The following is a 47,587-nucleotide window of genomic DNA, read 5'->3' on the forward strand; positions in this document are numbered from 1 at the left end:
CTACGTGAACATCCGGCTGTACGCCAAATCGCCAGTTCAGAGCGGTTGTTTGCCCTCGAATGCGCGCATTTCCGGGGCGCGGAACCGTCCCCCGTCCGGCTGCGTCTCATCTACCGAGGGCTACGCGTGGCCCACTCTCGATCAGGTACAGGAGACCCATGAGCGGCTTTCCCACGAAGATCGTCGAGCCGGCCCGGGTGGATGGGTCCGACCCGGGCTCCCTCGCGGTAGCGCTGTGCGCTGCCGCCTGCGACGACTTCCTCACCGCACTCGACGAGGCCCTCGTCGGACTCGGCGTAGACGGGTCCGGGAGCTGTGCGTGCGACCTCGAGCCGGACATCGCCGCAAGGATCGCGGCCGTGGCCCGGATGAAGGCCGCGTTCGAGTCGTCGCGTCCCCTCGGATAGCCGCCCCGGCCTTTCTGCGGCAGTGATCACTGCATCTCGCGTCGCGGCACGGGTCGCCCGATTTCTCGAGTAACGTGCTCCGTGAGCAAAGCGAGAAAGGGTGCCGTGACGTCGACCGGGAACATGGTGGGATTGTTCGCCGGAATCGGCGGACTCGAACTCGGACTGGCCGAGCACGGCTGGCGCACCGAACTGCTCTGCGAGATCGACGCCGGAGCGCAGGCCGTACTTCGCGCTCGCTTCGCCGACGTGGCGCTACACACCGACGTCACCCGTCTTCGTTCTCTACCTCAGGCAACCGAGATCGTCACCGCCGGCTTTCCGTGCCAGGACCTGTCGCAGGCCGGCCGCACCGCCGGCATCACCGGCTCCCGGTCGGGACTCGTCGACGAGGTGTTCCGGTTGGTGCGGCGCAAGCAGGGACCGCGCTGGCTGCTCATCGAGAACGTCCCTTTCATGCTGCAACTCGGACGAGGCGCCGCGATGCGTCACATCACCGACGCGCTCGAAGATCTCGGGTACGCGTGGGCGTACCGGGTCGTCGACGCCCGCGCGTTCGGACTTCCGCAGCGGCGACAGCGGGTGCTCATGCTCGCCTCGCGGACCGACGATCCCCGCGCGGTGCTCTTCGGCGAGGACGCCGGTGCCCCTGTGGAAGGCGATCCCGACACCCACCCGTGCGGCTTCTACTGGACGGAGGGCGTACGTGGTCTGGGCTGGGCGGTCAACGCCGTACCCACCCTCAAGGGTGGCTCCACGGTGGGCATCGCCAGCCCGCCGGCGGTGCGGTTGCCGTCGGGTGAGATCGTCACGCCCGGTCTGATCGACGCCGAACGACTGCAGGGCTTCGCCCCGGACTGGACCGCGCCCGCCACCCAGGCGCCCGGCGTGCGAACCGGGCATCGGTGGCGGCTCGTCGGAAACGCCGTGAGCGTCCGCATGGCCGCGTGGGTCGGGGGACGGCTCGGCCGGCCGATCGACTACTGCCCCGACCACGAGACACCGCTGCGGCCGGGTGACCCCTGGCCGAGCGCCGCCTGGGGAGCTCGGCGGCGAGCGTTCCGGGTGCACGAGTCGCACTGGCCGGTCCAGGAGCCGTACGAGGACCTCGCGGGATACCTGGAGGACGCGCGACTGCTGTCCGCGCGGGCCACGGCCGGATTCCTGCGCCGGGCCCGGTCCGGCAACCTGAGATTCGTGCCCGGCTTCCTCGACGACGTCGAGTCCCACCTGGACCGCATGGGCGGCTTCCCCGAAGCCGCGGCCTGAGGACGGATCCGGCTGCCGTGCCCGCCACCGACCCGCAGACCAGCGCCCGGATGAGACGGCAGCGGCGCCGCGACACTGTTCCCGAGGTGGCCCTGCGCCGGGAACTGCACCGGCGCGGGGTGCGCTACTTCGTCGATCGGGCGCCTCTGAAGGGTATCCGTCGTCGCGCCGACCTGGTGTTTCCGCGTCGCCGAGTGGCGGTGTATGTCGACGGATGCTTCTGGCATCGTTGCCCGCAGCACGCCACCGATCCGAAGAACAACGCCGAGTGGTGGGCCGCCAAGCTCGCCGCCAATGTGGCCCGGGACCGGAACACCGACGCCGCGCTCGTTGCGGCCGGGTGGACGGTCGTGCGGATCTGGGAGCACGAGAACCCTGTGGAGGCCGCGGACCGGGTGCAGGCCGCATTGTCCGCGCAACCGGGTACTGCCGACTCCTGACTACCGAAGGGAGGACGCGATGGAACCGGTAATCGCGCTCGTTCTGGGAGCGATCCTCGGGATCCTGCTCGGCCTCCTCGGTGGTGGCGGATCCATCCTCGCGATTCCTGCTCTGGTGTACGGCCTCGGACTCGAGTTCCGCCAGGCCATCCCTATCTCGCTGATCGTCGTCGGGGCGGCAGCCCTGTCCGGGGCGATCCCCAAGATCCGGGCCGGGCAGGTCGACTGGCGGCTGGCCGCGGTGTTCGCCGCGGCGGGCATCCCTGCGACGTTCGCGGGCACGGCGGTCGGCAAGTTGCTGCCGCAGCCGGTACTGCTGGTGGGCTTCGCCGCCGTGATGGTGGTCGCGGGGATCCGGATGCTGCGCGAGAACGACGACACCGGAACCGCGTGCAGGACCGGCGACTCCGGCATCGACTGGAAGCGATGCGCGCCGAGATCGATTCCGGCCGGCGTGGGGGTGGGCTTTCTGACCGGGCTGTTCGGCGTCGGCGGCGGCTTCCTGATCATCCCCGCGCTGGTGATCCTCCTCGGGTTGGAGATGAGCGTCGCCGTGGGGACCTCGTTGATCGTCATCGTCGCCAACTCGGCAGCCGGGCTCGTCGCGCACCTCGGGGACGCCGACATCGACTGGCCGATCACCGCGGCGTTCGCCGGGGCCGCGGTCGTCACGTCACTCGTTGCCGGTCACCTCGGTACCCGCATGGAGACCGGCCGGCTGCGGCGGTGGTTCGCCTGGCTCGTGTTCGCCGTGGCCGCGTACGTGCTGGTGGACACCCTGGTCCTGCGCTGAGCCGGAACTCGGCGCGTACCCGCGCATTCTTCGTACGCCCCCGGGTATCCGGGGGCATAGTGAGAAGACCATGGGAAGGCACTGACATGGACGTATCGATCATCGAAACCTCGAGCCTCGGCGATCGCAGCTATCTGATCACCGAGGCGGACGTCGCCGTCGTGGTGGATCCCCAGCGGGACATCGATCGAGTGCTCGCGCTCGCCAACGACCGCGGAGCGCGCATCACCCATGTCCTCGAGACCCACATCCACAACGACTACGTCACCGGAGGGCTGGAACTGTCCCGCGCCCTCGAGGCCGAGTACATCGTCCCGGCCGGCGACGATGTGGACTACGAGCGACACGCCGTCCACGACGGCGACCTGATCAACGCCGGCCCGATCCGGCTGCGGGTGATGCACACACCCGGGCACACCCACCACCACGTCAGCTATGTGCTGCTCGACGAGACCGGTGCGACGCACGGGATCTTCACCGGCGGGTCGATGCTGTACGGATCCACCGGCCGCACCGATCTCGTCGGCCCGCAGTACACCGAGGAACTGACGCACGCGCAGTTCCACTCCGTGCGACGGATCGCCGACGAAGTGCCGGCCGACACCCCGGTGTATCCCACCCACGGCTTCGGCAGTTTCTGCTCGGCCACCCCCACCAGCGGCGATTCGTCCACCGTGGGACAGCAACGCGACGTCAACCCGGCGCTGACCCGTGACGAGCAGGCCTACGTCGACGAACTCATCGCGGGACTCAACACGTACCCCGCGTACTACGCCCACATGGGTGTGATCAACAAGGCGGGTCCGTCGCCGGTCGACCTGTCGCCACCGGAGCCGGTCGACCCGGCCGAGCTGCGCCGACGCATCGATGCGGGCGAGTGGGTCGTCGATCTGCGGGAGCGCACCGCCTTCGCCGCGGGACACCTGGGCGGCACACTCGGGTTCGAACTGTCCACCTCCTTCGTCACGTACCTGGGTTGGCTCTACAAGTGGGGTGCGCCCCTGACCCTCATCGGCGAGAGCGACGAGCAGATCGCCGAAGCCAAGCGCGAGCTGGTCCGCATCGGGGTCGACGAACTTGCCGGCGCGGCCGTCGGCGAGATCCACACCCTCGTCCACGGACACGAACTGCGGTCGTACCGCGTCTCGGACTTCGCGGAACTCACCCGGGAGATCGACAACGAGCAGGTCCGGGTCCTCGACGTCCGCCAGAAGGACGAGTTCGAGGACGCCCACGTGCGCGGCGCAGTCAACATCCCGCTGCACGACCTCGCCGGCCGCCTCGACGAGGTGCCGCACGGGGAGGTCTGGGTGCACTGTGGGTCCGGCTACCGGGCATCGATCGCCGCCTCCATGATCGACCGGATCGACCGCACCGTCGTCCTCGTGAACGACGACTTCGAGAAGGCGTACGACCACGGCCTGACCGGCTCGTAGCGGGTCCGTTCCGCACCGGAGCCGGGGACCGACACGACGAAAGAACCCCCACCGGAACGGGTGGGGGTTCTTCACTGTGCGCCCGAAGGGATTCGAACCCCTAACCTTCTGATCCGTAGTCAGATGCTCTATCCGTTGAGCTACGGGCGCAGTTCTTGCATGCAGGTGCATGCAGGTGCATGCAGTTCTCGTATTCAGTTGTCGCCGGTGACGCTGCACCGACGTGGCGGAGGCGAGAGGATTTGAACCTCCGGTCCCCCGTAAAGGGGACAACTCATTAGCAGTGAGTCCCATTCGGCCGCTCTGGCACGCCTCCCTGGGGGGTTTCGATTCTCTCGAACCGCCGGGACGAAAGATTACACACGTTCGGACAGCAAACGCAAAACAGCTGGTCAGCGCAGGTGTGAGTCGAACCAGTCGAAGATCCGGCGACGCGCGTCGATGATCGCCGCCTCGGCCGGATCGGTCTCGGGATCGGCCGTGTCGTGCTCGACGGGCGGCTCGTCGGGGCGGTGCGCCAGACCCGGATATCCGATGACCAGGGTGGGTGCATCGGCCCTTCCGGCCGCCTCGCGCAATTGCTCGACGTCGCCCGGCGGGGTGGTGGGGTCGTCCTCGCCGTACAGACCGAGCCACGGCGCCTGCAGGCCGTGCACGGCCTCGACGAGGGCGGGGACGTCGGGCCGCAACGGTTCCACGATGCCGTGCGCGGCAACGGTGACCGCGGCACCCACCCTCCGGTTCGCGGCGACGATGAGCGCCGCCGTGCCGGCGTCGTCGAATCCGATCACGCCGACCGCATCGGGGTAGACCCCGCTGCGGATCAGCCAGTCCATCGCCGCGTCGACGTCGTCGAACAGGTTCTGTCCGAACACCTCGTCGTCCTCGGTGAACTCGCGATGGAACAGATGCGGTGCCACGACCAGCCAGCACTCTGCAGCCAGCACCTCCATGAAGGCCAGGAGGGCCGGTGGAAACTCCCGGGATTCGTGCAACACCACGATGCCACCGCGGAGGGCGCCCTCCGGCCGGAACACGGTCAGCGGTACCTGCCCCGACCCGTCCGGCAACCGGGCCGCGGCAGTGTGGATTCCCGACATACCGTCCACGATGACACGACCCACTGCGACCGTGCACGTGATCGCCGGGCGCATAATCGGCTGGTGACCCCACGGACCCGCCCCGACCTCGTCTCGATCCCGTCCTACGTGCCCGGCCGCAGCTTTCCGGGCGCGATCAAGCTCGCCAGCAACGAGACCACGGTCGGTCCCCTGCCCAGCGTGCGCGACGCGATCGCCGAGGCGGCGTACTCGGTTCACCGGTACCCGGACAACATGGCCGCCGTGCTCATCGGCGCGCTGGCCGAGCGGCTGGGGGTCGGGCCCGAGAACATCGCCGTGGGCAACGGTTCGGTGAGCCTGTGCCAGGAGCTGGTGCTCTCGGCCTGCAACGACGGCGACGAGGTGGTGTTCTCCTGGCGTTCGTTCGAGGCGTACCCCGTGGTGACGGCGGTAGCCGGCGCGAAGCCGGTGCCGGTGCCCAACACCCCCGAGCACGGCCACGACCTCGACGCGATGCTCGCCGCGATCACCGACCGCACCCGCGTGGTGTTCGTGTGCAATCCCAACAACCCGACCGGTGCGCTGCTGGGCAGAGCGGAGCTGGAGCGGTTCCTCGACGCGGTGCCGCCGCAGGTGCTCGTCGCGCTCGACGAGGCGTACTTCGAGTACACCCGCCCGAAGCCCGGCGCGGAACTGGCGGACGGAATCGTGCTCGCCGCCGGCCGACCGAACGTCGTGGTGCTCCGCACGTTCTCGAAGGCCTACGGCCTGGCCGGCCTGCGGGTTGGGTACCTGGTCGGCGATCCGTCGGTGATCAAGATCCTGAACAAGGTGCACACCCCGTTCAGCGTCAGCTCGCTCGCGCAGCAGGCGGCCATCGCCTCCCTGGCGGCGGCCGACGAACTGCTGACGCGCACCGACGGTGTGCTCGCCGAGCGCGACCGGGTGCGGACGGCACTCGTCGACGCCGGATATCCCGTGCCGGAGAGCTACGCCAACTTCGTGTGGTTGCCGCTCGGCGACCGGTCGGCGGCGTTCGCCGAGGCATGCGCGGAGGCCGGCGTGCTGGTCCGCCAGTACGCGGACGACGGGGTGCGGGTGACTGTCGGCGATCCGCACGAGAACGACGCATTCCTGACATTTGCGACCGGCAAGGGTCTCGAGATCGCGGAAATTTCGACGTCCTGACCTGCGGGCGAACGCCCGCGAGACCCAACCGTTATCAGCGGGTGGCGATCACGTGACCAACCGTTGGCACACTCGTCCGGTCGACTACGGGAGCGGAGTGTGCGGATGGGTTCAGGCGTGACGCGCCGGTGGACCCTGTCCGCGGCCCTGCTGACCGGGATCCTGTGGACGTCGCTCGCCGTCCCCGCGACCGCACTACCTCCGGACGCCCTGCCGCTGCGCCTGATCGCCTTCCGCGACCTGCACGGCAGCCTCCTCCCACCCCAGGGTCCCCGCAGCGAGGTGGTCCGTTCCGACGGCGCCTCCGTCCCCGCGGGCGGCGCGGCATATCTCGCCGCCTACGTCCGGCAGCTGCGTGCGCAGGCGGACAACTCGGTGCTCTACTCCGTCGGCGACACGTGGGGCTCGTCGCCCATCGAATCGGCGATGTTCCACGACGAGCCCACCGTGGACCTGCTCAACGGCCTCGACGTGACCGCGGCCGCCCTCGGCAACCACGAGTTCGACAACGGCTACGCCGAGTTGCAGCGCCTGCGCGACGGGGGTTGTCACCCCGAGGGCTGCCGATACGACGAGGAATACGCCGGAACCGCTTTCCCGCTGATCGCGGCGAACGTCGCGGAGGCCGACGGCAGTCCCGCGGCCCTGCCGTTCAGCGTGGACTACGTCGACGGGGTGCCGGTCGGTGTCATCGGTGTCGCTCCGCAGGACACACCGCAGGTGGTGCGTGGCGACGACATCACCGGGCTGCAGTTCACCGACGAGATCACGGCCGTCGACCGCACCGCCGACGCGCTCGATGCCCTCGGGGTCCGCTCGATCGTCCTGCTCTACAAGGGGGCGCTGACGCCCTCGGCCGGGACCGACCCGTGCGACCCGGCCGCCGGGCCCGCCCGCACCCTCGCCTCCCGGGTGTCACCGAAGGTCGATGTCGTCGTCACCGCGGACGGCGAGGACAGCTTCAACTGCAGCTATCCGGATCCGGCGGGCAACCCCCGGACCGTGCTGCAGGGCGCCTCGCACGGCCGCATCGTCTCGGTCGCGGACCTGACCATCGATCGCGAGAGCCGCGACGTGCTGCGTGACCGTACCCACGCGTTCAATCAGATCGTCACCCACGACATCGCTCCCGACCCGCGCACGCAGCAGTTCGTCGACCGGGCGGTCGACAAGTCCCGCGACGTCGCCGAACGCTTCGTCGGCCGCATCACCGCCGACCTGACACGCGACGTCACGGCCGGCGGCGAGTCCGCCCTCGGCAATCTCGTCGCGGATGCGCAGCTGGCGGCCGCGGAACCTGCCGGCGCGCAGCTCGCCCTCACCAATCCCGGCGGAGTACGGGCCGACCTGCTGCATTCCGACGACGGCGTCGTCACCCACGGCGACACCTACGCGGCCCAGCCGTTCGGGAACCGGCTGCAGGTGCTCGAGCTCACCGGTGCGGAACTTGTCGGGGTCCTCGAACAACAGTTCCAGCAGGACGGGAGCGGGGCGACCCGCGAGCGGATCCTCGCACCGTCGCACACCCTGCGCTACGTCCTCGACCGGGCCGCGGCGCCGGGCACCCGGATCCGGGACGTCACCGTCGCAGGCCGACCGCTCGATCCGGTTGCGACGTACCGGGTGGTCGTCAACGGCTTCCTCGCCGACGGCGGTGACGGGTTCACCGGGTTCACGCACGCGCGACGGACGACCGGGGCGGGCGCCGAACTCGACGCCCTGAACGACTACCTGGGGGCACGCTCGCCCGTCGCGCCGCCGGCCACCGACCGCATCACGGTGCCCTGACCGAACCCCGTTCAGTCGAGTCCGAGAGCGCGCTCGAGCGTCGGCCAGGCGGTGCGCAGATCGTCCTGCCAGTACGGCCACGAATGCGTGCCGTACGGACGGTAGACGATCGTGGCGGGAATCCGCAGCTCCCGCAGCCGCCGGTCGAAGCCGATCGTGCACACGAAGGCGCCCACCTCGAGCGGCCCACCCACGTCGAGGGCCTCCGCATCGGGTCCGATGTCGTACGGGCCGGGCAGACCGTTGCCGGTACTGATGAAGATCTCCTTGCCGCGCAACCGCTCGGCGAGGACGTACGGATCGTGCGCCGCCCACGCCGGATCCCCGGGCGCCCCCCACATGTTGTCCGGATTGCCGCCCTTGTAGGCGACGGTGCCGCGGACCGCGTCCTGGGCGGACGCCTTCGACGTGTCCAGGCATCCACTGAGCGCGGCCACGCCCCGGTACAGGTCCGGATTCCGGGCGATCAGGCTCGCCGCCCCCGTCGCACCCATCGACAGGCCGCCGACTGCGTTCACGCCGTTGCCCGCGAAACGGGCGTCGATCAGCGGCGGCAGTTCCTTCGTCAGGAACGTCTCCCACGCGTTCACGCCCAGGACGGGGTCCGGGGCGAGCCAGTCCGTGTAGTAGCTCGCGGTCCCGCCGACCGGCAACACGACGTTCACGTTCTTGTCGGCGAAGAAATCGACGATGTCCGTGCGCTGCGTCCACGTGCTCTCGCGGTAGTCCGACTCGGCTCCGGCGCTGACGCCGTCGAGCAGGTAGAGGGACGGGCGCGGCGCGTCCCCGGCGGGATGCAGCACCTGCACCTGCACGACCCGCTGCATCGACGGCGAGTACACGAACACCGCCGAGCGGCGAGGAGTGACGGACTCGACCCGCTCCACCCGCGCGGACATCGCCGGTTCGGCGGACGCGACGGACAGTGCGGACAGCGGCACGACGAATGCCGCGACGAGCGCCGCGACCACAGATCTGAGCATCAAGTTCCTTTGTCCCCCGACTTCGGAAACACCGATTCCACAGTACGGACCGGGACTGGTCAAGAAAGTGGGGCGCGTCACCAACGCGGAGCGCAGCCCTTGGTGACGGCGAGCACGAGCACGCAGGCTACGGCTGCGGGACCGGTTCCGGCGGAACCCAGTCCCGGTCCGTCGGCAGGTACGACCGGAACATCAGCACGAACTCGCCCGGCGGCGCCGGCAGCCAGTTCGAGCCGGCCGGAATCGGCGGCCGGGACGAAACCCACACGTCGAGCCCGCCGTCGGGACCACGGACGAGCCCGGGCGTGCGGTCGCCGACGGCGTAGCGGTCGACGGGGTTGGCGACGAGGAACATGTCCGGGCCGTAGAGGGTGACGGACCAGAAGCCGCGATCGTCGACCGGCGGCAGGGCACCGGGTGGGAAGCGCAGGAGGTAGCCGGTCTCACCCCGCAGGGTCGTTCCGTCAGCCGCGACGCGGGCCACGTGGTACGTCGACTCCTCCGGCACGTTCGCGCCGAGCCCGATCGTCGCGACCACCGCGCGCTGGAGGTAGTCCGTGCCGTACCGGCCCGCGGTCGACAGCGAATGCCACACCTGCCCGGACTGTCGATCCGAGGCGACGAGATCCCGGATGCGTCGCTCGCCGCGCACCACGCCGGTGGCGAGTGCAGCAACGGTGTCCGGGGAACCGGCACTCGGCCGGGCGCCCGGCCGGACCCCGAGGTCCGCCAGTTCGTCGAGCAACGGTGCGTCGGCCGGGAGTGGCGGATTCGCGGCCAGGATCGCCGACAGCTCGTCGAAGAATTGCGGACCCGACGCCGCGAGCGCCTGCGGATCGGGGTTGCTGCCGCACGCGGTCGGCGGCAGCGGCGGCGGTGCCTCGGCGACGGGCGCGGTCAGCACAGTCAGCGAGTACTGCCGTTGCAGGGCACGGGCGGCCTCGAGGTCGGTCGCCGACTCCACGAGCGTCCGGCCGATCATCCACGCGTCCCATGTGGGCGACTCGACGACGGCCGCGTCCGGGGGCAGCGGACCGTCCCACCCCGGCGGGACGACGACGTGCGCACCGGCCGCCGCCCCCGTCGCCCGGGTGCCGACGTTGGCGAAGACGTCGGTATAGATGTCGAGAAACTGGAAGTCGACGTACCGGGCCCCCATGTCCGGATGGGTCAGCAGCACCGGACCGCCGCGAAGATCGAGCCACGCGATCGAATACAGCGTGTCGACGTTGGGGGCGACGACGACACGCGAGGTGGGATCGGCCGTCGCGGACTGGTGGTGCAGCTGGTTCACCGGCAGCAGGCAGAGCATGTTCGCCCGCGTCCGCGCGAGCGTCACGGGCGCGTAGCCGTAGACGTAACCGTCGGCGGCCACGTCGACCGCTGTCCGTTCGGCCGCCGGTTGCGGCGCCGCGCAGGCGGTCAGCAGGCCCACTGCCAGCGCTGCCGCCGCTCGAACTACTGCGCCGACCATTGCGCCAGTGTAGGAGGCGACAGCGCGTGCGATGGGACGGTCACCGGCGGAGCCGCGCGCTCCGGTGCTACTTGCGCGCGTCCGAACGCGCGCGACAGGCACTTTTCCGCGCGAGCGCCCGACGAGAAAGCCCGCCACCTGACATACAGGTGACGGGCCCTGGCGGAAGCGGAGGGATTTGAACCCCCGGTCGCTCTCACGACGCTCGCTTTCAAGGCGAGTGCATTCGGCCGCTCTGCCACGCTTCCGTGGCAAATCCTAACCACACCGCTCGTCGACGGCCGCCTCCACCTTGGTGAAGATCTCGGAGAGGGTGCGGATCTGTGTCCTCGTGAGCAGGTCGACGAGGTTGCGGCGCACCCCGGCGACGTGGGTGGGCGCGGCCTCGGTGAGGCGACGCCGGCCCTCGTCGGTGAGAGTCGCCAGGACACCGCGCCCGTCCTCGGCGCAGGAACTACGCACCACCATCGACGCCGCCTCCATGCGACGGATCTGGTGGGTGAGGCGACTGCGGGAGGACAGCACGCCGTCGGCGAGGTCGCTCATCCGCAGCGACCCGTCCGGGGCCTCGGAGAGCAGCACCAGGATCCGGTACTCGGCAAGGGACAGGCCGTGGGCCTGTTGCAGGTCTCGATTGAGTCGATCCATGAGCCGGTGATTGCCGTCGATGTAGGCCCGCCATGCCCGCTGCTCGTCCGTGTCGAGCCAGCGCGGGTCGGGACGTTCGGCATACGGTTCGGCTGTCACGCGGGCAGTGTAAGGGCAGGCCACCACCGGTGTTACCCACCGGTCAGTTCGCTGCGTGTCGCCCCTGCGTCGGCGTGTCGCGATAGCGTCGGGGCCATGCGCGCAATCACGATCACCGAACCCGGCGGCCCCGAGGTCATGCAGTGGGCCGAACAGCCCGACCCCACGCCCGGTCCCGGACAGGTCCTGATCGACGTGGCCGCGACGGCCGTCAACCGTGCCGATCTGCTGCAGCGGCGCGGCCTGTACCCGCCGCCGCCCGGATCCAGCGACATCCTGGGCCTCGAATGCTCCGGGGTGATCGCCGAGCTCGGCGAGGGCGTGAGCGGCTGGTCGATCGGCGACCGGGTGTGTGCACTGCTCGCCGGTGGCGGCTACGCCGAGCAGGTCGTCGTCCCCGCCGGACAGGTCCTGCCCGTGCCCGAGGGAGTGGATCTCGCGGTGGCCGCGTCGCTGCCCGAGGTGGCATGCACCGTCTGGTCCAACGTGGTGATGGCGGCGGGACTGCGCCGCGGCGAGGTGCTCCTCGTCCACGGCGGCGGTGGCGGCATCGGCACCCACGCCGTCCAGGTCGGCAAGGCGCTGGGCGCGAAGGTCGCGGTGACCGCCTCGGCCGGCAAGCTCGACTACTGCCGAGAACTCGGTGCCGACCTCGCGATCGACTACCGCACGCAGGACTTCGTCGCCGAGGTCCGGAATGCGTTCGGCGGCGCCGACGTGGTGCTCGACAACATGGGTGCGGCCTACCTGTCCCGCAACGTCGACGTGCTCGCCCCCGACGGCCGGCTCGTCGTGATCGGCATGCAGGGCGGCGCGAAGGGCGAACTCAACCTCGGCAAGCTGCTCGCCAAGCGGGGGCACGTCCTCGCGACGGGTCTGCGAGGGCGACCGGAGACCGGCCGCTCCGGCAAGAGCGCGATCGTCGCGGAGGTCCGTGAGCACGTGTGGCCCATGATCGCCGAGGCGCGGGTCCGTCCCGTCGTCCACGCAGAGGTGCCGATCACCGAGGCCGCGCGGGCCCACGAGATGCTGGATTCCCCCGACACCGTCGGCAAGGTCGTGCTGCTGATCGACCGGCACTGAACCGGATCCGCCGGATCAGGGGGCGGTGAGGTTGCGCAGCTCGCGCACGAGCTGGTCGAGCTCGTAGCGCGTGGTGTACGGGGCCAGTCCGACGGTGACCGCGCCGCCCTCGTCGCTGACGCCGAGGGAGTCGAGCAGGCGGCTCGTGCCGCGGCTGACCGCGACGGAGGCGATGCGACGGTCGGCGAGATGCGCGGCGATCTTCTCGGCCGGCACCCCCGCGACGGTGAAGCTCAACGTCGGGACCCGGCTCGACGCACGGCCGATCACCATCACGTCGGGCAGGTTGTCGAGAAGGCGCATGAGCCGCTCGAAGAGCTGGTCCTGGTAGCCCTGGAGCGAGCTGATCGACGTCTCGAGGCGCTCACGCCGTGTACCCGTCGCCTCGTCGTCGAGGGCCGCGAGGAAGTCGACGGACGTGACGAGCCCGGCGAGCATCGCGAACTGGTGGCCGCCGACTTCGAGCCGCTCGGGGCCGCGGGCGTGCGGGTCCAGGGACACCGCCGGGATCCGGTCGAGCTGTGCCGGGTCGCGGAACACCAGGGCGCCGACCTGCGGTCCTCCCCATGCGGAAGCGTCGAGGGCGAGCACGTCGGCACCGAGTTCGTGGATGTCGACGTGCGCGTAGGGCGCGGCCCCGGCCGCGTCGACCACCATGAGGCCGCCGACCTCGTGAACCCGGTCGGCGGCGACGCGCACGTCCGGCGCGGACCCCACCAGCGACGACGCCGCGGTCAGCGCGACGAGCCGCGTCGTGGGGGTGATCAGTTCCTCGAACTGCCAGCTCGGCAGCTCGCACGTCTCGATTTCGACCTCGGCCCACCGCACCTGCGCGCCGTACCGGCTCGCGACGCGCAACCACGGCGCGACGTTCGCCTCGTCGTCGAGCCGGGACAGCACGAGCCCGGTGCCGAGGCCGAGCCGGGAGCTGAGCGACTCCGCGAGCCAGGCCAGCAGGACCGCCCGATCCGGTCCGAGCACCACACCGGCCGGGTCCCCGCCGACGAGATCGGCCACGGCGGCCCGCGCCGCCTGCAGCAGCGACGCGCTCCGGCGGTTGGACGTGTGCCGGCCCGTCGCAGAAGCCGCGGCGTTGCGGAATGCCGTCGACACCGCACGGGAGACCGCGTCGGGGATCTGCATTCCGGCCTGGGGATCGAGATGGATCCAACCGTCGCCGAGCGAGGGAATCAACCCCCGGATCCGGGCAACGTCGTAAGCCATGCGTGACACTCTAAATCCCGGTGTCAATCGGATGTCGTCCACGTCGGTCCTGCATACCCTCCACAGGTGCACGTCGAGGAGCGGAATGTGGGGCGAAACCTCTCGTATCGGGAACCTGACTCGGCAGCGGCACCGGCGAGAGGACAAGATGGAACCATGACGCATTCGGAGAATGAGCACGTCCTCGTGATCGGGCCCGACGGCCGACCCGTCCCGGTCCAGCGCGACGGTACCGCCTCCGGTGATCCGCGAGAGTCGGCCGCCGAGCCTCAGGAGAAGCCGGACGACGGCGAGTCGCTCGCCGACATGGTCGAGCAGCCGGCGAAGGTCATGCGGATCGGCACGATGATCAAGCAGCTGCTCGAGGAGGTCCGCGCCGCTCCGCTGGACGATGCGAGCCGTGCCCGTCTGCGGGAGATCCACCAGTCCTCCATCCAGGAGCTCGGCGAGGGCCTGGCGCCGGAGCTGCGCGAGGAACTCGAACGGCTCGCGCTGCCCTTCGGTCAGGACGAGGTGCCGTCCGACGCGGAGCTGCGGATCGCGCACGCTCAGCTCGTCGGATGGCTCGAAGGCTTGTTCCACGGGATCCAGACGGCGTTGTTCGCGCAGCAGATGGCGGCGCGGGCGCAGCTCGAGCAGATGCGTCAGGGTGCGCTGCCGCCCGGCATGCTCGGGGGCGGGCCGCGTCCCGACGAAAGGCACGGCCCGGGACCGGGTGCACCGGGTACCGGGCAGTACCTGTAGCGCCGGCCCGGCCCCGATCCCCGGTAGGCTCGAACCTCGTGTCAGCTTCTGCCCTCGATCCCGAGCCCACCGCCGCGGACTCCCCGGTGGTGTCGGATTCGCAGACCTTCCGGCGCGGCCTGAAGGATCTGCGCGACGGCTTCGCCCAGCGTGAGCTGTGGCTCAGTCTGGCCTGGCAGGACATCAAGCAGCGCTACCGGCGCTCGGTGATCGGCCCGTTCTGGATCACGATCGCCACCGGTGTCCAGGCCACCGCCATCGGCATCCTGTACGCCGCGCTGCTGGATATTCCGCTCGACGAGTTCCTGCCGTACGTGACGGTCGGGCTGATCGTGTGGAACATGATCAGCGCCTCCATCCTGGAGGGTTCGGAGGTGTTCATCGCCAACGAGGGGCTGATCAAGCAGCTGCCGTCGGCGCTGAGCGTGCACATCTACCGGCTGGTGTGGCGGCAGTTGCTGTTCTTCGCCCACAACCTGGTGATCTACGTGATCATGCTTGTCGCCTTCGGGGTGTGGCGAGACCTGACGTGGACATCTCTCGCGGCGATCCCGGCGCTGGCCCTGATCGTGCTCAATGCCGTCTGGGTGGCGATCCTGTTCGGCATCTTCGCCACCCGCTACCGCGACATCGCGCCGATCCTGTCCAGCCTCACGCTGCTGCTGTTCGTCCTCACCCCGATCATGTGGACCACGCAGAGCCTCGAGGCGCAGGGCGGGCAGGCCGCCGAGCGCGTCAAGCTGGCCGAGATCAATCCGCTGTTCCACTATCTCGACATCATCCGGGCGCCGATGATCGGCCAGGATCAGCAGGCCTACCACTGGTACATCGTGCTGGCGATCACCGTGGCCGGCTGGGCACTGGCGCTGCTGGCACTGCGTAAGTACCGGGCACGCGTGCCCTACTGGGTCTGAGGGGCCGTCGATATGACCGAACATGTGAGCATCGAGACGCGCGGAGCGTGCGTCGACTTCCCGATCTTCGACGCGAAGACCCGGTCGCTGAAGAAGGCGTTCCTGGGCAAGGCCGGCGGCTCGATCGGCCGCAACAACTCCGACGTGGTGGTGGTGGAGGCGCTGCGCGACATCACCATGTCGCTGAGGGAAGGCGACCGCATCGGCCTTGTCGGCCACAACGGCGCCGGCAAGTCCACCCTGCTGCGACTGCTGGCGGGGATCTACGAGCCCACCCGCGGCAGCGCCCGGATCCGGGGCCGCGTCGCGCCGGTGTTCGACCTCGGTGTGGGCATGGACCCGGAGATCTCCGGCTACGAGAACATCATCATCCGCGGGTTGTTCCTCGGGCAGACCCGCAAGCAGATGCTCGCCAAGATGGACGAGATCGCCGAGTTCACCGAGCTCGGCGAGTACCTGAACATGCCGCTGCGCACGTACTCCACCGGCATGCGCGTCCGCGTCGCGATGGGTGTCGTCACGAGCATCGACCCCGAGATCCTGCTGCTCGACGAGGGCATCGGCGCGGTCGACGCCGAGTTCATGAAGAAGGCCCGGGTGCGCCTGCAGAAGCTCGTCGAGCGCTCCGGCATCCTCGTCTTCGCCAGCCACTCCAACGAGTTCCTCGCGCAGCTGTGCGACCGTGCGCTGTGGATCGACCACGGGCAGATCCGCATGGAAGGCGGCATCGAGGAGGTCGTGCGCGCATACGAGGGCGACGACGCGGCCGATCATGTGCACCACGTCATCGCCGAGCTGGAACGCGAGCAGGGTCTGCCGCAGGAGCGCTCGGCGTGAGCGAACGCATCGTCGGCGTGGTCGTCACCCATCGGCGACGCGAGCAGCTCGCGCAGTCGCTGAAGGTGCTGAGCACCCAGACGCGGCCGCTCGACCACCTGGTGGTCGTCGACAATGCCGACGAGGCGGCGGTGCGCGAGCTGGTCGAGTCGTGCCCGCTGCCGACCAGCTACCTGGGTTCCCGGCACAACCTCGGCGGCGCCGGCGGCTTCGCACTCGGCATGCTGTACGCGCTCTCGCTCGGCGCGGACCGGGTGTGGCTGGCCGACGACGACGGCCGCCCGGAGGGCCCCGACGTCCTCGCGACTCTGCTCGACTGCGCCCAGCGGCACGGCCTGGCGGAGGTCTCGCCGGTGGTGTGCGACATCGACGACCCCGACCGCCTCGCGTTCCCGTTGCGCCGGGGCGTGGCGTGGCGGCGTCACCGCAGCGAACTCGGCGACGTCGAGACCGACGATCTGCTGCCGGGCATCGCGTCGCTGTTCAACGGCGCCCTGTTCACCGCCGCCGCGATCGACGCGGTGGGCGTGCCGGACCTGCGGCTGTTCGTGCGCGGCGACGAGGTGGAGGTGCACCGTCGCCTGGTCCGCTCGGGTCTGCCGTTCGGCACCTGTCTGCGCACCGCCTATCTGCACCCCAACGGCGCCGACGAGTTCAAGCCGATCCTCGGCGGCCGGATGCACACCCAGTACCCGGACAATGACACCAAGCGGTTCTTCACCTACCGCAACCGCGGCTACCTGCTCTCGCAGCCGGGCCTGCGCCGGTTGCTGCCGCAGGAGTGGGTGCGGTTCGGCTGGTACTTCCTCGTCACCCGCCGTGACCCGGCCGCGCTGCGCGAGTGGGTGCGGCTGCGCAAGCTGGGCCGGCAGGAGCGGTTCGAACGTCCCGCATAAGCGACCGGATCCGCGACCCGACGGTGTGACCGAATGTGACATTGCGTCGATGGAACCGACGCAATGTGACATTCGGCCGCCGGAGGAGTGCGATTGCACCCCGTCGGCCCACTGTCTAGGTTCGGGGCAAGATCTCGAGCGGCACGGGAGGGCGCGATGCTGGGGCGGTGGCGGGCGACGACCCGGGGCAAGCTGCAGCGGGCCGTCGCCGAGGTCGTCGACCTCTCCGCGCGACGCACCCGCGAGCTGCAGGAGAACCACCACGACCGGACTCTCGCCGAACTGACCGCGACCACCGCGGAGCTGCGGCAGGTGCTGGCCGAACTCGCGCAGACCCGATCCGAGGTGGGTCTGCTGCGGGAACGCGTCGCCGACCTCGAACACCGGCAGCGCCGCGACCTGCGCTACGCGATGGACCACGCCGCCACCGACACCGCAGCGGCGTTCGCCGTCGCGAACATGCCCACCGCCGCCGTCCTCGACACCCCGCACGACACCCTGCGGTTCGCGCTCGACCGGGTGTCCCGGCCCGGCCTGGCCCTCGAGTTCGGCGTCGCGTCGGGCACCACGCTGCGGATCGTCGCCGATGCGCTGGGCGCGGACCGCCCGGTGTTCGGGTTCGACGTCTTCACCGGCCTGCCGGAGACGTGGCGCAGCGGATTCCCGGCCGGCGAGTTCGCGCAGGACGCCCCGCCGGAGGTGCCCGGCGCCGACCTGGTGCCCGGCCTGTTCGCCGACACGCTTCCCCGCTTCCTCGCCGCGCATCCCGGCGACGTCGCGTTCGTCCACCTCGACGCCGACCTGTACTCGTCCACGACGACGGTGCTCGACCTGCTCGAGGACCGTCTGGTGCCCGGCACCGTGCTGGTGTTCGACGAGTTCTTCAACTATCCCGGCTGGCAGCAGCACGAGTACCGGGCGTGGACCGAGTTCGTCGCGCGCACCGGGGTCGCGTTCGAATACCTGGCGTACACGGCCGACAACGAGCAGGTCGTCGTGCAGCTGCGGTGACCGTCACCGCACGAAACGGATCGCCTGACTGACGTTGTACTGCCGGCGCTCGTCGATCCGGAAACCGGCCTGCACGAGCCCCGCGTACTCCGGGGTCGACTCGAACCGGTGCGGTGGGAGCGTCCACCACTGATTCGACGTGTGGTAGATCCGCTGTTCGGTCGTCCGCTCGGCGTCCGCGAAGAACCACACCACGTCGCACGTGGACAGCCGGGCCGCGACCGTCTGGAACGGGAGGTTCTCGTCCCACAGCCAGCCCTCGGCGGCTGCGGTCCGTCCCAGCCCCGGATCACGGGTGCCCGCGAAGGTCTCCGGTCCGGCCGTGATCACCAGCCGCTGCGACGCCGGGTTCCATGCGGCTCCGCCGAACAGCACACAGTCACCGGGCTCGAGCCGGCCGGCGACATCGTGGTTGACCGTGCTGAAATCCATGCCGCTGGGGTCGGACCAGGCGGAGCGCTGCGCGACGAACGACGGCACGGTCAGCAGCACCAGCGCACCGGTGACACCGACCGTCGCCCAGGTCCGCACGGCCACCGCAGCGACGGCGGCCCCACCGACCAGCGCCACCGCGGGCGTCGTGAAGGTCAGGTACCGGTCCAGGTAGACCGGGGTCGCGACGAGCGAGTACGCCACGAGCATCGCCATCGGCAGCACGATCCACGGCACAGCCACCGCGAGAACACCGTGTCGCCGCACCGGTGTGCGTCGCCGCACCGCCGCGACGGTTCCTGCGACGACCAGCACCGTGAACGCCGCCGCGAACCAGGGGGCGCCCACGAACCACTGGTACTCCCACACGATCCGCGGCAGGTTCCGGTCGAGGGGCGGAATCCACGACGTCTGCCCCGCCTGGGCGAACGCTTCGAGCACGAGCGGGCTCGCCGCCGCCGATCCCGCTACCACCGCCGCCGCCCACGCCGGTCCGCGGCGCCGCAGGTCGCCCCGCCACGCCAGGGTGATCAGGTGCGCCGGCACCAGCGCGATCGTGTACAGGAACAGCACCACCGACAGTGCGAGCGCGGCGGCGTACAGCAGCCACCATCGGAGCCGGCCCGACTCGCACGCCACGAGCAACAGCACGGTCAGCCACACGGCGACGGCCGCGGACGGGGCGTAACTGCGGGCCTCGACCGCAGCCCACGTCACGCGGGGCAGCAGCAGGAAGACGACACCTGCGAGCACGCCGAGACGCCGGTCCGCGAGCATGCACCCCAGCACCACCACGCCGCCGGCCGCGGCACCCACGGCCAGGATGCTCGGCACCCGCGCCGAGAACTCGGAGGCCCCGAACACAGCGAACCAGTAGCGCATCCCCACGTAGTACAGGCCGTGGACGACGTCGACGTTGTCGAGCACCCGGTCCAGGTCGACGCGGGAGCGCCGGGCCACCGAGAGGGTGGCCAGCTCGTCGTACCAGAAGGAGGGCCGCCACGACCCCCACGCCGCGGCGATCGAACCCAGCAGTGCGACGAGAACGGCATCCCGCGCGCACGCCGTGGTCCGACCGGCCATCCGCTATCGCCCGTACAGGCGGGCCCAATTCTCCCGGCTGGTCAGCTGCGGCGCGGCCTCGCGATACCGCAGGGACACCGCGGGGGTCTCCTGCTTCAGGGCCTGCAGCGCACGCATACCGCGCCGGAGCAGTGCGACGGCCCGCTTCTTGTCCCGCTTGCGCACGCGGACACCTTCCTGGGAGGCGTCCGTGACGACGGCGTGCGAGAACAGCGAGACGTGCCACCAGTGCGCGTCCGACGACGGGACCGCGACCGGATGGGCCGGGAGGCGGCCCCGCCACTGGTTGAGGGCGCGTTTGGCGAGCACCGCCCACTCGAGGCTCTTGCGCGGGTGCGGGCCGGCCGGGGTGATGAACATGTCGGCCGGACGCAGGCCCGGCACGTTGTTCGCGTTGTGGCGGATGGTCTCGCCGTATTCCGCGCGCTCACGCCGGATGGCGGCCGCGGCCTCCATGCCGCCGTCGTGCAGGAATTCGGGTCCGCGCAGGAAGTCCTCGACGGCCTTGAGCAGGGTGAAGGCCATGCCGTACTGCATGGAGACGAGGTAGCGGAACAGATCGGTCCGCAGCTGCGCGGCGAGTGCCTTGCCGTCGAGTTCGGTGTGCAGCGCGGCGGTGATCATGGCGTTGCGGAGGTTGAAGTAGCGGTGCCACTCGTCCCAGTCCTTCCACGCGAAGTCCGCGTGCCACACCGCGGCGCCGGGCAGCGTGACGGTCGCGACGCCGTTCGCCCGCGAGCGGTAGCCGTACTCGATGTCGTCCCACTGGAAGAACAAGGGCAGCGGGTAGCCGACCTTGTCGACGACCTCGGACGGGATCAGGCAGGACCACCACCCGTTGTAGCCGGCGTCGACCCGGATGTCCTGCTGCTTCTTCAGCGTGCTCTTGTCCGCGAGCGCGTTCTTCACCTCGAGGCCGGCCTGCAGGCGCTGCAGGTCGGCGACCTCGGCGCCGACGTGGACCCGGTCGGGGTGCAGCAGGTACAGCATCTGTGCGCCGACGATGGCGGGTTCGACGGTGCAGTTCGCGAACATGTTGAGCCGGACCACGGCTTCCGGTTCGCACAGGACGTCGTCGTCCATGAACACGATGTTGGCGCCGGGGTTGCGCGCCGACCCGGTGACCTCGTACAGGCCGCGGGTGAATCCGCCGGCGCCACCCAGGTTGGGCTGCGTGATGTAGACGAGCTTGTCGCCGAGCTCGGATGCGACGCGCCGGAACTCCTCCCGGGTCTCGACACGGTCGTTGCCCTGATCGATCACATACACCGACTGCACGTCGGCCAGCGCGATCGGGTCGTCCGCCATCGCGGCCAGCGTCGCCGCGCAGTCGTCGGCGCGGTTGAAGGTGCAGATGACCACTGCCGCCGGCCGCAGCGTCTTCGGAGCCGGCACCGTCCACCGGGCGTTGGCCACTGTCAGTTCGCCGGAGCCGGTCGAGATCCGGGCGAACAGGGCACCGCCGTCGACGAACCGGTCGACGGGCGTGGACACCGTCACCGTCGTGGGCGTGCCGTTCGACGACACGGCTGTCGTGGCGACGATCCGTCGCCGGCCGCGGGCATCGGTGGCGACCAGCTCGAGGCGGCCGTCCCCGTCGACCTCGGCGACGAACGCGACCTCGGTGACCGCGGTCCAGCGCTGCCAGTAGCTGGCGGGGAATCTGCCGAAGTAGGTGTCCGTTTCGATACGGCTCCGTCGGCCGAGACGCACGCGGGTCCGCTCACGGTCCACGGTCCCCTTGACGGTGACGTACATGTCGTCGCTGACCAGCGGAGACGGCCCCGCGAACAGTGCTCGCTGAGCGGTCTGCCGGGCTGCAGGGCGCTCCGGGACGGACGAACCGTCGGCTGCGGTGCCGACCCCTCCCGTCGGTTCGATCGCAGCGAATTCGGCCTTGTCCATCCGTCGAAACACCTTTCGGAACCTTGCTGCCCCCCAGGACACAACTCGCCCCAGGCTACCAACGGGCCGCAGACCGTCGGACCTTGCCGCGGATCTGCTGCGCGCCCGGCCGGCCGGCCGGGAGCACACCCCCGTTATCCTTGGCCTCTGCCAACCCCCTGCCGACCTCTGGAGCACATGTGACGTCCGCCGTCGAGCCCGCGACGCGGCGGCAGCGCCGGATGGGCGGTGTCGCAGTGACTGCGATGGTGACGGCCACCTACCTGGTGATCCTGACGGCCGACGATCGGTGGTTCTACACCGACGACACCGAATCGGGCGCGGTACCGAACTGGATCTTCCTGGGCCGGATCCTGCGGACCGGACAGTTGCCGAGTCTCGTACCCGAACAGTGGATGGCCGGGAACTACCCGGTCGAGGGACAGGGCGGTCTCTGGAATCCGCCACAGTTGCTCGTCAACCTGCTCGCACCGTCGGTCGACAACATGGTGCTGCTCGCGACGGGCGTGAAGTGGGCGTTCTCCGTCGTCCTGGCGCTGGGCGTGTACCGGATCTGCCTGGAGTACGGTGCTCGCGCGCCGTGGGCGGCGGTGGCCGGCGCCGCTGTCCCCTTCACCGGGTTCGCACTCTTCTACGACCAGGCGACCTGGGTCACGGCCCTCACCGGATCGGCCTGGCTGGCCCAGGCGTGGGCGAGTTCGCTGCGCTACCTGCGCGGCCGCTCCGGTCCCCTGCCGGCCTTCGCATTCCTGTACCTCGCGATCAGCGTCGGCTACGTCTTTCCCGCCCTCGTCGCCGGGATCCTCACCGGCTGCCTCGTGATCGGCGAACGGATCCATCGGCACTCGTGGCGGCCGTCGCTGCGACTGGCGGTCGTCGCGGGCTGTGCCGCCGCGGGCGGGCTCATCACCTATCTGCCCGGGGTGCTGTCGAGCTCCGTCACCTGGCGCTCGGATCAGGGTTTCCAGAACGACAACTTCCTCACGGCGCCCTGGTCGGACACCCTCAACTCCGGCATCCCCTCGGCACTGCCCGGCATCGAGGCCTGGTTCGGGGAGGTGCAGCCGTTCCCCGTGACCTACATCGCCTGGTTCGTCGTCCCGGCGCTCGCCTTCGTGGACTGGAAGACCGTGCACCGGTCCGCACGCAGCCTGGCCGGCGCGCTGATCTTCCTCGTCGCCATGCTGATGGCGACGGCGGGACCCAGCGTGATGGGGCCGCTGCGCTGGCCGGCGCGACTGCTGCCGATGGTCGCCCTCGCGACGCTGGTGGTGGTGTGCGTGCTGCTCAGCCGCCACGGCACACTCCGCGGCATCCGGGTCCGCGCGGGCGCGGCGGCCACACTGGTGCTGTTGATGACGCTGCGCTCCGGGTCCTCGTCCCCCGAGTTCATGAATCGGCACCTGCTGTGGGCAGGTGCCGTCCTCCTCGTCGGGGCCGTCGTGCTGTGGGCCGCGCTCCGCGCCGGTGAGCGGGCGGTTGCGACGATCCTGATGCTCTCGGCACTGCCCGTCGTGTACTTCCAGGTGGCGTCGACGACACCGCACCCGCTCGCCTGGGATCTGCCCGCCCGGCAGTCGGTCGCGAAGGCGAACTTCCCGGACCGGCCGGGCACCACGCTGCAGCTCGCCGACCGCGAACTGGTGCTCTCGTGGACGGCGAACCCGGAGGGCGTCTACCGCTCCCTGGTGTTCGGCAACTTCGCCAAGTCCCTCGACGAGACCTACGTCAACGCCTACACCCCCATCGGCTTCGAGGAATTCGCCTTCCACCTGTGCATGCGGCACGACGGTTCGAGCTGTGCGGACGCGTTCGCCGCTGCCTTCGCCACCGAGCCGAGTACCGACCGCACGTATGTGGACCTGATGCTCGTGGATCGGGTCGTGCTGCAGCGCCGGCAGTATCCGGACGCCGACTCGGAGCCGGCGCCGCCCGGCTGGCGCTGGGTGCAGTCGCCGCCCGGGTCCGCGGACGCCGTGGACGCGGTGATCCTCGAACGGATCGACGGACCGGTCAGCGGCCGGAACGGACGCATCTCCTTCACCGAGGGAGTCACCGCGACCACGGTGGCCGAGGACTACGCGACGAGCCGGATCCGTGTCGATTCGGCGGACGGCGGACGCGTCGTCCTCGCCCGGCTGAACTGGCCCGGCTACACGGTCATGCTGGACGGCCGGTCGCTGGAGCCGCGGTCGGTGGACGAGATGTTCCTCGCGGTGGACATCCCCGCCGGCACCGAGGCGGGGGATCTCGTCGTGAGCTGGACCCCGCCGGGACAGGGGGTCGGATTCGCCGGACTGGGCCTCGGCCTCGCCGGTGCCGCGACGATGCAACTGCTGTATCTGCGAGACCGGCGGAAGGCCCGGCGGGAACGTCCGGACGAGACCGCAGTGCCCGTGGCGGCCGCGACCGTGAGCTGAAACTACGGGTGAGCTGAAACGACGGGGAGCTGGAACTACCGGGGGCTGAGACGCGACCGGAACAGGGTGTAGAACAGCCGCCGCTGAAGTGCCGCGAGTTCGGCGCGGCGATTTCCCTGCCACACATCGGCCGCCCGGAGCCCGCCGGGCAGTTGTCCGGCCACCCATCGGTGGTAGGCCTTCGCCTGCCGGGCCTGCTCGGCGACAAGGGCCACGCTCCACTGACCGGCACTGACCCGGAACCCGCCGACGACCTGCCGGAGGGCATACAGATCGCCGTGGAACAGCACCTTCGTGTAGGAGGCCATGTCGATGAGGTAGGGGAAGCGACCGTCCCATCCGCCGGCCCGTTCGAGAGCGTCGCGCCGCATCGTCACGCACATCGGCTCACCGAAGACATTGGTGCCCAGCCGCACCGTGCGCCGGATCGCCTCCGCACCCGGCACCAGGCCCGACAGTCCCTGGAGCCCGCGTCCGCCGATCATCTTCGTGCCGCGCGCGTCGAGGATGTCCCGCCGCGACGCCACCGCCACCGCCGACGGGTGCGCATCCAGCGCCGCCACCTGCGCGGCGAGGGCACCCGGATAGAGCAAGTCGTCGCCGCACACCAGCTTGACGTACTCGCCCGTGGCCTCGGCCGTCACGCGCTGCCAGTTCCGGGGCGCACCACCGCCCGCGGGGGTCGACAACAGGGTCACGCGTCGATCGTCGGCGTACTTGCCGAGCAGGTCGGCGGTGCCGTCGGTGGAACTGTGGTCGGCGACGATCAGCTCGAAATCCCCGAAGTCCTGCCCGAGCACGGACTCGACCGTCGCCTCGATGTACGGCGCGTTGTTGTAGGCCGGAATCACGACGGAGAGTTTCGGCCTCGTCACTGCTGCTCATCCCGTTCTCGAAGGGGCCGGCGCGGGGCGGGCCGGTGGACGGCGCCACCGTACATCGGCACCGCCCGCACCCGAAAACAGCCCCGTCCGGCGTATACACTCCCGACTTGTGAGCAGCGACGACGGGGCGGGGACGGGCACGCCACACCGCGTGTCGATCGTCGTGCCGGTCTACCAGGGCGAACACACCCTGGGCGAGCTGCTCGAGCAGATCCTTCCGTGGACCGAGGTCACCCTGACGCCCGGCGGCCGTCCCATGGTGGTCGAGGAGGTCCTGCTCGTCCACGACAACGGCCCCGATGATTCGGCTCGCGTCATCCGGGAACTGTCCGCGAAGTACCCGTTCGTCGCGGGGGTGTGGCTCAGCCGGAACTTCGGCCAGCATCCAGCGACGCTCGCGGGCATGGCGTCGAGCGGCGGCGAGTGGATCGTCACCCTCGACGAGGACGGCCAGCACGACCCGGCCGCCATCGGCGGCCTGCTCGACACCGCGCTCGACGAGGGTGCGACCGTCGTGTACGCGAAGCCGACGAACGCGGCACCGCACGGCGCGCTGCGGAACGTGGCGTCCAGGGGATCCAAGTGGTTCCTGGCCCGGGTGCTGTCCGTCTCCGACAGCCCCGACTATCAGAGTTTCCGTCTGGTGCTGGGCGAGGTGGGACGGTCCCTCGCCGCTTACGCGGGTTCGGAGGCCTATCTCGACGTCGCGCTGGGGTGGATCGCGGGGAAGGTGAGCACGAGCCCGGTCGCACTGCGCGAGGAACAGGGACGGGCGTCCGGCTACCGGCTGCGCACCCTGCTGTCGCACTTCTGGCGGATGGTGCTGTCGAGCGGAACCAAGGGCCTGCGGATGGTGAGCCTGCTGGGCGTGGTCCTGGCCGTCGGCGGTCTCCTGTGGGCGGCGTGGGTGCTGGTCTCCTACCTGTTCCTCGGCAACCGCTTCCCGGTGCAGGGCTGGGCTTCGACGACGGTCATCCTGCTGCTGGGATTCGGTGCCGTCCTGTTCTCCCTCGGGGTCATCGCCGAGTACGTCGGGGTGGCGGTGAAGACGGCGATGGGCAAACCGCCGTATCTGATCGTCAGCGATCCCGGCTCCGGCCCGCTGGGCCGCACCCAGCGGTATCCCGACCTCGAATCCTTCCGGAGGGGGTAACCGTGCCGGCGCCGACGTGGGTCGTCGGAAGCGGTGGACTGCTCGGTTCGTGGGTGACCCGGGAGTTGCGTCGCCGCGACGTCCCGGTGGCGACGAGCGTGGTGCCGTGGGACGAGCCGGAGCACGCCCGCACCGTGCTGCTGGCCGATGCGGACCGGTTCGTCCGCGGCGCCGGGGGCGGGCCGTGGCGGGTCGCGTGGTGCGCCGGCGCCGGCGTGAACGGTACGACGTCGGAGGCCTTCGCGGCCGAGAACGCCCTGCTGCGCGACGTGCTCGACGGACTCGCACACGCGTCCGGCGGCAGCGCCGAGCGCGGGACGGTGTTCCACGCCTCGTCGGCGGGTGGGGTGTACGCGGCCGCGCCGGGCGCTCCGCACTCCGAGTACAGTCCCACGGCCCCGCTCGGTCTGTACGGACACGCCAAGCTGGCCGCCGAGGCCGTCGTCACGGATTTCGCGCGTGAGACGGGCGCGACCGCGGTAATCGGGCGCTTCGCGAACCTGTACGGCCCGGGTCAGAATCTCGCCAAGCCGCAGGGTCTCGTCTCCCACCTGTGCCGCGGGTATCTCACGGGGACGCCGGTCTCGATCTACGTCTCGATGGACACCCTGCGGGACTACCTGTTCGTCTCCGATGCGGGCGAGATGGTGGCCGACGCCCTCGCCCGGGCGGAGGCCGAACCGGGCGGAGTGAGCACCAAGATCTTCGCGTCGGGCCGGTCGGTGACGATCGGCGCGATCCTGGGCGCCTGCCGGACCGTCTTCCGTCGTCGCCCCAACGTGGTGCTGGCGTCGTCGCCGCTCGCGTCGGTGCAGGGCCGGGACCTGCGGTTACGGTCGGTGGTGTGGCCGGAGCTGGACCGTCGCAGTCATCGGCCGCTGCCGGCCGGTATCGCCGCGACGCTGGAGGCGACCCGGCGCGCCATGGGTCAGTCGGCCCGGCCGAGTGTGCGCTCGCCGGAGCGGGCATAGGCCTGTTCGGTCGCGCCCTTCTGCGGCCGCCACCAGTGCTCGTGGGTGCGGTACCAGTCGATCGTCGCGGCCAGGCCCTCGCGGAAGTCGCGGTAGCGCGGCTGCCAGCCGAGTTCGGTGCGCAGCCGGGTCGCGTCGATCGCGTAGCGCAGATCGTGGCCGGGCCGGTCGGTGACGAAGTCGAAGTCGCCGCGGTCCCTGCCGCACAACTCCAGGACGGTCTCGACGACGGTGCGGTTGTCGGTCTCCCCGTCCGCGCCGATCAGGTAGGTCTGCCCGATCTCGCCCTTGTCGATGATCGTCCACACCGCCCGGTTGTGGTCGTCGACGTGGATCCAGTCCCGCACGTTCGCCCCGGTGCCGTACAGCTTCGGCCGCACCCCGTCGAGGACGTTGGTGATCTGCCGCGGGATGAACTTCTCCACGTGCTGGTACGGGCCGTAGTTGTTCGAGCAGTTCGAGATCGTCGCCGCCACCCCGAACGAGCGCACCCACGCCCGCACCAGCAGATCCGAGCCGGCCTTGGTCGAGGAGTACGGGCTCGACGGGTTGTAGGCGGTGGCCTCGGTGAACCGTGCCGGATCGTCGAGGTCGAGGTCGCCGTACACCTCGTCGGTGGAGATGTGGTGGTAGCGCACCGCATGCCGGCGCACCGCCTCGAGCAGGGTGAACGTGCCGATCAGGTTGGTCTGCACGAACGGCGACGGATCGGCCAGGGAGTTGTCGTTGTGCGATTCGGCGGCGAAGTGCACCACCAGGTCCGACTCGGCCACCAGCGCGTCCACCAGGTCGGCGTCGGCGACGTCGCCGCGGACGAAGCGGATCTGCTCGGCGACCGGGTCGAGGGAGGCGAGGTTGCCGGCATAGGTGAGCTTGTCGAGCACCGTGACCTGCGCGTCGGGGCGTTCCGCGACGGTCTGGTGGACGAAGTTCGCACCGATGAAACCGGCACCGCCGGTGACGAGCAGCCGCATGCGGCAACCCTACCGGCGGTGCGTTCGTTGGTCCGCGTCCACCCCGGATGGGAGACTGCCCGTCATGCGCGGAATCATTCTCGCCGGCGGCACCGGGTCCCGACTGCATCCGATCACCCTGGGAGTGAGCAAGCAGCTCGTGCCGGTCTACGACAAGCCGATGATCTACTACCCGCTCTCGACGCTCATGCTCGCCGGGATCCGCGACATCCTGATCATCACCACCGCCGAGGACGCCCCGCAGTTCCATCGGCTGCTCGGCGACGGGTCGCGCTACGGGGTGAACCTGACCTACCGCGTCCAGCCGGAACCGAACGGCCTCGCCCAGGCGTTCGTTCTCGGCGCCGAGCACATCGGCAGCGGCAGCGTCGCCCTGGTCCTCGGCGACAACATCTTCTACGGTCCTCGCCTGGGCACCCAGCTCACCCGCTTCGCCGACCTCGACGGCGGGGCGGTGTTCGCCTACCGCGTCTCCGACCCCAGCGCCTACGGCGTCATCGAATTCGACTCCGACGGCCGGGCCCTGTCGCTCGAGGAGAAACCCGCCACCCCCAAGTCGAACTTCGCGGTGCCCGGACTGTACTTCTACGACAACGACGTCGTCGCCGTCGCCCGCGACCTGCGCCCGTCGGACCGCGGCGAATACGAGATCACCGACATCAACCGCACCTACCTCGAGGCCGGCCGCCTCCAGGTCGAAGTCCTCCCCCGCGGCACCGCCTGGCTCGACACCGGCACCTTCGACTCGCTGCTCGACGCCGGCAACTACGTCCGTACCATCGAACAACGCCAGGGCCTGAAGATCGGCGCCCCCGAGGAGGTCGCGTGGCGACGCGGCTTCATCACCGACGACGAGCTGCGCGCCCTGGCCGCGCCGCTGGTCAAATCCGGCTACGGCAGCTACCTGCTCGACCTGCTCGACCGGGAAGGACACTGACGGTGCACTACCGCGAACTGAAGATCCCCGGCGCCTTCGAGATCACCCCCCGCCAGTTCGGCGACGACCGCGGCGTGTTCTACGAGTGGTTCAAACAACCCACCTTCGCCGACGCCGCCGGCCGCCCGCTCGACCTGGCCCAGGCCAACTGCTCGGTCTCCGCCGCCGGGGTGCTGCGCGGCATCCACTACGCCGACGTCCCGCCCGGACAGGCCAAGTACGTCACCTGCGTCGCCGGCGCGGTCCTCGACGTCGCCGTCGACCTGCGCATCGGCTCCCCCACCTTCGGCCAGTGGGACGCGGTCCTGCTCGACGACGTCGACCGCCGCGCCCTCTACCTCACCGAAGGCCTCGGCCACGCCTTCTGCTCCCTCGCCGACGGCTCCACCGTCGTCTACCTGTGCTCGACCACCTACAACCCCGACCGCGAGCACGAGATCGACCCCTTCGACCCGCAGATCGGCATCGACTGGCCCACCACCGGCCGCGACGGGACACCCCTGCACTACGAACTCTCCGACAAGGACAAGGCCGCACCGTCGCTCGCCGACGTGGTCGCCGCCGGGTCGCTGCCGCGGTACCTCGGGTGAGCGCGCAGCCGGTGTCCTCCCCCGATCCCGTCACCGAACCCGCCGGCGCACCCGGTGGGATGACGGGGGCGCCTGGTCCGCTCATGCGCCTGTTCAAGAACCAGGCCGTGGCGTTCCTGCTGGTGGGGGCGTTCAACACCGCGCTGGGCACCGCGTGGTTCGTCGTGTGGCAGCTCGCCGTCGGCGACACCCTCGGCTACCACTTCGCGATCGTGGCGGGCTACGCCTCCAACGTGCTGTGTGCCTTCTCCACCTATCGCTATCTGGTGTTCCGGGTGCGCGGTCACTTCCTGCGCGACCTGTGGCGGTTCGTGACGGTCAACCTGAGCGCATTCCTGCTGAACCTCGCCCTCATGACCGTGGCCGTCTCGGCGCTCGGGTTCCCGCCGATTCCGTCGCAGATCGTGATCACCGTCGTCACCGCGACGGCGAGCTTCTTCGGCTACCGGGACTTCTCCTTCCGTCGCGCCAGGCACGGCTGAACGCCGCCCCGAGGGGACGCATCGTTCCGCCTCGGAGCCGAGCGAGAAGTTCGCTCGCCTCGCCTCAGCGCAGGCGGAAGATCACGGCGCGCTGCACCACGAAGTTGATGACGGTGGCCGTGCCCTGCGCGACGACGAACGCCAGCGGCACGCGCCACCACTCGTCGGGCAGCGCGTCGTACAGCACGTAGTTGATGCCGACCTGGACGGCGTAGGTGATCGCGTACAGGATCACCACCGCGACGAACCGGGCCCGGCTGGGCTCGGCCTTGAAGGTCCAGCGCCGGTTGATCAGGTACGCGGTGGTGGTGCCGGCGACGAACGACAGCGACTTCGCGACATTGACGTGCAGCCCCACGGCGAGCAGCAGCACGTAGAGGCCGAAGTCGACGATCGCGGACAGCCCGCCGGTGAGGACGAACCGCACGATCTGCGTCTTCAGATCGAGCGCCTCGTCCGCGGTGCTGTCGGTGACGGGGATCTCCACCGGCAGGGGGGCATGATGCTCCGGCTGCTTCTGCCAGTGCGGGTGCTGCGGATGCTCGGACACGGGCGACAGCCTATGCGAGCGGCGCGAGCGTCCCCGCTGCGCGGCGGAGCGCAGCCGGACGCTTCCGGCAATCCGGATGCCGGGACTCCGGGCGTCACCGACGCCGGGACTCCGGGCGTCACCGGCGGCACACTCTCGCCGCTGCGACCGGCGGGTAACCTGTACGGCGATGTCCACGACAGCTGCAGAGCCGGCCGCCGCGCCGCTCCCCACCCAGACCCGCACTCTGACCGGCTGGGGGCGCACCGCCCCGACCACCGCGGAAGTGCTGTCCACTCCCGACGTCGAGGTGATCGCGCAGGCGGTCGCCCGGGTCGCGGAGCAGAACGAGTCCAAGCCGTCGCACCTGCGCCGCGGTGTCATCGCCCGCGGTCTCGGCCGCTCGTACGGTGACCCGGCGCAGAACGCGGGCGGGCTCGTCGTCGACATGACGGCGCTGGACCGGATCCACACGATCGACCGCGAATCGCGGCTGGTCACCGTGGACGCAGGCGTCGACCTGGACCAGTTGATGCGCGCAGCGCTGCCGTTCGGTCTGTGGGTCCCGGTGCTGCCGGGCACCCGGCAGGTGACCGTGGGCGGTGCCATCGGCGCGGACATCCACGGCAAGAACCATCACAGCGCGGGCAGCTTCGGCAACCACGTCCGGTCGATGGACCTGCTCACCGCGGACGGCCAGGTGCGCACCCTCACCCCCAACGGACGCAATTCCAAGCTGTTCTGGGCGACGGTCGGCGGCATGGGCCTGACCGGCATCATCCTGCGCGCCACCATCGAGATGACGCCCACCGAGACGGCGTACTTCATCGCCGACGGCGTGGTCACCAGCACCCTCGACGAGACGATCGCCGTGCACAGCGACGGCTCCGAGGCGAACTACGACTACTCGAGCGCCTGGTTCGACGCGGTCGCGCCGCTGCCGAAACTCGGCCGGGCCGCGATCTCGCGCGGTTCGCTGGCCAAGCTCGACCAGCTGCCGAAGAAGCTGCAGAGAAACCCACTGAAGTTCGACGCGCCGACGCTGCTGACGTTCCCGGACATCTTCCCGAACGGCCTGGCCAACAAGTACACCTTCAGCGCCGTGGGCGAGCTGTGGTACCGCAAGTCCGGCAACTACACGGGCAAGGTCCAGAACCTGACGCAGTTCTACCACCCGCTCGACATGTTCGGGGAGTGGAACCGCGCCTACGGCTCGAACGGGTTCCTGCAGTACCAGTTCGTGGTGCCGACCGAGGCGGTCGAGGAGTTCAAGAAGATCATCGTCGACATCCAGCGCTCGGGGCACTACTCGTTCCTCAACGTGTTCAAGCTGTTCGGGGAGGGCAACAAGGCGCCGCTGAGCTTCCCGATGCGCGGCTGGAACATCTGCGTCGACTTCCCCATCAAGGCGGGACTCAACGAGTTCGTCCGCGAACTCGACCGCCGCGTCCTCGAGTTCGGCGGCCGCCTCTACACCGCGAAAGACTCGCGCACCTCCGCCGAGACGTTCCACGCGATGTACCCGCGCATCGGCGAATGGATCAAGATCCGCCGCTCGGTCGACCCCACCAATGTGTTCGCCTCCGATATGTCCAGAAGGTTGGAACTCCACTGATGATCAACGCCGTCGGCAACCCCCAGACCCTGCTGCTCCTCGGTGGCACGTCCGAGATCGGCCTCGCCATCGTCGAGGAGTACCTGCGCAAGGCGCCGGCCCGGGTGATCCTCGCCGCCCTGCCGAACGACCCCCTGCGCGACGACGCCGTCGCGCAGATGAAGGGCGCGGGGGCCACCAAGGTCGACTTGATCGACTTCGACGCCCTCGACACCGCCCACCACCCGGAAGTGATCGCTCGGGCCTGGGACCTCGCCGGGAACGGTCGCTCCGCAGGCTCCGCTCCCGCCGGGAACGGTCGCTCCGCAGGCTCCGCTCCCGCCGGCGACGTCGACGTCGCGATCGTCGCGTTCGGCATGGACGCCGACGCCGAGGAGCTGTGGCAGAACCAGACCAAGGCCATCCGGGTCGCGGAGATCAACTACACCGCGGCCGTGTCGGTCGGTGTGCTGCTTGGCGAGAAGATGAAGGCGCAGGGCTACGGACGCATCATCGCGATGTCCTCCGTCGCCGGTGAGCGGGTCAAGCGCGCCAACTTCGTGTACGGCTCCGCGAAGGCCGGGCTCGACGGCTTCTACCTGGGTCTCGGCGAGGCCTTGGCGCCGTTCGGTCCGCGGGTGACGGTGGTGCGTCCCGGACAGGTGCGCACCAAGTTCAGCGCCCACGTCGAGGAAGCCCCGCTGACGGTCGACAAGGAGGACGTCGCCGCGCTGGCCGTCGCCGCGTCCGCGAAGGGCAAGGAGATCGTCTGGGCTCCGGGCGCCTTCCGGTACGTGATGATGGTGCTGCGGCACGTCCCGCGCGCGATCTTCCGGAAGCTGCCGATCTAGGCTGCGGGGGTGTCCGACCCAGCCGTATCCTCTTCCGACGTGGCCCCCTACCGGCGAGCCCTCCGCACCGCCGGTGAGGGGGCCGCTGCGGTTGTCGTCGCGACGATCGTCGCCGCAGTGGGTCTGTTCGCGTTCGCGCGCGTGCAGTGGCCCGCATTCAACTCCTCGAACGTCACGCAGGCCGTCACGACGGTGCTGCAGGTGGGGGCGCTCGTCGTGCTCGCCTGCTCCGTCGTGCTGCTGCGCCGGCGGCGGTGGACGCTGTTCGCCCGGGTGCTGTCGTGGGCGGGCCTGTCCGGCCTGGTCACCGTCACCCTCGGGATGCCGTTGGCCGCGACGAAGCTCTATCTGCACGGCATCTCGGTCGACCAGGAGTTCCGCACCGAGTACCTGACCCGGCTCACCGACTCCCCGGCGCTGCGGGACATGACGTATGCGGATCTGCCGCCGTTCTACCCCGCCGGCTGGTTCTGGGTGGGCGGCCGCTTCGCGAGTCTGCTCGGCCTGGACGGCTGGGAGGCGTTCAAGCCGTGGTCGATCGTGTCGCTGGCCGTCGCCGCGGTCGTCGGGCTCGTGTTGTGGACCGCGCTGGTGCGGGTCGACCTGGCCGTGCTGGTCGCCACCGCCACCACGGCCGTCGTCCTCGCCTACGGCTCTCCGGAGCCGTACGGCGCGTTCGTCGCGCTGCTGATCGCACCTGCCCTCGTCATGGCGTGGGGGGCGCTGTCGCGCCCGGTGCGTCCTTCGGGCGGCAGCCCAAAGGACGCACCGGGCGGCGGAGCCGTCGTCGGGACCGGGCTCTTCCTGGGACTGGCCGCGACGTTCTACTCCCTCTATCTCGGGATCGCGGCGTTCACGGTGACGGTGATGGCCGTCGTCGCGGCGGTGCTGGCGCGCCGCACGGCAGGCACCTGGCGCGCCGCGGTCCCCGTGCTGGTACGGCTGGGCGTGATCGCGGGGATCGCCGTCGTCGTCGCGCTGCTCGTGTGGGCGCCGTTCGTGCTCGAGGTGCTGCGGGGCGGGTCCACCGCCGGATCCGGCACGGCGACGCACTACCTGCCCGAGACCGGCGCCCGGCTGCCGCTGCCGATGTTCCACGGCTCCCTGATCGGGCTGCTGTGCCTGCTCGGCACGGTGTGGCTGGTCGGGCGGGCCACGTCGTCGCGGCGCGCGCAGGCCCTCGGGCTCGGCGTGGTGTCCGTGTACCTGTGGTACCTGGCGTCGATGGCGCTGACCGCGCTGGGCAACACGCTGTTGGCCTTCCGCCTCGAGGTGATCCTGCTCGTGCTGCTCGCGGCTGCCGGCACGTTCGCGTTCGTCGACTTCACCCGGTGGATCGTGCTGGCCACCAGCGAGAACCAGCGGGTGCGGTGGTCGCTGATCGCGGTCGGCGCGCTGGGAGCGCTCGCGTTCACCCAGAACATCCCACAGGTCCTCGCGAACGAGATCACCGTCGCCTACACCGACACCGACGGCAACGGTGAACGCGCGGATCAGCGTCCGCCCGGCGCGGGCGCCTACTACGCCGAGCTGGACGAGACGATCACCGCGGCGCTGGGCCGGCCGCGCGACGAGATCGTCGTCCTCACCGCCGACACCACCTTCCTCGCCTACTACCCCTATCTCGGGTTCCAGGCGCTGACGTCGCACTACGCGAACCCGTTGGCGGACTTCGAGGGACGCGCCGCCGCGATCGAGGACTGGGCGTCGGTCGAGACGACCGACGAGCTGCTCGCCGCGTGGGACGAGTCCCCGTGGCGGGGACCCGATGCGATCGTGTTCCGGCAGGGCGCCGAGGGTTACACCCTCCGGCTCGCCGAGGACGTGTACCCCAACGACCCCAATGTCCGTCGCTACTCGGTGACGTATCCGAAGTCGCTGTTCGACGACCCGCGCTTCACGGTCTCGGAGATCGGTCCGTTCGTCGTCGTCACCCGCACGGGATAGCGCCGCGACCGTCCGCGGACACAGTTCGCGGACGGTCGTGGCGTCGACGTCCTAGGCGCGGCGCAGCGGCATCACCGACCGCACCACCGGATCGCGCAGATACAGGCCGGCCCAGACGAAGACACCGACGTAGACCGGGAACAGGATGGTGCTGAAGAGCGGCATCTCGTTGAACATGTTGGTGGCGACGGCGCCGCCGAGATACCCGGTCAGCAGCACCGCCCCGAGGATCGAGGTGGCCGGGACCAGGTACAGGGCCAGGCACACGAGCATGACGGCGCCGATGACGTAGTTGAGGTTCGGATCGAAGCCCAGATCGATCATCGCCTGCCGCGCCTGGTCGACGTTGAGGACGTGGATCGCGGCGTCGAACAGCAGGAACAGCACGACGAGGCCGGTGATCACCAGGCCGGCGATGCGGAACTTCCGGTCGGTGGGGCGCTCGGTAGGGCGGGTGGTGGTCGAGATCATGGCAGGCTCCTGGGTCGGGGTGGCGGTCTCGCTACGGACTGACCGGCCGGCCCCGGAAAACTCATCGCACTGCGAGGTTCCGGTTCGGCGACCCGAGCCCGCCTCGGCGCTCCGGCCGGGCCCGTGGCCCGGAACCGAGCCCCGGCTCACAACCGGGACGCCAGCAACTCGGCGAGGTGGACGCCGCGACGCTCGGTGAGATCGGCGATCTGGGTGCGGCAGGAGTAGCCGTCGGCGAGCACGACGTCGTCCGGGCCCGCCGCCGCGACCGCGGGCAGCAACTGGTGCCCGGCGACGGCGACCGAGACGTCGTAGTGCGCCGGCACCACCCCGAAGTTGCCGGCCAGACCGCAGCATCCGCCGAGCCGGGTGACCGTTGCACCGGCCCGGCGCAGCAGCGCGGCGTCGGCGCCCCAGCCCATCACGGCGTGGTGGTGGCAGTGCGGCTGGGCCACCACCGACGTCCCGGACAGCGACGGCGGTTCCCAGTCGCCGAGCAGTTCGGCCAGCGTCACCGTCGAGTCGGCGACGGCGCGTGCGGGTTCGAACCCGAGCAGCTCCACGGCGTCGGAGCGCAGGACCGCGGTGCACGACGGCTCGAGCCCCACGATCGGCATTCCGGCCGGGAACAGCGCGGAGATGGTGCGGCCCAGGATCTTCCGGGCCGTATCCAGCTGGCCGGTGGTGATCCACGTCAGCCCGCAGCACTGTTGCCGTTCGGTCACGCACACCCGGCGACCGGCGGCCTCGAGGACTTGCACCGCGGCGATCGCCACCTCCGGCGTGAAGTACTCGGTGAAAGTGTCGACGAACAGCAGGACGGGCGCGCCGTCCGTGCGCCGCTCGCCCGCCGTGTCCGTGAACCAGCGGCGGAACGTGCGGGGCGCGAACTCGGGTACCCGGCGACGCCGGTCCACACCGGCGAGGGTCAGCCCGGCGGACGCCACCCCCGGCAGCTTGGCGAGGGTGTTCACGACGCGTGGTGCGCGGCCGGCCAGCGCCGCCCAGCGCGGGAGCCGCCCCAGCGTGTAGTGCGAGGCGGGACGGAGCCGACCCCGGTAACTCTGATGCAGCACTTCGGATTTGAACGTCGCCATGTCGACACCGGTCGGGCAGTCGGAGGCACAGCCCTTGCACGCCAGGCACAGCTCGAGGGCCTCGTGCACCTCCGGTGAGCGCCAGGACCCGGTGACGAGCGTTCCGTTGAGCATCTCCTGCAGGACCCGGGCCCGGCCGCGGGTGGAGTCCTTCTCCTCCCGGGTCGCCAGGTAGGACGGGCACATGACCCCGCCGAGGCCGGCGGTGTCGGCGCGGCACTTGCCGACGCCGGTGCAGCGGTGCACAGCCTGCCGGAAGTCGCCGTCGTCGCCCGCGTACCGGAAGGCGAGCTCGTCCCGGACCCGGTGCGCGGCCGGAATCCGGAGGTCCCGGTCCACGGGGGCCGGGTCGACGAGTACACCGGGATTGAGCAGGCCTTCGGGGTCGAACACCGCCTTGACTGCGCCGAACAGCCGCAGCGCGGCCGGCGAGTACATCAGGGGCAGCAGTTCGCTGCGCACCCGGCCGTCGCCGTGCTCGCCCGACATCGACCCCCCGAACGACGCCGCGAGTTCTCCTGCAGCGAAAAGGAATTCGCGGAAAATCCCGGGCATCTCGAGCGGTACGTCGAGGCGGATGTGGATGCAGCCGTCGGCGAAGTGACCGTACGGATAGCCGGTCACGCCGTACCGGGACAGCAGCGACTCGAATTCGCGCAGGTACTCCCCCATCCGTTCCGGCGGGACGGCGGCGTCCTCCCAGCCGGAGTGGGCGGGCAGTCCGGCGGGGCTGCGCCCGGCCAGTCCCGCCCCGTCCTCCCGGATGCGCCACAGCTGCGCGGCCTTGTCCGGGTCGGTCACGATCAGCGAATCCATCTCCGCCGCAGCGTGTTCGACGGATCGCGCCCGCGTCAGGACCTCGTCGGCGTCGTCACCGGACAGTTCGACGAACAGCCATGCCGCCCCCCGCGGCAGCGGGGGCACCGCCGCCGCGCCGCGCCGCGCGCGTACGACGTCGACGATCCGCGAGTCGAGTCCCTCGCACGCGGTCGGACCGAAGCCGAGCAACGTGTGCGCGGCGTCGCCCGCCGTCGCGATGTCGGGGTAGCCGAGGGCCACCAGCACGCGCACCGCGGGGTCGGCGACGAGCCGCACCGTCGCCTCGGTGACGACCCCGAGTGTGCCCTCGCTGCCGACGAAGAAGCGCAGGACGTCGAACCCGTTCTCGGGCAACAGGTGTTCGAGGGCGTAGCCGGAGGCTTGCCGGCCGAACCGGCCGAACTCGGTGCGGATGGTGGCGAGGTGGTCGAGCGTGAGCCGGCGCAGCGATTCGAGAACGGGAGCGTCGTCGGGCAGCGACAGGTGCCGGCCCGCGCCGGTGAGCACCTCGAGCCCGAGCACGTTGTCGGATGTGCGGCCGTAGCCGAGGGTGCGGGCACCGCAGGCGTTGTTGCCGATCATCCCGCCGACGGTGCAGCGGTTGTGGGTGGACGGGTCGGGTCCGAAGCGCAGTCCGTACGGGGCGGCGGCGCGCTGTAGTTCGGACTGGACGACGCCGGGTTGCACGGTCGCCGTGCGCGCCTCGGGGTCGATCCGCAGGACCCGGTCGAGATGGCGGGCGAAGTCGAGTACGACGCCGGGCCCGACAGCGTTGCCGGCGACGGAGGTTCCGCCGCCGCGTGAGGTGAGCGGAACGCCGTGCCGGCGGCACACCTCGAGCGCGGTGGCGACGTCGTCGACCTCGCGGGGCCGCACCACCGCCTGCGGGGGTACCCGGTAGAGCGAGGCATCGGACGAGTAGAGGGCACGGGTGGTGGTGTCGTCGAACACCTCGGGGATGCCCGCGTCACGCAGGGCCTCGCCGATCGTCCTCGCCCGGGCCATAGGCCGATGCTAGTGCCTGCCGGGGTCGCTTCGTCGCAGGTCGGACCGGTACGACCGAGGGCGATGCGCCGTCAGCGGGAGGTGAGGACGACCGGCCCGTCCTCGGTGATCGCGACGGTGTGCTCGCAGTGCGCGGCCCGGCTGCCGTCGGCGGTGCGCAGCGTCCACCCGTCCGGGTCGTGCCGGTAGGCGTCGCCGCCCCCGGCGTGCAGCATCGGCTCGACGGCCAGCACCAGCCCCGGTCGCAACCGCATCCCGCGCCCCGCCCGGCCCTCGTTGGGCACGTGCGGGTCCTCGTGCATGCGGCGGCCGATGCCGTGACCGCCGTGGTCGGCGAGCATGCCGTAGCCGCAGGACCGGACGTATCCGCCGATCGCCGCGCCGATGTCGCCGAGACGGTTTCCCGGCACGGCCGCGGCGATGCCGCGCGCGAGGGCCTCTTCCGTCGCGGCGATCAGGGCGAGGGCCTCGCGGTCGGCGGTCCCGACGGTGAAGCTCACAGCGGCGTCCCCGCACCAGCCGTCGAGCACCGCCCCGCAGTCGATGCTCACCAGGTCACCGTCACGAAGCCGGTACCCCCCGGGAATGCCGTGGACGACGGCGTCGCCGACGCTCGCGCACACGACGCCGGGGAACGGCGACGGCGCCCAGTCCGGGTGGTAGCCGAGGAACGGGGACGTCGCGCCGGCGGCGCGGAGGACCTCGGCGGCGACGTCGTCGAGGTCCTGCAGGGAGACCCCGATTCCCGCGTGGGCCCGCACGGTCGCCAGCGCCTCCGCGACCACGGCACCGGCGGCGCGCATCGCCTCGATCTCGCCGGGCGTCTTCAACTCGACCATCTCACCTCCAATAGAAATACCGGTATTACTATACGGGAATGGTGCGCGAACCGCTTACTCCGGCCCAACTCGAGCGAGGGCGACGACTCGGCGAACGCCTCCGCGCGGCGCGCGGCACCGCCGGCATGGCCGTGATCGCCGGCGAGGCCGGAATCTCCGTCGAGACGCTCCGGAAGATCGAGACCGGACGCATCGCCACGCCCGCCTTCTTCACCGTCACCGCGCTCGCCCGGGTACTCGGACTCTCCCTCGACGACCTGGCCGGCGACCCGACGGACGATCCCGCCGAGCACGAGGCCGCCTCCTGACCGGAGGAGGCCACCCCCGCCTCCCCGTCCCTCGCCTAGCATCGATCCTTGTGCCCGTCGATGTCCTTTCGCCCGAAACGCCCGCTTACGCCGATACGAAGGCGCGCGTGCGCACGGCCAGGATCGTCGCGACGGTCAGCGGACTGCTCGGCATGCTGCTCGCCCTGGCCGTGCCGTTCCTGCCGGTCCGGCAGGAGGCCGCCACCGTCAGCTGGCCGCAGGGCACCGATCTGACCAACGTCGAGGCACCCCTCGTCTCCTACGCCCCCCTCGAACTGCGCGCGAGCGTGCCGTGCTCGGCCTTCCCGCTGCTCGGCGACGACGGCGGCACCCTGATCTCGACCGTGCCGCCGGACGCCCCCGACGCGACCGAGAACGCCCTCGTGATCCGCACCGTCCCCGGCACCGACGGTGGGCCCGCCACCATGGAGGTGGTGCTGCGCAACTCGGTCGTCGTGTCGGCACCGATCGACGACGAGCACAGATGCACGGCCGTCACCGTCGCCACCAACGCCGACCGCACCGCCGCCGAGATCGTCGGCCTCGAGCAACACGACGACGGGCACCACGTCGCCACGCTCGACGGCGATCACCGGCCGCAGATGGTCGGCGTCTACTCCGACCTGCAGGGATCGGCTCAGGGCCTCACCTCCGGCCCGGACGCCGAGCGGCTGTCCGTCCGCGCCGCCCTCGACTCGCGGTTCACCTCCACCCCGACGCTGGTCAAGTTCGTCGCGATGCTCGTGTGCATCCTCGCGACCCTGCTGTCGCTCGTGGCGCTGCACCGCCTCGACGGCGTCGACAACCGCCGCGCCCGCCGGGTCCTGCCCGCCCACTGGTGGCGGTTCACCGCGGTGGACGCGGTCGTCGTGGGCACGCTGCTGCTGTGGCACGTCATCGGCGCCAACACCTCCGACGACGGCTACATCCTCACCATGGCCCGCGCCTCCGACGAGGCCGGCTACATGGCCAACTACTACCGGTGGTTCGGTGTCCCCGAGGCCCCGTTCGGCTGGTACTACGACGTGCTCGTCCTGCTCGCGAAGGTCTCCACCGCCAGCGTGTGGATGCGGCTGCCCGCCCTGCTCGCCGCGATCGCGTGCTGGATGGTCATCAGCCGCGAGGTCATCCCCCGGCTCGGCGTCGCCGTCCGCCGCAACCGCATCGCGCTGTGGACGGCGGGGCTGGTGTTCCTCGCCTTCTGGCTGCCGTACGACAACGGCCTGCGCCCCGAGCCCGTCATCGCGCTCGGCGCCCTGCTCACCTGGTGCTCGATCGAACGCGCCGTCGCCACCGGCCGCATGCTGCCCGCCGCGATCGCCGTGCTGCTCGCCGCCTTCTCCCTCGCCGCCGGCCCCACGGGACTCATCGCGGTCGCCGCGCTCGTCGCCGGGGCGCGGCCCGTCGTCGTCCGGCTGGTCGGCCGCCGCCGGCTCGTCGGGGTGGTCCCGCCCATCGCCGCCATCCTCGCCGCGGGCACCGTCGTCCTCGTCGTCGTCTTCGCCGACCAGACCCTCGCGTCGGTGCTCGAGGCGACCCGGGTGCGCTCGGCCGTCGGACCCAACGTGCCGTGGTTCGACGAACGGCTGCGCTGGGACGCGCTGCTGACCGTCTCCCCCGACGGATCCCTCAGCCGCCGGTTCGGCGTGTTCGTCATGCTGCTGTGCCTGGTCGTGTGCGTGATGCTGATCCTGCGCAAGGGCCGCATCCCCGGCACCGCTCTCGGGCCGTCGCGCCGCATCCTCGGCATCGTCTTCGCGTCCCTGCTGCTGATGATGCTCACCCCGACCAAGTGGACCCACCACTTCGGCGTGTACGCCGGACTGGCCGGATCCGTCGCCGCGCTCGCCGCGGTCGGGGTCGGCGCCGTCGGCATCCGCTCCGCCCGCAACCGCGCGCTCTTCACCGCCGGGGTGCTGTTCGTGCTGGCGCTCGCATTCACCGGCTCCAACGGCTGGTGGTACGTCTCCAGCTACGGGATTCCCTGGTGGGACAAGCCGCCGTCGATCTCCGGACGCGCCTTCTCCACCGGCCTGCTGGCGCTGGCCCTGGTCGCGCTCGGCGTCGCCGCCTGGTTCCATCTGCGTGAACCGTTCGCCACCCCGAAACCCGACCGCAACGGCCGCGTGAAGGCGATCGCCTCGGCACCGCTGACCGTCGTCGCCGCGGGCGTCGTCCTGTTCGAGGTGCTCTCGCTCGTCAAGGGCGCGGTCGCGCAGTATCCGGCGTACTCGATCGCCCGGTCCAACGCCGCCGCCCTGACCGGCGGCAGCTGCGGCCTCGCCGACGACGTCCTCGTCGAGACCGACCCGAATGCCACCGCGCTGGCCCCCGTCGCCGGCGACGCCGCCGGAGCCCTCGGCGCCGGCACCGCCGACGGCTTCACCCCGAACGGCGTCGCCCTCGATCTCACCGCCGACGAGGAGATCTCCACCACGGGCGGCGCCAACACGGTCGACACCGAGGAGGGCGGCACCACCACCTCCACGGGCGCCGGCACCGGCGGCGGCCGCGGTGCCGCCGGCATCAACGACAGCACCGTCGCGCTGCCGTTCGGCCTGGACCCGGCCCGCACCCCCGTGCTCGGCAGCTACCGCACCGGCGCGCAGCAGGAAGCCGTGCTCGAGTCCGGTTGGTATGCGCTGCCCGAGCGCACCGACGCCACGCCGCTGCTGGTGGTCACCGTCGCCGGCCGTGTGCACTACGTCGACCCCGACGGCGTCCTCACCCCAGGCGCGGACGTGCTGCTCGAGTTCGGCCGCACCGGCGACGGGTCGAGCGTCGAGCCGCTGGCCCGCGTCGCGCCCATCGACATCGGACCGTCTCCGTCGTGGCGCAACCTGCGGGTGCCGAGCGACCGGATCCCCGCCGACGCCGACACCGTCCGGCTGGTGGTGACCGACGGCAACCTGGCACCCGACCAGTGGGTGGCGGTCACGCCGCCGCGGATGCCCCGCCTCGAGACGCTGAACACCGTCGTCGGCTCCACGGCACCGGTCCTGCTCGACTGGTCGGTGGGGTTGGCGTTCCCCTGCCAGCGTCCCTTCGACCACCGCTACGGTGTCGCCGAGGTCCCCGAGTTCCGGATCCTGCCCGACCGGGTCGGGGCCGACTCCACCAACGGTTGGCAGGACGACGTCGGTGGCGGCCCGCTCGGCTGGATACCGCTGCTGCTCACCGCCGAGACCGTCCCCACCTATCTGAATCACGACTGGGACCGCGACTGGGGCTCGCTGGAGCGGTACGCGCCCATCGATCCGGGCGCGACACCTGCCGAAATCACCACCGAGGACGTCATCCGCTGGGGCTGGTGGACACCCGGTCCGATCCGCGACGGTGTGCCCGTAATGCGTGAATGAGGTCGTACGCGGCGGTAGGGACGGTGCGTCCGCTCATCTGCGCCCGATACCATCGACAATCGTGCCCGACGACGTGACCACAGTTCCCGCCCCCTCCGCAGCCGTTTCGCGGCCGCCGGTTGCCCGGGATCTGCGGGCGCAGTACCGCACCGCCCGGCTCGTCGCCGTGGTGGCGGGCCTGCTCGGTGTGCTCCTCGCCGTCGCGACCCCGTTCCTGCCCGTCAAGGTCACCGAAGCCACCGTCACCTGGCCGCAGAACGGCTCGACCGGACCGGTCGAGGTGCCGCTCATGTCGCAGGTGCCGCTGCGGCTGAGCGCGACCGTGCCGTGCACCGCCGTCGCCGGCATGCCGCCCGGCGGCGGCATGCTCCTGGCGACCGCGCCGCCGAGCGGTGAGGGCGCCGCACTCAACGCGATGTTCGTGCGGGTGGGCGCCGAGAACGTCGACGTTCTCGACCGCAACGTCGTCGTGGCCACCGCCCCGCGCAGCGACGTCGAGTCCGCCGCGTGCGCCGAGATCAGCATCTTCTCCGACGTCGACCGCACGACCGCGGAGTTCGTCGGCCTGAGCGACGAGAACGGAAATCCGCGCGCCGGTGAGCTGACCGGCGATCTGCGTCCCCTCGTCGTCGGCGTGTTCAGCGACCTGGACACCCCGGTGCCCGGCATGTCGGTGACCGTCGACGTCGACTCCCGGTTCTCGTCGTCGCCGACGGTGGTCAAGCTCCTCGCGATGATCCTGGCGGCCCTGTCGACCGCGCTGGCGGTCGGTGCGCTCGCCAAGCTCGATGGCACCGACGGCCGGGGACATCGCCGCTTCCTGCCGTCGCGCTGGTGGAAATTCACCGGTGTCGACGCGGTCGTCGTGGGCACCCTCGTCGGATGGCACTTCTTCGGAGCGAACACCTCCGACGACGGCTACCTGCTGACCATGGCCCGGGTGTCCGAGCACTCCGGCTACATGGCCAACTACTTCCGCTGGTTCGGCGTCCCCGAGGCCCCCTTCGGCTGGTACTACGACGTGCTCGCCGCGTTCGCCGAGATCTCCACCGCCAGCGTCTGGATGCGTCTGCCCGCCCTGCTCGCCGGCATCACCTGCTGGATGGTGATCAGCCGCGAGGTGGTGCCCCGCCTCGGCCGGGCCGTCCGGCACAACACCGTCGCCCTGTGGACCGGCGGCCTGGTGTTCCTCGCCTTCTGGCTGCCCTACAACAACGGCCTGCGTCCGGAGCCGATCGTCGCGCTCGGCGCCCTGCTGACCTGGTGCTCGATCGAACGGGCGATCGCCACGGGCCGGTTGCTGCCGGCCGCGACGGCCGTGATGATCGGCGCGTTCACCCTCGCCGCCGCCCCGACCGGCCTGATGTGTATAGCCGCCCTGCTCGCCGGCATCCGGCCCATGACCCGGATCGTCGTGCGCCGCCACCGCGAGGTCGGGACGCTGCCGCTGCTCGCCCCGATCGCCGCCGCCGGTACGCTCGTGCTCGTCGTCGTGTTCTCCGACCAGACCCTCGCCGCCGTGCTCGAGGCCACCCGCGTGCGCACGATCATCGGCCCGAACGAGGAGTGGTGGAACGACTTCCTCCGCTACTACTACCTGTTCGTGCAGACCGTCGACGGCTCGCTCGCCCGCCGGTTCGCGTTCCTCGTCATGCTGCTGTGCCTGTTCACGTCGCTGCTGGTGCTGCTGCGCCGGCGCCGGATTCCCGGCGTCGCGACGGGACCGTCGTGGCGGCTGATCGGCATCGTCTTCGGCACGATCTTCTTCATGATGTTCAACCCCACGAAGTGGACCCACCACTTCGGGGCGTACGCGGGCATCGCGGGTTCCCTCGCGGCCCTCACCGCGGTCGTCGTCTCGGCGAGTGCGCTGCGGTCGCGGCGCAACCGCACGATCTTCCTCGCCGGACTGCTGTTCGTGCTGGCCGTGTCGTTCGCGGGCATCAACGGCTGGTGGTACGTGTCGAGCTACGGCATCCCGTGGTTCGACAAGACCGTCTCCTTCAAGGGCAACCAGTCCAGTTCGCTGTTCCTGATCCTCTTCGGGCTCGCCCTCGGGCTCGTCGCGTGGCAGTACCTGCGGGAGGGCTACGCGCCGCCGCAACCCAGACCCACGACCCGCAAGGGCCGCCGGATCCGCAAGTTCGCCGCGGCGCCCCTGACCGTCGTCGCCGGAGCGATGGTGCTCTTCGAGGTGCTGTCGCTGCTCAAGGGCGCGGTATCGCAGTATCCGGCGTATTCGCTCGCCCGGTCCAACGTCGGCGCGCTCGCCGGCCAGACGTGCGGGCTGGCCGACGACGTCCTCGTCGAATCGGACCCGAACTCCGGTCGGCTCGCGCCCATCGTCGACCCGGACAACCCGCCCCGCGGCGGCGACGCCCTCGCCGGCGCCGAACCCGTGGGCTTCGATCCCAACGGCATCCCGTCGGACCTCACGGCCGACTACGTCGAGGTCAAGCCCGGCCAGGGCAACACCGACAACCAGAGCGTCGGGCCGACGTTCGAGACCGGCGCCGGCGGCGGCACCACCGGCGGCACCGGCGCCCGCACCGTCAACGGCTCCGACGCCAAGCTGCCGTTCGGCCTCGACCCGGCCGTCACCCCCGTGCTCGGCAGCTACCAGGAGGGCGTGCAGGAACCGGCGCTGCTCACGTCGAGCTGGTACGGGCTGCCCGAGCGCACCGACGACGCGCCGCTCGTCGTCATCTCGGCAGCGGGCCGCATCTGGTCCGTCGACGACACCGGCGCCACCACCTACGGGCAGTCACTGCTCGTCGAGTACGGCAGGCGCCTGCCCGACGGCACCGTCGAGCCGCAGGGCACCTATCTGCCGCGCGACATCGGGCCCGCGCCGTCGTGGCGGAACCTGCGCATCCCGCTGTCGGAGCTGCCCGCCGACACCGACGCCGTCCGCATCGTCGCCAACGACCCCAACCTCACCGGCGACCAGTGGCTGGCGTTCACCCCGCCGCGCGTGCCGAAACTCGAGACGCTCGACGCCGTGGTCGGCTCCGAGCAGCCGGTGCTGCTCGACTGGGCGGTCGGCCTGCAGTTCCCGTGCCAGCGCCCGTTCGACCACCGCTACGGCATCGCCGAGATGCCGAACTACCGCATCCTGCCGGACCGACCGCTGGCCGTATCCTCCACCGACACTTGGCAGTCCGCGGACAACGGCGGCCCCCTCGGCTTCACCGAGGCCCTCGCGCGCCCCGAGCAGATCCCCACGTATCTGAAGAACGACTGGGCCCGCGACTGGGGCTCGCTCGAGCGGTACGTGCGGTTCTACCCGGACGCGGTGCCGGCACAGCCGCAGACCGCCGAGGTCACCCGCTCCGGGCTGTGGAACCCGGCCACGCTGCGCGTGTACGAGTAGGCCACCCTTCTGCCCGCCGACCGCGCGTGCGGACCTCGTGCCCGTTGGACCGAATGTCACACCGGTTCGCTTCTATCGACCGAATGTGACATTCGGTCCGTCCGTCCGCCCGCCCGTCCGCCCGTCCGTCCGTCCGGGACAGGTAGTCCACAACCACACGGTTCATCCACAGATTTCGCCCACCCTCCCGTTGTTCCCCTCGAACGCGGCATTTTCCGGTGATCATGGGCGGCATGAGACGCGGTACGTGGGGGGACGACGTCGAACAGCTCGTCGGGTTGAGTGTCAACGGCATCGTCCGCACCTCGACACTGTTGGGTTGCGGGATGAGCAGCAGCACAATTTCCGGTCGTTGCCGGAAGGGTGGTCCGTGGCAACGGATTCTGCCCGGTGTCGTTGCGCTGCACAGCGGCCCGCTCACCCAACTGCACCGACAGACGGCAGCGCAGATGTACGGAGGCGACGAGGCCGTCATCTCCGGCCACGCCGCGCTCGGCGTGCACGGATACACCCCCTCGGCGACGAAGAGCGACATCCTGCTGCTCATCCCGCAGAATCGGCATCGCAGGAACTTCTCGTTCGTCACCGTCGAACGCAGTTGGCGTGTACCCGAACCCGTACGCAAGGGCACGCTGCGGATCGCACCCGTCGCGCGCAGCCTGCTCGACGCCGGACGGCGCACGTCACGAACGGACGACTGCCGCGCCTTGTTCGCCGCCGCACTCCAACGCGGCGATGTCACCGTGGACCATCTGGCACGCGAGCTTGCAGACGGCAGCAGCCGGGGAACGGCGGTGCCCCGCAGGGTGATCCAGGAGCTGGTCGACGATGCGCACTCGGTCGCCGAGATCGAGGCCCAGAAGCTGTACTCCACCTCGGGCCTGCCCGCGATGGTGCACAACCGCGAGGTCGAGGACTCGAACGGAACCTGGATCGCCCGTCCGGACGGCTGGCTCGACGCCGTGGCACTGGCGTGGGAGATCGACTCGTTCGCACATCATCTCAGCGCACGAGACCACGAGGCGACGATGCGGCGCCGGGCCGTCATGCAGCGGCACGGGATCATCGTCGTCACCCATCTGCCCAGGCAGATCCGGCACGAACCGGCGGTCGTGCTCGCCGACCTTGCGGCGGCTTATCAGCAGGGTCTCGAACGTCCACGGCCCGATGTCCGGTTGCGGTAACCCCCCGCGCGACGAACCGAATGTCACATTGCGTCGATACGGGCGGTTTCAGGCGGCCGATGCGACAAGCTCGGTGAACGCTTCG

The 47,587-nt window shown here is 70.5% G+C and carries 39 protein-coding genes and 3 tRNA genes; 26 read left to right on the forward strand and 16 right to left on the reverse strand.

Annotation, left to right across the window (positions count from 1 at the left end; genetic code table 11):
• Window positions 1-158 precede the first annotated feature (158 nt).
• From QYS60_RS24900 to QYS60_RS24920, 5 genes are all read left to right on the forward strand, one after another.
• Window positions 159-407 carry a hypothetical protein gene (locus QYS60_RS24900; protein WP_289378918.1) on the forward strand — a complete coding sequence of 83 codons (249 nt, stop codon included), beginning with the start codon at window positions 159-161 and terminating at the stop codon, window positions 405-407.
• A gap of 123 nt (window positions 408-530) precedes the next feature.
• Complete coding sequence (locus QYS60_RS24905) at window positions 531-1,676, forward strand: DNA cytosine methyltransferase (RefSeq protein WP_371384582.1); 1,146 nt, start codon at window positions 531-533, stop codon at window positions 1,674-1,676.
• 17 nt (window positions 1,677-1,693) lie between these two features.
• A complete protein-coding gene (locus QYS60_RS24910) occupies window positions 1,694-2,116 on the forward strand; it encodes a very short patch repair endonuclease (protein WP_289378919.1) in 423 nt (140 codons plus the stop codon).
• 19 nt (window positions 2,117-2,135) lie between these two features.
• Entirely contained in the window at window positions 2,136-2,909 is a 774-nt protein-coding gene (locus tag QYS60_RS24915) for a sulfite exporter TauE/SafE family protein (RefSeq protein WP_371384560.1), read from the forward strand.
• An 86-nt stretch (window positions 2,910-2,995) separates the two neighbouring features.
• Entirely contained in the window at window positions 2,996-4,345 is a 1,350-nt protein-coding gene (locus QYS60_RS24920; RefSeq protein ID WP_371384561.1) for a rhodanese-like domain-containing protein, read from the forward strand.
• Window positions 4,346-4,422: 77 nt separating this feature from the next.
• On the opposite strand, the gene QYS60_RS24925 is transcribed toward QYS60_RS24920, so the two are convergent.
• From QYS60_RS24925 to QYS60_RS24935, 3 genes are all read right to left on the reverse strand, one after another.
• Window positions 4,423-4,495 (reverse strand) — tRNA-Arg (locus QYS60_RS24925).
• Between the two features lie 74 nt (window positions 4,496-4,569).
• Window positions 4,570-4,661, reverse strand: a tRNA-Ser gene (locus tag QYS60_RS24930).
• 76 nt (window positions 4,662-4,737) lie between these two features.
• Complete coding sequence (locus QYS60_RS24935) at window positions 4,738-5,445, reverse strand: dienelactone hydrolase family protein (RefSeq protein WP_371384562.1); 708 nt, start codon at window positions 5,443-5,445, stop codon at window positions 4,738-4,740.
• 63 nt (window positions 5,446-5,508) lie between these two features.
• Here QYS60_RS24935 and hisC point away from each other — a divergent pair, with 63 nt between their 5' ends.
• Together hisC and QYS60_RS24945 are read left to right on the forward strand one after the other, a co-directional pair.
• Window positions 5,509-6,594 (forward strand): histidinol-phosphate transaminase, encoded by a 1,086-nt coding sequence (gene hisC / locus QYS60_RS24940; RefSeq protein WP_003939519.1) that lies wholly within the window; start codon window positions 5,509-5,511, stop codon window positions 6,592-6,594.
• 105 nt (window positions 6,595-6,699) lie between these two features.
• On the forward strand, window positions 6,700-8,382 hold the full coding sequence (locus QYS60_RS24945) for a bifunctional UDP-sugar hydrolase/5'-nucleotidase (RefSeq protein ID WP_371384563.1): 1,683 nt from the start codon (window positions 6,700-6,702) through the stop codon (window positions 8,380-8,382).
• Between the two features lie 11 nt (window positions 8,383-8,393).
• On the opposite strand, the gene QYS60_RS24950 is transcribed toward QYS60_RS24945, so the two are convergent.
• The 4 genes from QYS60_RS24950 to QYS60_RS24965 form a co-directional block, all read right to left on the reverse strand.
• On the reverse strand, window positions 8,394-9,365 hold the full coding sequence (locus QYS60_RS24950; RefSeq protein ID WP_371384564.1) for an alpha/beta hydrolase: 972 nt from the start codon (window positions 9,363-9,365) through the stop codon (window positions 8,394-8,396).
• Window positions 9,366-9,492: 127 nt separating this feature from the next.
• Window positions 9,493-10,800, reverse strand: a complete 1,308-nt coding sequence (locus tag QYS60_RS24955) for a DUF1254 domain-containing protein (RefSeq protein WP_371384583.1) — start codon at window positions 10,798-10,800, stop codon at window positions 9,493-9,495.
• A gap of 199 nt (window positions 10,801-10,999) precedes the next feature.
• Window positions 11,000-11,087: transfer RNA gene (locus tag QYS60_RS24960), tRNA-Ser, on the reverse strand.
• 10 nt (window positions 11,088-11,097) lie between these two features.
• Window positions 11,098-11,586: a MarR family winged helix-turn-helix transcriptional regulator gene (locus QYS60_RS24965; RefSeq protein WP_054372832.1), complete on the reverse strand. Its 489-nt coding sequence runs from the start codon at window positions 11,584-11,586 to the stop codon at window positions 11,098-11,100.
• A 96-nt stretch (window positions 11,587-11,682) separates the two neighbouring features.
• On the opposite strand from QYS60_RS24965, the gene QYS60_RS24970 reads away from it, so the two are divergent.
• Window positions 11,683-12,669 carry an NAD(P)H-quinone oxidoreductase gene (locus QYS60_RS24970; protein WP_289378938.1) on the forward strand — a complete coding sequence of 329 codons (987 nt, stop codon included), beginning with the start codon at window positions 11,683-11,685 and terminating at the stop codon, window positions 12,667-12,669.
• Between the two features lie 15 nt (window positions 12,670-12,684).
• Here the strand turns inward: QYS60_RS24970 and QYS60_RS24975 are convergent, their stop codons facing one another.
• Window positions 12,685-13,893: a cysteine desulfurase-like protein gene (locus QYS60_RS24975; protein WP_289378940.1), complete on the reverse strand. Its 1,209-nt coding sequence runs from the start codon at window positions 13,891-13,893 to the stop codon at window positions 12,685-12,687.
• Between the two features lie 156 nt (window positions 13,894-14,049).
• Here QYS60_RS24975 and QYS60_RS24980 point away from each other — a divergent pair, with 156 nt between their 5' ends.
• The 5 genes from QYS60_RS24980 (at window position 14,050) to QYS60_RS25000 (ending at window position 18,295) form a co-directional block, all read left to right on the forward strand.
• Complete coding sequence (locus QYS60_RS24980) at window positions 14,050-14,637, forward strand: bacterial proteasome activator family protein (RefSeq protein WP_054372837.1); 588 nt, start codon at window positions 14,050-14,052, stop codon at window positions 14,635-14,637.
• 38 nt (window positions 14,638-14,675) lie between these two features.
• Window positions 14,676-15,551, forward strand: a complete 876-nt coding sequence (locus QYS60_RS24985; RefSeq protein WP_054372839.1) for an ABC transporter permease — start codon at window positions 14,676-14,678, stop codon at window positions 15,549-15,551.
• Between the two features lie 12 nt (window positions 15,552-15,563).
• Entirely contained in the window at window positions 15,564-16,388 is an 825-nt protein-coding gene (locus tag QYS60_RS24990) for an ABC transporter ATP-binding protein (protein WP_289378947.1), read from the forward strand.
• Complete coding sequence (locus QYS60_RS24995) at window positions 16,385-17,284, forward strand: glycosyltransferase (RefSeq protein WP_289378949.1); 900 nt, start codon at window positions 16,385-16,387, stop codon at window positions 17,282-17,284. The genes QYS60_RS24990 and QYS60_RS24995 overlap by 4 nt, the downstream gene beginning before the upstream one ends.
• 156 nt (window positions 17,285-17,440) lie before the next feature.
• Window positions 17,441-18,295, forward strand: coding sequence for a TylF/MycF/NovP-related O-methyltransferase (locus QYS60_RS25000; protein ID WP_371384566.1), 855 nt, complete (start codon window positions 17,441-17,443; stop codon window positions 18,293-18,295).
• 3 nt (window positions 18,296-18,298) lie between these two features.
• Here QYS60_RS25000 and QYS60_RS25005 read toward each other — a convergent pair whose 3' ends face one another.
• Both QYS60_RS25005 and QYS60_RS25010 read right to left on the reverse strand, forming a co-directional pair.
• Complete coding sequence (locus QYS60_RS25005; RefSeq protein ID WP_289378954.1) at window positions 18,299-19,810, reverse strand: glycosyltransferase family 39 protein; 1,512 nt, start codon at window positions 19,808-19,810, stop codon at window positions 18,299-18,301.
• Between the two features lie 3 nt (window positions 19,811-19,813).
• Entirely contained in the window at window positions 19,814-21,715 is a 1,902-nt protein-coding gene (locus tag QYS60_RS25010; RefSeq protein WP_371384567.1) for a glycosyltransferase, read from the reverse strand.
• A gap of 179 nt (window positions 21,716-21,894) precedes the next feature.
• On the opposite strand from QYS60_RS25010, the gene QYS60_RS25015 reads away from it, so the two are divergent.
• On the forward strand, window positions 21,895-24,135 hold the full coding sequence (locus QYS60_RS25015) for a hypothetical protein (RefSeq protein WP_289378956.1): 2,241 nt from the start codon (window positions 21,895-21,897) through the stop codon (window positions 24,133-24,135).
• Window positions 24,136-24,170: 35 nt separating this feature from the next.
• Here the strand turns inward: QYS60_RS25015 and QYS60_RS25020 are convergent, their stop codons facing one another.
• On the reverse strand, window positions 24,171-25,010 hold the full coding sequence (locus tag QYS60_RS25020; RefSeq protein WP_371384568.1) for a glycosyltransferase family 2 protein: 840 nt from the start codon (window positions 25,008-25,010) through the stop codon (window positions 24,171-24,173).
• A 160-nt stretch (window positions 25,011-25,170) separates the two neighbouring features.
• Between QYS60_RS25020 and QYS60_RS25025 the strand changes: the two genes are divergently transcribed.
• Window positions 25,171-26,172 carry a glycosyltransferase gene (locus QYS60_RS25025; RefSeq protein WP_054372850.1) on the forward strand — a complete coding sequence of 334 codons (1,002 nt, stop codon included), beginning with the start codon at window positions 25,171-25,173 and terminating at the stop codon, window positions 26,170-26,172.
• Between the two features lie 2 nt (window positions 26,173-26,174).
• A complete protein-coding gene (locus tag QYS60_RS25030) occupies window positions 26,175-27,143 on the forward strand; it encodes an NAD-dependent epimerase/dehydratase family protein (protein WP_371384569.1) in 969 nt (322 codons plus the stop codon).
• Here QYS60_RS25030 and rfbB read toward each other — a convergent pair.
• Window positions 27,101-28,117, reverse strand: a complete 1,017-nt coding sequence (gene rfbB, locus QYS60_RS25035; RefSeq protein WP_371384571.1) for a dTDP-glucose 4,6-dehydratase — start codon at window positions 28,115-28,117, stop codon at window positions 27,101-27,103. The genes QYS60_RS25030 and rfbB overlap by 43 nt on opposite strands.
• A gap of 64 nt (window positions 28,118-28,181) precedes the next feature.
• Between rfbB and rfbA the strand changes: the two genes are divergently transcribed.
• From rfbA to QYS60_RS25050, 3 genes are read left to right on the forward strand one after another with little or no spacing between them, the layout of a single operon-like run.
• Window positions 28,182-29,054 (forward strand): glucose-1-phosphate thymidylyltransferase RfbA, encoded by an 873-nt coding sequence (gene rfbA, locus QYS60_RS25040; protein ID WP_054372857.1) that lies wholly within the window; start codon window positions 28,182-28,184, stop codon window positions 29,052-29,054.
• 2 nt (window positions 29,055-29,056) lie between these two features.
• The gene (rfbC, locus tag QYS60_RS25045) at window positions 29,057-29,644 is read left to right on the forward strand and encodes a dTDP-4-dehydrorhamnose 3,5-epimerase (RefSeq protein ID WP_054372859.1); all 588 of its coding nucleotides are present in this window, start codon (window positions 29,057-29,059) and stop codon (window positions 29,642-29,644) included.
• The gene (locus QYS60_RS25050; RefSeq protein WP_003937139.1) at window positions 29,641-30,126 is read left to right on the forward strand and encodes a GtrA family protein; all 486 of its coding nucleotides are present in this window, start codon (window positions 29,641-29,643) and stop codon (window positions 30,124-30,126) included. Before rfbC ends, QYS60_RS25050 begins: the two co-directional genes overlap by 4 nt.
• 64 nt (window positions 30,127-30,190) lie before the next feature.
• Here the strand turns inward: QYS60_RS25050 and QYS60_RS25055 are convergent, their stop codons facing one another.
• The gene (locus QYS60_RS25055) at window positions 30,191-30,676 is read right to left on the reverse strand and encodes a GtrA family protein (protein WP_371384572.1); all 486 of its coding nucleotides are present in this window, start codon (window positions 30,674-30,676) and stop codon (window positions 30,191-30,193) included.
• A gap of 169 nt (window positions 30,677-30,845) precedes the next feature.
• On the opposite strand from QYS60_RS25055, the gene QYS60_RS25060 reads away from it, so the two are divergent.
• Genes QYS60_RS25060 through QYS60_RS25070 form a run of 3 tightly spaced genes read left to right on the forward strand, consistent with a single transcriptional unit; the run spans window position 30,846 to window position 35,047 of the window.
• Window positions 30,846-32,270, forward strand: coding sequence for an FAD-binding protein (locus tag QYS60_RS25060; RefSeq protein ID WP_371384573.1), 1,425 nt, complete (start codon window positions 30,846-30,848; stop codon window positions 32,268-32,270).
• On the forward strand, window positions 32,270-33,100 hold the full coding sequence (locus QYS60_RS25065; RefSeq protein WP_371384574.1) for a decaprenylphospho-beta-D-erythro-pentofuranosid-2-ulose 2-reductase: 831 nt from the start codon (window positions 32,270-32,272) through the stop codon (window positions 33,098-33,100). The genes QYS60_RS25060 and QYS60_RS25065 overlap by 1 nt, the downstream gene beginning before the upstream one ends.
• A 39-nt stretch (window positions 33,101-33,139) precedes the next feature.
• Entirely contained in the window at window positions 33,140-35,047 is a 1,908-nt protein-coding gene (locus QYS60_RS25070; protein ID WP_371384575.1) for a galactan 5-O-arabinofuranosyltransferase, read from the forward strand.
• Between the two features lie 51 nt (window positions 35,048-35,098).
• Here QYS60_RS25070 and QYS60_RS25075 read toward each other — a convergent pair whose 3' ends face one another.
• The 3 genes from QYS60_RS25075 to map form a co-directional block, all read right to left on the reverse strand.
• Window positions 35,099-35,518: a DoxX family protein gene (locus QYS60_RS25075; protein WP_289378977.1), complete on the reverse strand. Its 420-nt coding sequence runs from the start codon at window positions 35,516-35,518 to the stop codon at window positions 35,099-35,101.
• A gap of 146 nt (window positions 35,519-35,664) precedes the next feature.
• Window positions 35,665-38,439, reverse strand: a complete 2,775-nt coding sequence (locus QYS60_RS25080) for an FAD-binding and (Fe-S)-binding domain-containing protein (RefSeq protein ID WP_371384576.1) — start codon at window positions 38,437-38,439, stop codon at window positions 35,665-35,667.
• 71 nt (window positions 38,440-38,510) lie between these two features.
• The gene (gene map, locus QYS60_RS25085) at window positions 38,511-39,278 is read right to left on the reverse strand and encodes a type I methionyl aminopeptidase (protein ID WP_371384577.1); all 768 of its coding nucleotides are present in this window, start codon (window positions 39,276-39,278) and stop codon (window positions 38,511-38,513) included.
• 38 nt (window positions 39,279-39,316) lie between these two features.
• On the opposite strand from map, the gene QYS60_RS25090 reads away from it, so the two are divergent.
• From QYS60_RS25090 to QYS60_RS25105, 4 genes are all read left to right on the forward strand, one after another.
• Window positions 39,317-39,586: a helix-turn-helix domain-containing protein gene (locus tag QYS60_RS25090; protein WP_371384578.1), complete on the forward strand. Its 270-nt coding sequence runs from the start codon at window positions 39,317-39,319 to the stop codon at window positions 39,584-39,586.
• A 107-nt stretch (window positions 39,587-39,693) separates the two neighbouring features.
• On the forward strand, window positions 39,694-42,945 hold the full coding sequence (locus QYS60_RS25095) for an arabinosyltransferase domain-containing protein (protein WP_371384579.1): 3,252 nt from the start codon (window positions 39,694-39,696) through the stop codon (window positions 42,943-42,945).
• A gap of 61 nt (window positions 42,946-43,006) precedes the next feature.
• On the forward strand, window positions 43,007-46,318 hold the full coding sequence (locus tag QYS60_RS25100) for an arabinosyltransferase domain-containing protein (protein WP_371384580.1): 3,312 nt from the start codon (window positions 43,007-43,009) through the stop codon (window positions 46,316-46,318).
• A 233-nt stretch (window positions 46,319-46,551) separates the two neighbouring features.
• Entirely contained in the window at window positions 46,552-47,502 is a 951-nt protein-coding gene (locus QYS60_RS25105; RefSeq protein ID WP_371384581.1) for a hypothetical protein, read from the forward strand.
• The last annotated feature ends 85 nt before the right edge of the window (window positions 47,503-47,587 follow it).

The organism is Rhodococcus sp. GXMU-t2271, from assembly GCF_041414735.1.
Lineage (GTDB): Bacteria > Actinomycetota > Actinomycetes > Mycobacteriales > Mycobacteriaceae > Rhodococcus > Rhodococcus indonesiensis.

Excerpts from the sequence above, each read along its gene's own strand:
- QYS60_RS24935 (WP_371384562.1), bottom strand. The coding sequence starts at position 5,445 with ATGTCGGGAATCCACACTGCCGCGGCCCGGTTGCCGGACGGGTCGGGG.
- QYS60_RS24990 (WP_289378947.1), top strand. The coding sequence starts at position 15,564 with ATGACCGAACATGTGAGCATCGAGACGCGCGGAGCGTGCGTCGACTTC.
- QYS60_RS24915 (WP_371384560.1), top strand. The coding sequence starts at position 2,136 with ATGGAACCGGTAATCGCGCTCGTTCTGGGAGCGATCCTCGGGATCCTG.
- QYS60_RS25065 (WP_371384574.1), top strand. The coding sequence starts at position 32,270 with ATGATCAACGCCGTCGGCAACCCCCAGACCCTGCTGCTCCTCGGTGGC.
- rfbB (WP_371384571.1), bottom strand. The coding sequence starts at position 28,117 with ATGCGGCTGCTCGTCACCGGCGGTGCCGGTTTCATCGGTGCGAACTTC.
- QYS60_RS24920 (WP_371384561.1), top strand. The coding sequence starts at position 2,996 with ATGGACGTATCGATCATCGAAACCTCGAGCCTCGGCGATCGCAGCTAT.
- QYS60_RS24975 (WP_289378940.1), bottom strand. The coding sequence starts at position 13,893 with ATGGCTTACGACGTTGCCCGGATCCGGGGGTTGATTCCCTCGCTCGGC.
- QYS60_RS25010 (WP_371384567.1), bottom strand. The coding sequence starts at position 21,715 with ATGGACAAGGCCGAATTCGCTGCGATCGAACCGACGGGAGGGGTCGGC.
- QYS60_RS25080 (WP_371384576.1), bottom strand. The coding sequence starts at position 38,439 with ATGGCCCGGGCGAGGACGATCGGCGAGGCCCTGCGTGACGCGGGCATC.
- QYS60_RS24980 (WP_054372837.1), top strand. The coding sequence starts at position 14,050 with ATGACGCATTCGGAGAATGAGCACGTCCTCGTGATCGGGCCCGACGGC.
- map (WP_371384577.1), bottom strand. The coding sequence starts at position 39,278 with ATGGTCGAGTTGAAGACGCCCGGCGAGATCGAGGCGATGCGCGCCGCC.
- QYS60_RS24970 (WP_289378938.1), top strand. The coding sequence starts at position 11,683 with ATGCGCGCAATCACGATCACCGAACCCGGCGGCCCCGAGGTCATGCAG.
- QYS60_RS25000 (WP_371384566.1), top strand. The coding sequence starts at position 17,441 with ATGCTGGGGCGGTGGCGGGCGACGACCCGGGGCAAGCTGCAGCGGGCC.
- QYS60_RS25005 (WP_289378954.1), bottom strand. The coding sequence starts at position 19,810 with ATGGCCGGTCGGACCACGGCGTGCGCGCGGGATGCCGTTCTCGTCGCA.
- QYS60_RS25105 (WP_371384581.1), top strand. The coding sequence starts at position 46,552 with ATGAGACGCGGTACGTGGGGGGACGACGTCGAACAGCTCGTCGGGTTG.
- QYS60_RS24900 (WP_289378918.1), top strand. The coding sequence starts at position 159 with ATGAGCGGCTTTCCCACGAAGATCGTCGAGCCGGCCCGGGTGGATGGG.
- QYS60_RS24950 (WP_371384564.1), bottom strand. The coding sequence starts at position 9,365 with ATGCTCAGATCTGTGGTCGCGGCGCTCGTCGCGGCATTCGTCGTGCCG.
- QYS60_RS24905 (WP_371384582.1), top strand. The coding sequence starts at position 531 with ATGGTGGGATTGTTCGCCGGAATCGGCGGACTCGAACTCGGACTGGCC.
- QYS60_RS25060 (WP_371384573.1), top strand. The coding sequence starts at position 30,846 with ATGTCCACGACAGCTGCAGAGCCGGCCGCCGCGCCGCTCCCCACCCAG.
- QYS60_RS25090 (WP_371384578.1), top strand. The coding sequence starts at position 39,317 with ATGGTGCGCGAACCGCTTACTCCGGCCCAACTCGAGCGAGGGCGACGA.
- rfbA (WP_054372857.1), top strand. The coding sequence starts at position 28,182 with ATGCGCGGAATCATTCTCGCCGGCGGCACCGGGTCCCGACTGCATCCG.
- QYS60_RS24945 (WP_371384563.1), top strand. The coding sequence starts at position 6,700 with ATGGGTTCAGGCGTGACGCGCCGGTGGACCCTGTCCGCGGCCCTGCTG.
- QYS60_RS25075 (WP_289378977.1), bottom strand. The coding sequence starts at position 35,518 with ATGATCTCGACCACCACCCGCCCTACCGAGCGCCCCACCGACCGGAAG.